The sequence below is a fragment of the Acinetobacter sp. AOR18_HL genome (assembly GCF_027855145.1).
Classification (GTDB): Bacteria; Pseudomonadota; Gammaproteobacteria; order Pseudomonadales; family Moraxellaceae; genus Acinetobacter; species Acinetobacter pittii.
Genome location: NZ_JAKTIG010000012.1, coordinates 1 through 57,671, shown reverse-complemented (window position 1 = coordinate 57,671; position 57,671 = coordinate 1). Strand labels below are relative to the sequence as shown.

Annotated in this window: 59 protein-coding genes and 1 pseudogene; 25 read left to right on the top strand and 35 right to left on the bottom strand. The window is 38.4% G+C overall.

What is annotated here, in order from left to right; translation table 11 throughout:
• Positions 1-31 precede the first annotated feature (31 nt).
• Positions 32-862: a hypothetical protein gene (locus MKL51_RS03345; protein WP_002116648.1), complete on the top strand. Its 831-nt coding sequence runs from the start codon at positions 32-34 to the stop codon at positions 860-862.
• Positions 863-920: 58 nt separating this feature from the next.
• Here MKL51_RS03345 and MKL51_RS03340 read toward each other — a convergent pair whose 3' ends face one another.
• Together MKL51_RS03340 and MKL51_RS03335 are read right to left on the bottom strand one after the other, a co-directional pair.
• Positions 921-1,205, bottom strand: coding sequence for a YciI family protein (locus MKL51_RS03340; RefSeq protein WP_002116836.1), 285 nt, complete (start codon positions 1,203-1,205; stop codon positions 921-923).
• Positions 1,206-1,240: 35 nt separating this feature from the next.
• Positions 1,241-2,143, bottom strand: coding sequence for a DMT family transporter (locus tag MKL51_RS03335; RefSeq protein ID WP_017481688.1), 903 nt, complete (start codon positions 2,141-2,143; stop codon positions 1,241-1,243).
• A 108-nt stretch (positions 2,144-2,251) separates the two neighbouring features.
• On the opposite strand from MKL51_RS03335, the gene MKL51_RS03330 reads away from it, so the two are divergent.
• The 3 genes from MKL51_RS03330 to MKL51_RS03320 all read left to right on the top strand — a co-directional run bounded on the left by MKL51_RS03330 (position 2,252) and on the right by MKL51_RS03320 (position 4,212).
• Complete coding sequence (locus MKL51_RS03330) at positions 2,252-3,118, top strand: LysR family transcriptional regulator (RefSeq protein ID WP_017481689.1); 867 nt, start codon at positions 2,252-2,254, stop codon at positions 3,116-3,118.
• Between the two features lie 147 nt (positions 3,119-3,265).
• The gene (locus MKL51_RS03325; protein WP_017481690.1) at positions 3,266-3,685 is read left to right on the top strand and encodes a hypothetical protein; all 420 of its coding nucleotides are present in this window, start codon (positions 3,266-3,268) and stop codon (positions 3,683-3,685) included.
• Between the two features lie 95 nt (positions 3,686-3,780).
• Entirely contained in the window at positions 3,781-4,212 is a 432-nt protein-coding gene (locus MKL51_RS03320) for a hypothetical protein (protein WP_017481691.1), read from the top strand.
• Between the two features lie 102 nt (positions 4,213-4,314).
• Here the strand turns inward: MKL51_RS03320 and MKL51_RS03315 are convergent, their stop codons facing one another.
• Positions 4,315-5,670, bottom strand: a complete 1,356-nt coding sequence (locus MKL51_RS03315) for a S8 family peptidase (RefSeq protein ID WP_017481692.1) — start codon at positions 5,668-5,670, stop codon at positions 4,315-4,317.
• 35 nt (positions 5,671-5,705) lie between these two features.
• On the bottom strand, positions 5,706-6,014 hold the full coding sequence (locus MKL51_RS03310) for a hypothetical protein (protein WP_017481693.1): 309 nt from the start codon (positions 6,012-6,014) through the stop codon (positions 5,706-5,708).
• A 586-nt stretch (positions 6,015-6,600) separates the two neighbouring features.
• Here MKL51_RS03310 and MKL51_RS03305 point away from each other — a divergent pair.
• A complete protein-coding gene (locus tag MKL51_RS03305) occupies positions 6,601-7,401 on the top strand; it encodes a hypothetical protein (RefSeq protein ID WP_017481694.1) in 801 nt (266 codons plus the stop codon).
• Between the two features lie 59 nt (positions 7,402-7,460).
• Here MKL51_RS03305 and astE read toward each other — a convergent pair whose 3' ends face one another.
• The 8 genes from astE to MKL51_RS03265 form a co-directional block, all read right to left on the bottom strand.
• Entirely contained in the window at positions 7,461-8,435 is a 975-nt protein-coding gene (astE, locus tag MKL51_RS03300) for a succinylglutamate desuccinylase (RefSeq protein WP_017481695.1), read from the bottom strand.
• A 12-nt stretch (positions 8,436-8,447) separates the two neighbouring features.
• Positions 8,448-9,791 (bottom strand): N-succinylarginine dihydrolase, encoded by a 1,344-nt coding sequence (gene astB, locus MKL51_RS03295; protein ID WP_017481696.1) that lies wholly within the window; start codon positions 9,789-9,791, stop codon positions 8,448-8,450.
• A 19-nt stretch (positions 9,792-9,810) separates the two neighbouring features.
• Positions 9,811-11,280, bottom strand: coding sequence for a succinylglutamate-semialdehyde dehydrogenase (astD, locus tag MKL51_RS03290; protein ID WP_005067186.1), 1,470 nt, complete (start codon positions 11,278-11,280; stop codon positions 9,811-9,813).
• Positions 11,280-12,311, bottom strand: coding sequence for an arginine N-succinyltransferase (gene astA, locus MKL51_RS03285; protein ID WP_002116871.1), 1,032 nt, complete (start codon positions 12,309-12,311; stop codon positions 11,280-11,282). The genes astD and astA overlap by 1 nt, the downstream gene beginning before the upstream one ends.
• Before the next feature lie 18 nt (positions 12,312-12,329).
• Positions 12,330-13,544, bottom strand: coding sequence for an aspartate aminotransferase family protein (locus tag MKL51_RS03280; RefSeq protein WP_017481697.1), 1,215 nt, complete (start codon positions 13,542-13,544; stop codon positions 12,330-12,332).
• Between the two features lie 135 nt (positions 13,545-13,679).
• Positions 13,680-14,951: a Glu/Leu/Phe/Val family dehydrogenase gene (locus MKL51_RS03275; RefSeq protein ID WP_017481698.1), complete on the bottom strand. Its 1,272-nt coding sequence runs from the start codon at positions 14,949-14,951 to the stop codon at positions 13,680-13,682.
• A 1,035-nt stretch (positions 14,952-15,986) separates the two neighbouring features.
• Positions 15,987-17,420, bottom strand: a complete 1,434-nt coding sequence (locus tag MKL51_RS03270) for an amino acid permease (protein ID WP_017481699.1) — start codon at positions 17,418-17,420, stop codon at positions 15,987-15,989.
• A 413-nt stretch (positions 17,421-17,833) separates the two neighbouring features.
• Positions 17,834-19,111 (bottom strand): hypothetical protein, encoded by a 1,278-nt coding sequence (locus MKL51_RS03265; protein ID WP_017481700.1) that lies wholly within the window; start codon positions 19,109-19,111, stop codon positions 17,834-17,836.
• A gap of 127 nt (positions 19,112-19,238) precedes the next feature.
• Here MKL51_RS03265 and MKL51_RS03260 point away from each other — a divergent pair, with 127 nt between their 5' ends.
• Both MKL51_RS03260 and MKL51_RS03255 read left to right on the top strand, forming a co-directional pair.
• A complete protein-coding gene (locus MKL51_RS03260; RefSeq protein ID WP_017481701.1) occupies positions 19,239-20,027 on the top strand; it encodes a class I SAM-dependent methyltransferase in 789 nt (262 codons plus the stop codon).
• Positions 20,028-20,053: 26 nt separating this feature from the next.
• A complete protein-coding gene (locus MKL51_RS03255; RefSeq protein ID WP_017481702.1) occupies positions 20,054-20,584 on the top strand; it encodes a hypothetical protein in 531 nt (176 codons plus the stop codon).
• A gap of 53 nt (positions 20,585-20,637) precedes the next feature.
• Here MKL51_RS03255 and MKL51_RS03250 read toward each other — a convergent pair whose 3' ends face one another.
• Together MKL51_RS03250 and MKL51_RS03245 are read right to left on the bottom strand one after the other, a co-directional pair.
• Entirely contained in the window at positions 20,638-21,201 is a 564-nt protein-coding gene (locus MKL51_RS03250; RefSeq protein WP_017481703.1) for a hypothetical protein, read from the bottom strand.
• Between the two features lie 139 nt (positions 21,202-21,340).
• Positions 21,341-21,808: a Holliday junction resolvase-like protein gene (locus tag MKL51_RS03245; protein ID WP_002116954.1), complete on the bottom strand. Its 468-nt coding sequence runs from the start codon at positions 21,806-21,808 to the stop codon at positions 21,341-21,343.
• A 158-nt stretch (positions 21,809-21,966) separates the two neighbouring features.
• On the opposite strand from MKL51_RS03245, the gene MKL51_RS03240 reads away from it, so the two are divergent.
• The 4 genes from MKL51_RS03240 to yccS all read left to right on the top strand — a co-directional run bounded on the left by MKL51_RS03240 (position 21,967) and on the right by yccS (position 26,903).
• Positions 21,967-22,611, top strand: coding sequence for a ParA family protein (locus MKL51_RS03240; protein ID WP_005804567.1), 645 nt, complete (start codon positions 21,967-21,969; stop codon positions 22,609-22,611).
• A 124-nt stretch (positions 22,612-22,735) separates the two neighbouring features.
• Positions 22,736-23,854, top strand: coding sequence for an AI-2E family transporter (locus MKL51_RS03235; RefSeq protein WP_002117074.1), 1,119 nt, complete (start codon positions 22,736-22,738; stop codon positions 23,852-23,854).
• A gap of 125 nt (positions 23,855-23,979) precedes the next feature.
• Positions 23,980-24,549, top strand: coding sequence for a superoxide dismutase family protein (gene sodC / locus MKL51_RS03230; protein ID WP_080612951.1), 570 nt, complete (start codon positions 23,980-23,982; stop codon positions 24,547-24,549).
• A 203-nt stretch (positions 24,550-24,752) separates the two neighbouring features.
• Complete coding sequence (gene yccS, locus MKL51_RS03225; protein ID WP_005067165.1) at positions 24,753-26,903, top strand: YccS family putative transporter; 2,151 nt, start codon at positions 24,753-24,755, stop codon at positions 26,901-26,903.
• 40 nt (positions 26,904-26,943) lie between these two features.
• On the opposite strand, the gene craA is transcribed toward yccS, so the two are convergent.
• Positions 26,944-28,173 (bottom strand): chloramphenicol efflux MFS transporter CraA, encoded by a 1,230-nt coding sequence (gene craA / locus MKL51_RS03220; RefSeq protein WP_017481705.1) that lies wholly within the window; start codon positions 28,171-28,173, stop codon positions 26,944-26,946.
• Positions 28,174-28,542: 369 nt separating this feature from the next.
• Positions 28,543-28,911: a hypothetical protein gene (locus MKL51_RS03215; RefSeq protein WP_080612939.1), complete on the bottom strand. Its 369-nt coding sequence runs from the start codon at positions 28,909-28,911 to the stop codon at positions 28,543-28,545.
• A 237-nt stretch (positions 28,912-29,148) separates the two neighbouring features.
• Between MKL51_RS03215 and MKL51_RS03210 the strand changes: the two genes are divergently transcribed.
• Together MKL51_RS03210 and MKL51_RS03205 are read left to right on the top strand one after the other, a co-directional pair.
• The gene (locus MKL51_RS03210) at positions 29,149-29,736 is read left to right on the top strand and encodes an NAD(P)H-dependent oxidoreductase (RefSeq protein WP_017481707.1); all 588 of its coding nucleotides are present in this window, start codon (positions 29,149-29,151) and stop codon (positions 29,734-29,736) included.
• A 13-nt stretch (positions 29,737-29,749) separates the two neighbouring features.
• On the top strand, positions 29,750-30,064 hold the full coding sequence (locus MKL51_RS03205; RefSeq protein ID WP_017481708.1) for a putative quinol monooxygenase: 315 nt from the start codon (positions 29,750-29,752) through the stop codon (positions 30,062-30,064).
• A gap of 45 nt (positions 30,065-30,109) precedes the next feature.
• Here the strand turns inward: MKL51_RS03205 and MKL51_RS03200 are convergent, their stop codons facing one another.
• A complete protein-coding gene (locus MKL51_RS03200; protein ID WP_017400479.1) occupies positions 30,110-30,478 on the bottom strand; it encodes a hypothetical protein in 369 nt (122 codons plus the stop codon).
• 93 nt (positions 30,479-30,571) lie between these two features.
• Positions 30,572-31,981, bottom strand: a complete 1,410-nt coding sequence (locus tag MKL51_RS03195) for an FAD-binding oxidoreductase (RefSeq protein WP_002116692.1) — start codon at positions 31,979-31,981, stop codon at positions 30,572-30,574.
• A gap of 379 nt (positions 31,982-32,360) precedes the next feature.
• On the opposite strand from MKL51_RS03195, the gene serA reads away from it, so the two are divergent.
• The 3 genes from serA (at position 32,361) to MKL51_RS03180 (ending at position 35,530) form a co-directional block, all read left to right on the top strand.
• A complete protein-coding gene (gene serA / locus MKL51_RS03190) occupies positions 32,361-33,593 on the top strand; it encodes a phosphoglycerate dehydrogenase (protein ID WP_002116919.1) in 1,233 nt (410 codons plus the stop codon).
• Positions 33,594-33,691: 98 nt separating this feature from the next.
• Positions 33,692-34,576, top strand: a complete 885-nt coding sequence (locus MKL51_RS03185; RefSeq protein WP_017481710.1) for an EamA family transporter — start codon at positions 33,692-33,694, stop codon at positions 34,574-34,576.
• Positions 34,577-34,666: 90 nt separating this feature from the next.
• On the top strand, positions 34,667-35,530 hold the full coding sequence (locus tag MKL51_RS03180) for an EamA family transporter (protein ID WP_017481711.1): 864 nt from the start codon (positions 34,667-34,669) through the stop codon (positions 35,528-35,530).
• A gap of 7 nt (positions 35,531-35,537) precedes the next feature.
• Here the strand turns inward: MKL51_RS03180 and MKL51_RS03175 are convergent, their stop codons facing one another.
• The 3 genes from MKL51_RS03175 to truB form a co-directional block, all read right to left on the bottom strand.
• Positions 35,538-35,981: a hemerythrin domain-containing protein gene (locus MKL51_RS03175; protein ID WP_001019905.1), complete on the bottom strand. Its 444-nt coding sequence runs from the start codon at positions 35,979-35,981 to the stop codon at positions 35,538-35,540.
• 211 nt (positions 35,982-36,192) lie between these two features.
• Positions 36,193-36,969: a sulfite exporter TauE/SafE family protein gene (locus tag MKL51_RS03170; protein ID WP_000525218.1), complete on the bottom strand. Its 777-nt coding sequence runs from the start codon at positions 36,967-36,969 to the stop codon at positions 36,193-36,195.
• A 19-nt stretch (positions 36,970-36,988) separates the two neighbouring features.
• Positions 36,989-37,894, bottom strand: a complete 906-nt coding sequence (truB, locus tag MKL51_RS03165; RefSeq protein WP_017481712.1) for a tRNA pseudouridine(55) synthase TruB — start codon at positions 37,892-37,894, stop codon at positions 36,989-36,991.
• A 153-nt stretch (positions 37,895-38,047) separates the two neighbouring features.
• On the opposite strand from truB, the gene MKL51_RS03160 reads away from it, so the two are divergent.
• Both MKL51_RS03160 and MKL51_RS03155 read left to right on the top strand, forming a co-directional pair.
• On the top strand, positions 38,048-39,079 hold the full coding sequence (locus MKL51_RS03160; protein WP_017481713.1) for a lipase secretion chaperone: 1,032 nt from the start codon (positions 38,048-38,050) through the stop codon (positions 39,077-39,079).
• A 115-nt stretch (positions 39,080-39,194) separates the two neighbouring features.
• Entirely contained in the window at positions 39,195-40,136 is a 942-nt protein-coding gene (locus MKL51_RS03155) for a lipase family alpha/beta hydrolase (RefSeq protein ID WP_080612940.1), read from the top strand.
• Positions 40,137-40,188: 52 nt separating this feature from the next.
• Here the strand turns inward: MKL51_RS03155 and rplS are convergent, their stop codons facing one another.
• From rplS to ispH, 12 genes are all read right to left on the bottom strand, one after another.
• Positions 40,189-40,557, bottom strand: coding sequence for a 50S ribosomal protein L19 (gene rplS, locus MKL51_RS03150; protein WP_002116654.1), 369 nt, complete (start codon positions 40,555-40,557; stop codon positions 40,189-40,191).
• Between the two features lie 219 nt (positions 40,558-40,776).
• Positions 40,777-41,532 (bottom strand): tRNA (guanosine(37)-N1)-methyltransferase TrmD, encoded by a 756-nt coding sequence (gene trmD / locus MKL51_RS03145; RefSeq protein WP_002116964.1) that lies wholly within the window; start codon positions 41,530-41,532, stop codon positions 40,777-40,779.
• A gap of 42 nt (positions 41,533-41,574) precedes the next feature.
• Complete coding sequence (gene rimM, locus MKL51_RS03140; protein ID WP_002116736.1) at positions 41,575-42,123, bottom strand: ribosome maturation factor RimM; 549 nt, start codon at positions 42,121-42,123, stop codon at positions 41,575-41,577.
• Between the two features lie 19 nt (positions 42,124-42,142).
• Positions 42,143-42,394, bottom strand: a complete 252-nt coding sequence (rpsP, locus tag MKL51_RS03135; RefSeq protein WP_000260334.1) for a 30S ribosomal protein S16 — start codon at positions 42,392-42,394, stop codon at positions 42,143-42,145.
• A 147-nt stretch (positions 42,395-42,541) separates the two neighbouring features.
• Positions 42,542-42,967 (bottom strand): type IV pilin protein, encoded by a 426-nt coding sequence (locus MKL51_RS03130; protein WP_002117055.1) that lies wholly within the window; start codon positions 42,965-42,967, stop codon positions 42,542-42,544.
• Positions 42,964-43,446 (bottom strand): type IV pilin protein, encoded by a 483-nt coding sequence (locus tag MKL51_RS03125; protein ID WP_002116770.1) that lies wholly within the window; start codon positions 43,444-43,446, stop codon positions 42,964-42,966. The genes MKL51_RS03130 and MKL51_RS03125 overlap by 4 nt, the downstream gene beginning before the upstream one ends.
• Before the next feature lie 10 nt (positions 43,447-43,456).
• The gene (locus tag MKL51_RS03120) at positions 43,457-47,311 is read right to left on the bottom strand and encodes a PilC/PilY family type IV pilus protein (RefSeq protein ID WP_017481715.1); all 3,855 of its coding nucleotides are present in this window, start codon (positions 47,309-47,311) and stop codon (positions 43,457-43,459) included.
• Between the two features lie 11 nt (positions 47,312-47,322).
• Positions 47,323-48,132: a PilX N-terminal domain-containing pilus assembly protein gene (locus MKL51_RS03115; RefSeq protein WP_017481716.1), complete on the bottom strand. Its 810-nt coding sequence runs from the start codon at positions 48,130-48,132 to the stop codon at positions 47,323-47,325.
• Positions 48,129-49,130, bottom strand: coding sequence for a PilW family protein (locus tag MKL51_RS03110; protein WP_017481717.1), 1,002 nt, complete (start codon positions 49,128-49,130; stop codon positions 48,129-48,131). The genes MKL51_RS03115 and MKL51_RS03110 overlap by 4 nt, the downstream gene beginning before the upstream one ends.
• Positions 49,130-49,690: a type IV pilus modification protein PilV gene (gene pilV / locus MKL51_RS03105; RefSeq protein WP_079381023.1), complete on the bottom strand. Its 561-nt coding sequence runs from the start codon at positions 49,688-49,690 to the stop codon at positions 49,130-49,132. The genes MKL51_RS03110 and pilV overlap by 1 nt, the downstream gene beginning before the upstream one ends.
• Positions 49,684-50,157: a pilus assembly FimT family protein gene (locus MKL51_RS03100; RefSeq protein WP_017481718.1), complete on the bottom strand. Its 474-nt coding sequence runs from the start codon at positions 50,155-50,157 to the stop codon at positions 49,684-49,686. The genes pilV and MKL51_RS03100 overlap by 7 nt, the downstream gene beginning before the upstream one ends.
• 169 nt (positions 50,158-50,326) lie before the next feature.
• The gene (gene ispH, locus MKL51_RS03095) at positions 50,327-51,277 is read right to left on the bottom strand and encodes a 4-hydroxy-3-methylbut-2-enyl diphosphate reductase (RefSeq protein WP_270904175.1); all 951 of its coding nucleotides are present in this window, start codon (positions 51,275-51,277) and stop codon (positions 50,327-50,329) included.
• Between the two features lie 122 nt (positions 51,278-51,399).
• On the opposite strand from ispH, the gene gmk reads away from it, so the two are divergent.
• The 5 genes from gmk to MKL51_RS03070 all read left to right on the top strand — a co-directional run bounded on the left by gmk (position 51,400) and on the right by MKL51_RS03070 (position 55,225).
• Entirely contained in the window at positions 51,400-52,029 is a 630-nt protein-coding gene (gene gmk, locus MKL51_RS03090) for a guanylate kinase (protein WP_005804544.1), read from the top strand.
• A gap of 72 nt (positions 52,030-52,101) precedes the next feature.
• Positions 52,102-52,380 (top strand): DNA-directed RNA polymerase subunit omega, encoded by a 279-nt coding sequence (gene rpoZ, locus MKL51_RS03085; protein ID WP_002116990.1) that lies wholly within the window; start codon positions 52,102-52,104, stop codon positions 52,378-52,380.
• 38 nt (positions 52,381-52,418) lie between these two features.
• Entirely contained in the window at positions 52,419-52,571 is a 153-nt protein-coding gene (locus MKL51_RS03080; RefSeq protein WP_107908592.1) for a hypothetical protein, read from the top strand.
• A gap of 18 nt (positions 52,572-52,589) precedes the next feature.
• Positions 52,590-54,695: a RelA/SpoT family protein gene (locus MKL51_RS03075; protein WP_017481720.1), complete on the top strand. Its 2,106-nt coding sequence runs from the start codon at positions 52,590-52,592 to the stop codon at positions 54,693-54,695.
• 146 nt (positions 54,696-54,841) lie between these two features.
• Positions 54,842-55,225: a RidA family protein gene (locus MKL51_RS03070; protein ID WP_002116996.1), complete on the top strand. Its 384-nt coding sequence runs from the start codon at positions 54,842-54,844 to the stop codon at positions 55,223-55,225.
• Here the strand turns inward: MKL51_RS03070 and MKL51_RS03065 are convergent.
• Positions 55,215-55,342: pseudogene (locus tag MKL51_RS03065) on the bottom strand (hypothetical protein). The gene MKL51_RS03070 and the pseudogene MKL51_RS03065 overlap by 11 nt on opposite strands.
• A 102-nt stretch (positions 55,343-55,444) precedes the next feature.
• On the opposite strand from MKL51_RS03065, the gene MKL51_RS03060 reads away from it, so the two are divergent.
• Entirely contained in the window at positions 55,445-55,639 is a 195-nt protein-coding gene (locus MKL51_RS03060; RefSeq protein ID WP_000289091.1) for a bacterioferritin-associated ferredoxin, read from the top strand.
• Between the two features lie 243 nt (positions 55,640-55,882).
• Positions 55,883-56,347 (top strand): heteropolymeric bacterioferritin subunit Bfr, encoded by a 465-nt coding sequence (gene bfr / locus MKL51_RS03055; RefSeq protein WP_005067113.1) that lies wholly within the window; start codon positions 55,883-55,885, stop codon positions 56,345-56,347.
• 40 nt (positions 56,348-56,387) lie between these two features.
• Here bfr and MKL51_RS03050 read toward each other — a convergent pair whose 3' ends face one another.
• On the bottom strand, positions 56,388-57,596 hold the full coding sequence (locus MKL51_RS03050; protein WP_000343018.1) for an IS256-like element ISAba26 family transposase: 1,209 nt from the start codon (positions 57,594-57,596) through the stop codon (positions 56,388-56,390).
• Positions 57,597-57,671 lie beyond the last annotated feature (75 nt).

Here is a 57,671-nt window from a genome sequence, read left to right as displayed (position 1 = left end):
TAATTACCAAACTTAACAAAGTATCATTGCAATGAAAAACTTAAATTTATTACTCATATCAACATTACTATTTACTGGATGTGCAACGACCAAATCGATTCAATATCCAGCAGCGGGAAAACAAACCTCTCTTTCTGTTTCTTCAGAACAACTTTCTTCAATGACTGAATCAGGTGCAGGTGATTACTTTGTAAAGGAAAGCCAAATATTAGTTGGTGATGCAAGTAGTGCTTCAGCCAGTCCAGTTTCTGGAATGTTTGGCCTTATCGGAGTAGGTGTTGCAATGGCAATTGATAAAAATGCAAATAGTTCAGCCATTGAAAAAAGCTCTCTCAATCAACCTATTAAATTTGACCAGTTAATACATCAAAAAATTACTGACTCTCTCACCCAAAATAAAACAGATCCTACTCTCAAACTTCTAAGTTTAAATCAGGCATCTGAAATTAAAATTGTGCCTTATTCACGTCTCTCTTTCCGTGAAAAACCAATTGTAAAAGTAAATTTTGGATTAAAAACACAATTTAAAAATGCAGCGGACAATAATGCAGATACAAAACGCTTATATCACTATGTAAGTAAGGATCGTATTTCTTTATCTGAATGGGAAGCTCAAAATAATTTATTATTTATGAAAAAAGCAGATCAAGCATTTAGCGCTCTTAGCCAAGTATTCACTTTAGATTTACAACATCAATTAAATTTAAAAGCATTTGATGAGAATAAGCAAAAAAACTGTAAAACTAATGCAGATACATCCTTAGTTTCTTTTATCCAAACTCCTGACAATTTATGTGTTGGTGTAGTTAAAACAAGTAAAGGAGATGTATTCGAAAATAGTATTTATATTGTTGAGCAATAATAAATATTAACCAAAAAGATTAGAGAACTACTTAAATTTAAGTAGTTCTCTAATGTAATCAAACAAAATCTTTAATTTCTTCTAAACTTTTCGATGGCTCAAACCACATAAAGTCATAATCAGCCACATCATGAATATAAAATGGATCATTTTTCATGATTTCTTCAGCTTCTTGAATCGAAGAGCTTAGAACTAAAATTACTCCACCTACTCTATTTTCTCGGCGCCCCGATGCCAGAAATTTCTTTTGCTCATAGTAATGATCTAAAAATGCAATATGTTCTTTCAATACAGCATCAACTTCGGCTAACGGTTTTTTATAGGTCAAGGTAACAACAATCATTTCATTCTCTTAAAGCAAGTAGCGCATGACATAGCTTATTCGATAGTACGCCTATTCCCCCAATTCATCCATACCAAACTCCCCACAATAATCACCCCACCTAACAGCACCATTATTGACGGTTTTTCATTTAAGAAAAGCACAGCCAAACTCATTGCGACAATAGGCGAGCAATACAAAAAATTCGATGCAATCGTTAACGGCATATTTTTAAGTACATATCCCCAAAGTACATAAGCCATCGCACTTGGGAAAATACCCAATAAGATAACCGACATATTGGCTTGCCAAGTGGCATGTAAAATTTCACTAGGCAAATGAGCACTATAAAAAAGTAAAGGAAGGGTTCCGAACCAAATGATGTAGCACATCATGCTCAAGGCATCATAATTTAAAGCAAATTTCTTATATAAATTAAAGTAGAGACCCCATGCAATTGCAGCTAAAACAATCAATAAACTATAAGGACTAGGTACACCAAAACCATGATCTCCACTGACCACCAACACGGCGCCGCAAAGTCCCAATAAAATACATAACCATTGTTTGAAACTGATTTGTTCCTTAAAAAGCAAAGCTGAAATAATAAAGGTAAATAACGGAATAGATTGGCTTAAAATACTAGAGGCAACCGCAGTCACATATTGCTGCCCTGTATTGATAAGCAGATGATGCAGCGTCACAGAGAAAAATCCTAATACAGCAAGCGCAGGAATATCTTTCCACTTTAAAGGTTGAATGCCTTTTTTCATGACCAAAAGCAGTAAAAAAAATGATGCGATCAAAAAGCGGAGCAAGGCAATGTGCTGCGGTGTATATGAATGCAAGGCACTATGTACGCCAATAGGTGAATAGCCCCAACAAAAGACAGTCACAGCAATACATAAATAGAGCTTAAATGCGGGAGGCTGGGTTTCGGCAGCAAGAGAAATTGCCATGTTAAATCTGCACTAATGAAATGGAACTCTTTCATCATATGCGCATGGATAGTTGAATAAAATTAACTTATATTGAGTTAACTATTCATTAAAAGTGAATGATAAAACATGGATATCGCTCAGTTAAAAATGTTCCAAACCGTGGTTGAGTGCGGAACAATGGCTAAGGCATCAATGCAACTGCATTGCGTACCATCCAACATTACAACACGAATCAAACAACTCGAAGAAGAACTAGGCACACCGCTTTTTTATCGAGAAGGAAAAAGTTTAAACCTCACTCCATCAGGAGAAATTTTCCTAAATTATTGCCATAAAATTTTAGCGCTATGCGATGAAGCGAAACGAAGTATTCATCCTGATGCACCACCCTCTGGCCCATTAAAAATTGGGGCTATTGAATCTTCTGCCACAACTCGCCTCCCCAATTTACTTGCGAAATATCATCAACGTTTTCCAGAGGTTTCCATTCAAATTATTACAGGCACATGGAAACAGTTATTAGTCGATATTTCTCAGCACAAACTTGATGGTGCAATTGTCGCGGGCAATATTGATTTTCCAATGTTAAATAAGCTCGGTATTTACCAAGAAGATATGGTCTTAATTGCATCTCACTCTTTGGGAGAGATTCATTGCCAAGAAGACCTGATTGGTAAAGAAATTTTTATGTGGACTGAAGGCTGTCCTTACCGTGCAGCCCTTGAAGAATGGCTTAAACTGAAGAATATCTCTCTTCCCATCACCAGCATTACCAGCTATGCCACGATTATTGGCTGTGTCAGTGCAGGCTCAGGGGTGGCTCTGGTGCCCAAGAGCATTTATGAGCAATATAAAAATTTGGCCCATATCCAAAGTTATAAATTTGAATATCTTGCTTTTATGCAAAATCACTTTTTCTGGCATAAAAATGTGAGCAACCATAAAGCCAGAGACATGTTTATAGAATTGATTAAGACTGAATTTAGCTTATGAATCATTGCAGTGATTGGTTTAGCGCTATTAAATGATGATTTATCGTAATCAAATCGTATGGGTTTTATCTCATTGCAGTACAAGCTTTATTTTTAACAGTAAGATCACCACTTCATCTTTTGATTCTGGTTGGGGAGATTGATCCATATGAAAACCTTACAAGTGTTATGCGTTGCAAGTTCTATATTGGCTTCATCAACCTTATTTGCAGAAACAACACAGCCACAACAAGTTGTTGAAACGACACCTAAAACACAACCTTATGGTGACAATCCTAGCTTAGGGCGCGTACTGTTGTATAAAACAGGCAAAGGCATACAAAATTTAGGAAACTCTATTCAAGGTGCTTCTGAAAAAACATCAAATAAAATTAGTGAGAAATGGCAAAACACCAAAGAATTTACTGCTGAAAAAGCAGAAGTCGTTCAACAAAAAGCAGATACAGCTAAAGTATTTACTGAACAGAAAATAGAGCAAGCCAAACAAAATATTACCAGTAGTCGAAATGGTGAAAATATCCCGATCGAGCAAGGTGAATTAAGTAAATCGAGCACAACAGCTAACTAATTTTTTGGATAGCGCGATAACTTCGCGCGCTTATAAACCCAGATATTCATCTAGAAATAATGTCATTAAGTATAAGAAAGCTAGGAATCTGCCTTATGAATAATCAAAAACTCCTCTTTTCAACACTATGCTGCTTAGCATTAACTGCATGTGCGACCTCTACACCTCCTTCATCTTATTCTCAAGCACAAGTTTTAGAACAAGATACGAATATCGAGGCTTATCCCTCTACCACAGGTAATGTAGCCAAACTCATTAAACAAGATAAACAGGCTTGTATGATTGAATTTACTGGCTATTTAGGGGGTGGACATGTAACTGAGCACTGGACTTTTAATAATAATGGTCTGATTTCAGCGACCTCATCGACTATGCAGTATCCTGATGAATCAGGCATATTAAATCAGGCAACCAACTCCACAACCAAAAGCTCAACGACATTTAATATTCAAGATCCAGAAATTCAGAATAATTTCAAGAAACTCCAAAACAACTTTAATCCAGCGAATCTAGCAAAGTGTAATTAATACTTTTTACATAAAAAGCCCGTTGCAGAAGTTACCCTTTGCAACGGGTTATAGCTATTTAAAAATTTCTTGGACCTAATTTAAAAAATTATAAATAAGCTATTAATTAATGGTTAAACCATTTGTTGCTGCCAGTAAATCAATACGTGGGAAAACCAAGCCCGTTCTTGAATCAGTAATTGGTTTACCTGTCGTTTTTAAACGGCTGATGGTTTGATCAATACTTTCTGTTGGACTCACGCTATTCGCTCGTAACAAAGCAATTGCACCTGCCACATGTGGTGTCGCTTGAGATGTACCGCCCATGGTATAACCACCCGCCGTGATCATTGCTCCTGGTGCTAATAAGGTCACAAGACTACCACCATTACTAAAGCACGCTACCTTATCTGCCGCTGTGGTTGGGTCCGAACATTTCACTGGGTTCCCCCATGACACACCACCAATATTACTATCATAAACAGCCCCTACTCTTACTGCACCAGCAACACAGGCAGGAGATGAAATTCCATCTGAAAATGCATCATTGCCTGAAGCGACTACAGGCACCACACCAGCAGCTCGTGCATTAGCAAATGCAGTTCCATAACTGCTATCACTACACTCCGAGGTATATTTAACACCTGGTACGCCAAGGCTCAAATTCACCGCTTTAATATTATAGGTTTGTGCATTATTTACAGCCCAATTAATCCCTGCGAGGATATCACTATCATAAGCTGTGCTTACCCACTTACCTTGGGATCTCACTTTTCTAAAGACATCAATACCTATAATTTTGGTTTTGGTAGCAACCTTAGATACGATGCCTGAAACATTACTCCCATGCCCATCATCATCTAAAGCGCCATCATCTGGTGCACTATCAAATGAATAAATCACTCGACATGTGCTTGATGGTGTATTTACTGCCGTACAGCCAAAATCAGAATGAAGATAATTCACACCTGTATCAATTACTGCCACACTAGAGCCTTCACCCGTAAAACCATTGGTATTCGCTTGTGGTTGATTAATTAAAGGTAAACTTTCATTGGTCGTAGTCTGGTTAATACGGTTCGGATAAACCGCTTTAACATTTGGATCATTTAATAAAGTCACCAAAGCTTCGCGATTACTAATTCGATAGAAAGCTAAAGGCAAATTATTGTAGTCCCGAAGTACTTGGACACCACCAGCACGGTTAAACCTTGCCTGTATATTCTTTTTATTTGTTGCAATATAACTCCGCCGCTCTAAACCGGAAGGCACACTCACCGAAGGAATATTGTATTCGACGATTAAATCATTCGAATCATTATTGACCAAGGCATCCAAATCGATTTTGCCCTGAAATACTTTTTGTTTTGCTGCTTGATTTAACCGCTGTTTAGCACCTTGAGAATCTAAAGGAAGAGCGGATGCAGTTGTACTTAATATCGTACATAGACCTAATAGAAATAACGTTTTACTTTGCATTATTTTTCTCCGTAGTTTTTCAACTAACAATTTGCTTATTTCGCTTTTATTTCATTTGCTGGATCTTTTTCTGGATCAATCGGTTGAATAGAAAGATCACTTTTTGTGTCATAAAAAGGAACAGTATCAGCTGATACCGATTGAGGATAAGTTGAATGTTGAGATAGATTTTTAGGTTGAGTAGGCTCCTTAAGTTTAGAAAGAAAGGACGATGTGTCTGGTTGTGGCGAATTCGACTCATGTAAAGCAGAATTGAACACATCAGATGCACCACTTGTTGGCTTAAGATAGAGAACAACGGCGACCAAGCCGACCAATACAAGAAGGGAAGCAATAATTTTCATCTGTCATATCTCTGTTTTTTTGTTTATAGATATCTATTTTTATTTTTGATTATTCGAAATAAAGTGCTATTTCTTTAAATATATTTCATGTGAAATTTCTATTTCATGAAATATACCAACCTGAGAAAAGCTAAAGTACTTTTTCCCGAATAAGCAAAAATACAGTTCTGCCCTATACATTTATATTTCTGGCAGAATATGGTTCAAAAAAGTGCTAAAAAAACACTCTATTCTCATAATAAGCAATAATTATGCCGTTTCCTCTAATAAATAATTAGATTCACATCACATTTAAAGATATAAAGGACAAGTCGAGAAAAACCGAAAGAGAAAAAATTAAAGGATATTTTTTAAAAAAGGAAAGATAAGCGAGCTTAATTAGAATATCTAACAAATAAATGTTCTTTTTCACTTTATTATTAATTTTTATTAATCTTCACAATTTATCCCTAGTCTGTTTACTCAACGTAACACTGTTGTAACATTTTGATGAAGACAGTTCACAAGACTATATTCCCTTGGCTATGATTCGTTTGCGTTTATGAAATACCTCACTAAAAGGGTATATTCTTTGAAGGATATCGCAATGAAAATGATGAAAACAGCTATCGTTACTGCAAGTGTTCTTGCTTCTGCCTCTATTTTTGCACAAAGTGCGGGTGTTAATGCAGGTGCTTCTGCTCAAGTAAATGTACAACCGGGTGGTCTTGTTAGTGGCGTAGCCAACACAGTCAAAAATACTGCTCATAATGTAGGTAGCTCAGCGAAGCATGCTGGTCATGTAGCGGCTGACACTACAGTTAAAGCAACAAAAAAAACAACAGGAAAAGTGACTGAACTTTCTTCTAAAGCTGCAAATGGTACAAAACATTTTGCTGCCGAAGCTGCGACAGGTACTAAAAATGTAGCAACTAAAGCCGCAACTGGTACAAAACATTTTGCTACCGAAGCAGTAACAGGAACTAAAAATGTAGCGACTAAAGCTGCAAACGGCACTAAAAACCTAGCAGTTGAAGCGAAAGCTGATACAAAAGCAGGTGTTGATGCTGTAAAAGCTAAAGTTGCAGAAAAACAAGCAGATCAAAAAGAATTTACTGCTGAAAAACAAGCTAATGCTCAAGCGCATGTAGATGCTGTAAAAACTCGTGTAGCTCAAAACCAAGCTGAGCAAAAAGAGTTTGTAGCTGACACAAAAGCAGATGCTCAAGCAAAGTTAAATGCAGCTCAACCAGTACATGCAATTAATGCTCAAACTGGTGTAAATGTTGGTGTTAATGTTGGTCCTGTTGGAGTTAACACAAACGCAAATGTAAATGCTGGCGCTCAAGCGTCTACACAAAAAGCTGAAAAGAAATCTTTTATTAAAGGTCTTTTCGGTAATAACTAATCCGTTATAAATAAAAAAGGGCAATTAATTGCCCTTTTTTATTTCTCAAAATCAAGTATTCAACTCGTTTCAGTTAAAACTAAGCCTGCACGCAAACCAAGCTTCACATTTGGGTTTGGAAATAAAATCCAGACCTGATCTTGCTCAACCACATAATTACCAGAAGGTTGAGTTGCAATGATTTCACCTTTGGTAAAAGTCGAAAAATTCGGAGCTTCAGCAGATAAATTCATCTGGAAGTCTTCATCTTTTTTAATTAAAGAATCAGACACTTTAAAGACTCGAATTTTTGTTTTATTGCGTAGCGGTAAGGCTTGCTCAGAAACTACATTACGAATAACTTCATCAATTGCAGCAAATTGGCTCAAGTCATTTTGTCCAAATGGCAAGGCTTTGCCTAACTCTAAAGTTGCGCTCGCCGCTTTAAAATTCTCACTCGTAAAATGTGTAAACGTTTTACCTACCGCATTGTGATAAACCAAAGCATCTAAATCGGCTGCTTCAAGACTTGCTGTTAAATCAGCATCATAGCCATGCGTTTGATATGGAAATAAAGCAAACGTTGGTAACAATGAAGCACGAATTGCTGTGTGTAAATCATAGTGATAGCGTTTAGCATCACTTGCACTTTCTTGAAAGAAATTTGTGACAACTTGCTCTAAAACTTCAGCACGCTTTGATTCTTCAGACACGCCTAGAGTTTTATATCCACCACAAAATATTCGATTTACATCGTCATGCACATAGCGTTTGCCTTGACGCATTGCATAAGGGTTACCCAATACAAGCAGCAACCTCACAGCAAGGTTTAAACGCCCTGCAAATAAATCCGTGCAAAGATGAGATAATAATTCAATTGGTGCTGTTTCATTACCATGCACTCCAGCTGACAGTACGACAGCTTTGTCGTACTGTGCGTTTGGCGTACATTCAAGAAGTCCTTCACCCAACCAGCGCCAAGAAAAATTATTTTGTTTTCCTTCGCGAGTTGTAGGCTGCTCACCTTGTAAGGTTAGTGCTAGAAAATCTTGCATGTCACCTCCTCATTATTTTTGGAAAGGATAAACCGAACCCAAACCTAAAATTTTGGTCAGTTCGTCAAGTGCCATACGGCTTTCCATTAACAAATGTGGATCAGCCAAATCTTCTTGTGCTAAACGATCACGATAGTGTTTATCTACCCATTGATTGAGTGTGCCAAACAATTGATCATTCATTAGAACTTTTGGATTTACGGCATTCAACTCAGTTTCGTTCAAAGCTACGCGTAAACGTAGACAAGCTGGACCACCACCGTTACGCATACTTTCACGTAAGTCATATACCTGAATAGCATCAATTGGCGTGCCCATTTGAATCATGTCATTTAAATAGCCCCACACTGCTGCATTTTGACGAGACTCTTCCGGTACAACAATAGTCATTCCACCATCTGGACGAGTCAAAATTTGGCTATTAAATAAATAGGTTGCTACGGCATCGTCTACAGTAACGCGGTTTTCAGGCACTTCAATCGAAATAAAGTCTTCACCGATGCTTGCCATTTTTTTACGAATTTCAGCAAAAGCCTGATCTTGATTTAAAAAGGCATGTTGGTGATGGAATAAAACCTGTTGGTTACTTACCGCGATCACATCATTATGGAAAACGCCCTGATCAATTACATCCGGATTTTGCTGAACAAAAACGGTATGTGCATCATCTAAACGGTGCAAACGTGCAATTGCTTCACTTGCCTCGCGCGTTTGTCGAGCCGGATAGCGTTTTGGTCCCGGCAAGCCATTATTTAAATGTTGTTGACCATAAACAAACACCTGAACACCGCGCTTAGCATAATCACCCCCTAAACGATTGTGATTGGCTGCACCTTCGTCACCAAACAAAGCCACTTGTGGCAAGGCTTCGTGGTGTACAAAGTGGCGTTCATTTTTAAAGATGGCTTGTAAAACTCGGCTTGTAGTTTCAGCTTCAATTGAACGATGAAACTTATTGTTCAGGTTCGCTGCTGTGAAATGCACACGCTCATCTTGGCTATCTGCCGAAGGTGAAACAGTAGCCGCATTGGCAGTCCACATTGGAGAAGCTGAACTTAAAGATGACAATAGTTCAGGTGAATGACGCATTGCTTGAGCAATAACGCTAATGTCATCACCTGTAAAGCCTAAACGGCGTAACATTGGAACATGTGGACGCTCATGCGGAGCAAGTACACCTTGTTTCATTCCCATGTCAGCCAAGGCTTTCATCTTTAGCAAACCTTGTTTCGCTGCTAATTTTGGATTCGAGGTATTATTACGGTTTTTTGTCGATGCTTCATTACCAAACGACAAACCCGCGTAGTGATGTGTTGGTCCCACTAAACCATCGAAGTTTACTTCATATCCTTTCATTTTTTTCTTTCCCTAGTGTTTAAGGCAACACAATCCCTGGAGATAATTTTTCTGGTAAGGTTAGGCTGTCACTTTCAAGTGATGCCATTGGCCAAGCACAATAGTCGGCAGCGTAAAAAGCACTCGCGCGGTGATTACCTGACGCCCCTACACCACCAAACGGTGCAGCACTTGAAGCCCCAGTTAATGGCTTGTTCCAATTCACAATACCGGCACGCGCTTCAATAAGTAAGTCATCAAACAGTTCACGTTTTGGTGAAACCAAACCAACTGACAAGCCAAAACGAGTTGCGTTAGCAATTTTTAATGCTTCATCAAAGTTGTCATAACGTTGAATGGTCGTAAGCGGACCAAAATATTCTTCATCCGGAATATCTTTCACGCCTGTTACATCAACAATACCCGGAGTAAGTAGCGAGCTGTCTTCTTGAGGACGTGTCATGGCTAATAAACTTTTTGCACCCAACTCAAGTAATTTTTGCTGAGCATGCATCATGTTTGTTGCAGCAACTGATGAAATCACACCACCCATAAATGGTTGTTGCTCGTCGTTCCAACGGCCAACTTTTAGGTTTTTAGCAACTTCAACAAAACGTTGAATAAATGCATCACCTTCAGCACCATTTTTTACCAAAATACGGCGCGCACATGTACAACGCTGACCTGCCGATACAAAAGCAGATTGAATAGCAAGATTAACTACTGCATCAACATCGATAATTTCATCAATAATCAATGCATTATTGCCGCCCATTTCAAGCGCAAGAATTTTTTCAGGTGCACCTGCCATTTGCTTATGCAAGTGATAACCAGTGTTTGCACTTCCAGTAAACAATAAACCATCAATTTCATGTGAAGCAGCTAGCGCTTCACCCGTGGTACGTCCACCTTGAACCAAGTTCATCACACCATTTGGCAGGCCAGCTTGCTGCCAAAGTTTTACAGTTTCTTCAGCAGTCCATGGCGTTAATTCACTTGGTTTAAATACAACTGTGTTGCCAGCAAGTAATGCAGGAACAATATGCCCATTTGGTAGATGGCCCGGGAAGTTATATGGGCCGAAAACCGCAAGTACACCATGCGGACGATGACGTAAAGATGCTACACCATCGGCCATTTCAGTTGAGCTTTCGCCTGTACGCTGGTGGTAAGCACGAATCGAAATCGCAACCTTGCCAATCATTGATTGAACTTCAGTTAAAGTTTCCCAAAATGGCTTACTGGTTTCTTGGCTAATGACTTCTGCTAAATGCTTTTTATTTTCTTCAAGCAAAGCGGCAAATTTTTCAACAATCGCTACACGTTCTGCAAGGGGTAAACGCGCCCAAGCTGGAAACGCAGTACGCGCTGCCTGACAAGCTTGCTCTACATCAGTAGCAGTAGCCTCGGCACCTGACCATACAGTTTGGTTATCAACTGGATTTGTTTTTTCAAATGTTGCGCCGCTGCCTTGTAACCAGACACCGTTTATAAATAAAGAGTTTGACATCAGGATACTTCCATTGGATTTAGTGATAACACACGAACAACGTGACCTTCTTGTACACCGAGTTTTTCAGCTTGTTCATGTGTTAAATTTATTGTGTTATCAACAAGATCAAGCTTTAACAACATTGCCTTATAGTCATGATAATTATCATTGGCAATGAGATATTGGGTCTTACCGACCGCAGCTTCACTTGTAATTTTGACGTTTAGTAACTGACTTTCTTTTACTGCTCGCAATTCATCAATATTGGCTTCAATGGTTGGACCCGCATCAAAAATATCGACATATCCTTGATAGCGTAAGCCTTCCGACTCAAGCACATGATAAGCAGGTAAAGTTTGTGGATGCATTTTTCCAATTACCTCTTGCGCATCTTTTGGCAAGAGATCTACATAGACTGGGAAACGTGGCATAAGCTCTGCAATAAACACTTTTTGCCCAATTCCACTTAAATAGTCTGCTGTTGAAAAATCCATATTAAAGAAATGGTGACCAATCGCATCCCAAAATGGAGAACATCCATTTTCGTCTGAGAAACCCCGCATTTCAGCAATTAACTTTTTCTCGAAATATTGCTTAAAGGCAGCGATAAACATAAAACGGATTTTCGATAAGAATTTACCATTTTGGTTTTCACGACGCTCTGGATCTAAAAATAATGTACAGAGTTCACTACTACCTGTTCTGTCATTACTTAAAAATAAAGTAGGTAATGACTTATAGACATTTAATGCTTTTGAAGCGTGTACTTGAGTACCAACATGAAAGTTGTACCAAGGTTCAATGAGTCCAACAGCAACTTCAATTGCGCTTAAACCAATAACACGTTGAGCTTCTGTATCTTCGAGAACAAACAGATAACCTTGTTCACTTTTATGGACATTGCCATTTAAAGTATTGCGAGTACGTGAGATTCGAGCCGAAAGTGTATCCATATTTTGTGGCAAGGAAGTCAGGCCTACACCCGACTTACCTGCTAATTTATAAATATCTTCAAGGTCTCGAAACTCGGCATGACGGACGATCATCATGGCTAGCTTTCCTTTTTTTTATTTAGCCAACTTTGCCAATGCGCGTTTTAAACGAGCAATTCCTTCATCAATATCTTGTTCAGGAATAATTAGAGACGGTGTAAAACGAACCACGTTAGGTCCTGCGATTAAAGCAAGTAAACCTTCTTCGCCTGCCCATGTGGTAATGTCTTTCGCTTTCCCTGCATACTCAGCTTTTAATACACAACCAATGAGTAAGCCCTGACCACGAATTTCTTCAAAAATCGAGTACTCAGCATTTAATTTATTTAATGCGTCGATGAAATATTGATGACGATGTTTTACACCCTCAAGCACTTCAGGCGTATTAATAAACTCAAATACTGCACCTGCAACTGCACTTGCTAACGGGTTACCACCATAAGTCGTACCATGTGTACCCACTGAAAAATGCGGAGCAAACTTATCTGTTGTTAACATTGCACCCACTGGGAAACCACCGCCTAGTGCTTTTGCAGTTGTTAACACATCGGGAATAACACCAGAGTTCATGTAGGCATACAGTGCGCCTGTACGGCCTACACCGGTTTGTACTTCATCAAAAATAAGTAAGGCACCAAACTCATCACACAGTGCACGTAAACCTTTTAAAAATTCGATGTCAGCAGGAATAACGCCGCCTTCACCTTGGATCGGTTCAACAATGACTGCACATGTTTGCTCATTAATTACCGCTTTTGCAGCTTCTAAATCATTAAAGGCAACATGGTTGATACCGTTTGGAAGAGGTGCAAAGTCTTGTGAATATTTAGGTTGACCACCTGCTGAAACGGTAAATAAGGTACGGCCGTGGAACGCATTGTTAAATGCCACAATGCCACTTTTGCCAGTAACGCCGCTGTCGAGTCCAACTTTACGCGCCAGTTTTAATGCCGCTTCGTTCGCTTCTGCACCTGAGTTACAGAAGAAAACCTTGTCTGCAAATGTATTTTCGGTGAGTTGTTTTGCAAGGCGTAGAACGGGTTCATTTGTATAACCGTTACCGACATGCCAAAGTTTTGTTGCTTGTTCTGTTAAAGCATTCACTGCCACTGGATGCGCATGACCTAATGCGTTTACTGCAATCCCGCCTGCAAAATCGATATATTCTTTATTTTCTTGATCCCAAATACGTGAACCCTCTCCACGTACCGGAATGAAATTTGCCGGTGCAAAAACTGGAACCATCCAGTCGTTAAAGTTGCTTCGAGTTACAGAAATTGGCTGTTCCATGCTTACCTCAGTATTTATTTAATATATTCGATAACACTTAAATTTGAATAATTCAGAAAAAGGGAATGAGCAAATAAACCCTATAACATCCTTTATATTTGCTCAAACCACTTTTTCTAAAGTAATTTCCGCAGATTAGCCTGGGAAAATACCGCGTTCTTTACGAGCTTTTAAGATACGCTCACATGCCAAGATGTAAGCTGCTGTACGTAAAGTACAAGCGTTGCTGTTCGCTGTATTCCAAACGTCATCCATAGCTTGAACCATCAACTTGTCTAAACGCTCGTTGATTTCTTCTTCGCTCCAGAAGTAGCTCGCCATGTCTTGAACCCATTCGAAGTAACTTACAGTTACACCGCCGGCGTTACATACCACGTCAGGAACTACAACAATGCCACGCTCAACTAATACATCTTCAGCTTTAGGATATGTCGGGCCGTTTGCGCCTTCTAAAATCAACTTAGCTTTAAGTTTTTGAGCACGTTCAACAGTGATTTGGCCTTCTAGTGCAGCTGGAACAATAATGTCAACTTCAGCTGTCCAGAAATCTTCGTCAGCAATTGATTGCGCGCCAGCAAAGCCACCAACACCTTGGTTTGCATTTACGTGATCACGTAATGCTTCAAGATCAATACCATCAGCATTGAAAATTGTGCCAGTGTGATCTTGAACGTGCGTAACTTTCGCTTTTGATTCAACAAATAAGAAAGCTGCTTCACTACCTACGTTACCAAAACCTTGAATAGCAACTTTCGCGCCTTCAATTGGTAAATTAATTTTTGCTGCTACTTCACGACCTGTAACGAATACGCCACGACCAGTTGCTTTCACACGACCTAAAGAACCGCCTAAGTGAACTGGTTTACCAGTTACAACACCAGTTACAGTGTGACCTTGGCTAGTAGAATAAGTATCCATCATCCAACCCATGATATTGGCATTAGTACCAACGTCTGGAGCAGGAATATCTTTTTGAGGCCCAATAATATGACCAATTTCAGTCGTATAACGACGAGTCAAACGCTCTAATTCACGAGTTGATAATTTACGTGGATCAACACGGATACCACCTTTTGCACCGCCAAATGGCAAGTTCAAAACAGCAGTTTTAATTGTCATCCATGCAGACAACGCCATTACTTCATTCAAATCAACATTTGGATGGTAGCGAACACCGCCTTTACCCGGACCACGAGACAAGTTGTGTTGTACACGGTAACCTTCAAAGTGCTGGATCGAACCGTCATCCATCACGATTGGCACGTCAACAATAAGCGCACGCTTAGGACGTTTTAAAGTATCAATATAATCAGCTAAGTGTTCTAAATATGGCGCTACACGGTCAATTTGTGCCAAGTAAGTTTGCCATGCATCGCTATGTTCGTTTACGTATGAAAGATCTGACATCTTTTTTCCTATATACCTTCATAGACTCAGATTTGATAAATCCGTAGTCTTTATTATTCAGCAACTAAAACTTTGCAATAACAAAGTTTTAGTTTATTTACTAAACCTTCTGCTCTTCTAAAGCATTAGGTTTTTTAAATTCCATTTGTTGATACTAAAAGTATGATCTACTTTTATATATCGATATCTTTTACAAGCTTTCTTTCATTTAACTTACTGTTTATAAAGCTATCTTTATAAAAGCAAAGTTTAACCACAACCCACTTAATCCAGTCGGCTGAAATATAAATACAAAAGAAATGGCATAACCGTTTGGGAGTTAAAAAGAACGATGATTTATAAAAAAATCATATGTCCATAAAAATTATTTTGACTAATCGATAGATCCCTCCATTAGTCTTTTTAAAAATAAACATTGTTCAATAATGCTACAGATTAATTATCTCTACACATACCGCTTAAAATTAAGCCGGAACATAGCTATAAAATCTTCCAATAAATATAGCATAGAGCACACTCATTTAGAACATTTTAAAATAAATAAGCAGAGAAAAAATAATCAAATCGTACTAACCCTTATAATAAAAAAACAACAAATATTAAAAAAAGCTTAACTTTAATAAAAAAAATTTATAGAAAACATAAAATCATAATTTTAAAAAATATACCAAATTTAAACCATAAATAACAATAACTTAAAAATTAATTATCTTCATAAAATTGTCAAAAAATTATACCTTCTCTACATTAAATCCATAATAAGTCCATTTCTAATTCATATTTCATAAAATCCCAAAAACCTCTTTATCAAATAACCAAGCTAAACATAGACTTAATCAAATATTAATAATAAATAAATATTAATAAGAATCCGATAAATGGTAATTTTACAAAACAATATTTGTTTTCATGATTAAAAATAAAACTTCATTTTTAAAAAAAATATATAAATTCCTTCTTTTTTAACTTCCAGTAAGACACAAAAAAGGCCCCTTACGGGACCTTTAAAAAGACATTCTTTAGACTCTAGAAAGCTCAGCTCTGCACCAGATCTTTCTTTCGATAAAAAATGAAGTAGCTTGCATAGCATAGAAGTATAAAAACAATACAACAGATAAAACCAACTTGCATGGATGGGTCAAAGACCATACTGATGCAGGTAACGAGACAGAACAACCCACCCACAATTGGGGTAAGAGGGAAAAGAGGTGCCGCGAAACGCAAATCTTTTGCTGTTTTTCCTGACTTATACCACTGTCTACGAAAGTTAAACTGCGAAATACAAATCGCAATCCAAACCACAACCATCGTAAAAGCTGCAACCCCCAATAGATTCTTAAAAATTGTTTCTGGTGCGAATTGTTCTGAAAGCAATCCAGGAATTGCACCAAACATAGTTACAGTAATGGCAACAATCGGTGTTCCAGAAGGAGTTAATTTAGAAAATATTTTTGGTAATTGATTTTTCGCCGAAAGCGACCACATCATACGTGAAGCAGCAAACAAACCAGAATTTGCAGCAGAAAGTAAAGCCGTAATAATTACAAAGCGGATAATATCTTCTGCATATGGAATACCAATATAGTTAAATACCGTCACAAAAGGACTATTACTTACTTCATTTGCACTAAGGCCTGCAAGCTGAAACGGCAGTAATGAACTAATCACCACAATTGTACCAACAAAGAAAATTAGTAACCGCCAAATAGCCGCATTGATTGCTTTAGGAACTGTCTGTGCTGGATTCTCAGCTTCCCCCGCCGCTACCCCAATTAATTCTGTGCCCGAAAAAGCAAAGTTAACAATAAGCATAGTGGCAAAAATTGGGAAGAGACCGTTTGGGAACCAACCGTGGGCAGTCAGGTTACTAAATAATGGCGCTGTTTCATGTCCGTGGTAAGGAATAAAACCAAAAATTGCCAGTAGACCCAAACCAATAAAACAGATGATTGTAATAACTTTAACGAGTGCCAACCAGAATTCAGATTCGGCAAATAATCGAGTTGAACTGATATTAAGGAAAAAAACTAAGGCACCAAAAAAAAGAGTCCAAGCCCATACCGAGGTAGATGGAAACCACTCCTGCACCAATAAAGCCGCTGCAGTAAACTCAGTCCCTAAAGTTGCAGTCCAAGTTAACCAATAGAGCCAAGTAATCATATAGCCCGTACCCGGACCAATATAACGACGTGCGTATTCACCAAAAGAACCTGATTCCGGCACATGAACCGCAAGTTCACCAAGGCATAACATCACGGTATAGGCAATTAAACCGCCCAAAAAATAAGAAATAATTGCGCCAATTGGGCCTGCTTGGGAAATTACATCACCAGACCCTAAAAAAAGACCTGTACCTATGGCACCGCCAAGGGAGATCATCACCAAATGTCGAGTACTCATTGCTCGTTTCAAAGGTGCAGAACTTCCATGTTGCGATGCATCATTATTCCGATAATTTAATGATTGCATATAAAAAACTGTAACGACAATTTAGTAAAAAATCATTTTAGGAGAAAAAAATAAATATGCAATTATCTTTGAATAGTGAACTTATTTTAACCAAGCTCTTCATGTAAAAATAAAATATATAGAAAAAACATTTAGTTATATTTTTTTATAGCTATATCTGTATTTTAATTAATCTCATATTATTTCGACAATTTATGTAATACAAAAACCCATTTATCTTTAAATATAGCATTTATATATATTACTGCTTATGCCTACTTTAAATACAGCAGATCACTATATAATAAACCTACTATTTATTTAAATAATGAGTTTTAAAATAATATACAAATAAGTTTATAAAAAAATATTTTTTAAGCAAAAAATAAAGCCCAAACCTAAAGGTCTGAGCTTTATTTAAACACTATAAAGTTTTAATAGCAGATGGTGGTCAACTGTTCTGTAGGTTGAATTGAACCTTCCGTAAATTCACACAGTCCTTGTTCATCACAAGATAAATTTAGTTGCTTATAGCTAATCGCTAAAGAATCCGAATATTTTTTGATTACAAACGGACTCACATCCGATGTTAAGGGCTCTTCACGCTTGAACAATTTAATAATCTTACGATCATTCATCGCTAACAAATAAATTTCATTATTTAATTCAATGTGCACTACACCAGTTTGCTCAGCCACAATTGGAACCAAATAAGATTTATTCGCCAGTAGAGTATCTACTGTATAACTTTCAAACTTTGAATTGATGAGGTTAAATACCAAAATTAAACCAAAGCTAGTCTGCAAGCCTTCTCTATAATTTGCATCTTCTTGAATTCGCTGCACTTTAATACCGAGCTTTTGAAAGTCCAACTGAGTTGCTTGATTTGTTTTTATCAGACTACGTGTAATAGCCTGTTTAAGGGGGTTATCAAAATAACGTTCATCTAACTGAAAATCATTTTGACGCAATATTTTTAACAACATTTCATCATGTTGGGTAAGAACATGCGCAAGTACATTACGGAAGTAAAACTTACTTTGTTTTTTGACCTTACGAACTTGCTGATAAAAATAGATTTCATTAAAATCATGTTCAATAAAATCATGTAATAAACTTGAACTAGCCAATACAGACAATGCTTCATGACCAGTAAATGGCAAATGAATCGTATGTAAGCTTGGTAACAGCTCTTTTATTTTTAAATAATGTTCGCGATCAATTGAAAAGTAAGGGTCATAAACAATAATGTATTCACGTGCTGCATCGACATCTTGCGGCTGAATCTGCATATCTTTATTTGCTATAGCATCAAAAAACTCAGCGTAGCGTCGGTCTTCAACATGCTCTGGATCAATTGAATATTGAGGCACAAATGCAATCACACGGTTCATATTCAATAAATTAGAATACTTGATTGCGGCATAGCCGCCCATTGAACCGCCATAACCCACAATATTTTTAAAGCCTTCTAGAATAGGCGAAATTGCTTGTGCCAGCTCAATCATGCTTGCTTGAGGAAACCATGATTTTTGTTTTGGCATAACCCCAATAACATTATATTGGTATTTAATTAGAGACTTTTCAGCATTGATAGATAAGCCACTCGCTCGGGTAATCAAATCGCCAAAAGAGAGAACTAATGTATTAGAATCGCCTGGTAAAAAAATGGCTCTAATGTGTTCGTCTTCAAAAATAATTTGCTTATCCATGCTCACACCGAAAGAAAATTTACTCCCACATACAACGTCAAAAATGAAACAAAATAGGTGTTTTGCCAATTTATGATTGCGGAGTATCTTATTTTATAGATGCCAGTCAGATTAAAAAGCGCAAAATATGACACAATCCTTACATCCTGCCGCTCAAAAAGGCTTCAGTTCAGCTGCTGAACTATATCAGCAAGTTAGACCCAATTATCCCGCAGAAATAGTAAGTTGGCTGCAAAATTGCCTACAAATACAGGAAAACTCTACTGTTATTGATCTTGGATCGGGTACTGGCAAATTCTTACCCTACTTAAAACAAACGCATGCAGATGTTATTGCAGTTGAGCCAATTGGCGAGATGTTACAGCAGCTTCAACAAGTTTATCCTGATATCAAAACATTACAGGCTTTTAGCCATTCAATTCCTGTAGAAGATCATAAAATTGATGCCATTATTTGTGCGCAATCTTTTCACTGGTTTGACAACCTTGATACCCTAACAGAAATGCATAGAGTATTAAAACCAGAAGGACATTTAGGGCTAGTTTGGAATCAACGAGACGAACGTACAGATTGGGTCAAGGCTTTAGCTGACTTCCTACTTCCACTTGAAGGTGACACACCTCGTTATCATAGTGAAAAGTGGAAACGCGTATTTGAACAACAAGATTTATTCGTATTTGATAGCCTACAAACATTCACACAGTCACAACACGGTTCTGTCGAACAAGTCGTAAGCAAACGTTTACTCTCTACGAGCTTTATTGCTGCAATGACTGAAAAAGATCAATTACAACTCAAAGCACAGTTTGAAAAAATTGTTTATGATTTTACGGGATTAGGTCCTCTAGATCAGATTGATTTTCCATATGTCACATATGCATATCACTTTCAGAAAAGTACGTTACCCGTTAAATAATTAGTGAATAGGTTTGGTTGAAAGTTATGAAGAAAACACCTCAAATCATATTAATGTCTTTGCTTTGCTCTAGCCTATTTCTGACTGCTTGTAAAAAAGCGGATGAGCCTGCTAAGACGGAGCAACCTTCTGCCACCTCATCTACCGATCAGGTTTTAGAAAAACTAAATGAAAGACCTGTTAAGACCTTCCCTGCCACTGCTGATGATGCACACGATATTGCGCTCTTAGAGGATTATGACCGCCGCTTTACAGAAATGAGTGACGAGATGGAAAGTGAATTAGCAAAAATGCATGAAGCTGGAACCCTCACTACAGAGTTTGAGCAACAGCGTACTCTCGATAATGTGCGCTCTTCTCTGACCATGTTAAAAGATTTAGATTTAAAAACTGAGCAAGGTCGTTACATTCAGGGTCTACTTTATCAATATTGGGAAAACCAAGAAAAACACTTGAGTGATAAGCAAGCCACTAAAGATGAACAGATCAATGATCTTGCCGACTATTTACAAGCACAAAATCAATTAAAATATTGGAAAGCATCGCAACAGAAATAAGCAATGTAGTGGTTATAAAAAAGCCTTCAAACTTATGAAGGCTTTTTTTCAAATTATATATTTTGCTTTTCAACCCAATGAATTGCCTGAACGCGGAATAACTCACATGCACCATCACCCGTATCCGTCGGCGTAAGTGAAGATTTCCAAACTAAATTTTTGTCCTTAATCTCGACAAGGTCACCTTTAAGATAGACCAGATCACCGCGTTTAACCTGTTTAATCTGCTCTGCAATTTTCGGGTTGGCAGGAATGATGTGCATGTTAGACACCATTTGCATTGCTTGCTCTGCTGGAACAGGTAATTTAGGAATTTTCCAGTTTAAATAACGGTCATATTGTTTCACTGAAATATGACGTGCGATTTCAGGCTGGGCAAATAATCCCCAACTTACTGCATAGTCGATAGGAGAAAATTTAGCTTGTTCATCATTTTGATAAACTTTTGAACCCAAGATTCTGAAATTGCCTTGAAAAGGTTGTAATACAGAAATAGATTGATCTTTTTCTATCGGGCTCAAACCATTGGCAATATTATATTCACTTGAGGTCGATGCAAATGTTGAACTCATGCCAAGCGCGGCGAGTAAGCCCATCATCAAACATTGTTTTTTCATCGTGTTACACCTCAAATATTGCTCGATCAAAGTGAATAGATCTTCGATTTATAATAGCTTTAAGCGATGAAAAAAATATCGAAATTTAGTAACAATACAGATCAATTTCGTCTATTTTTGTGCTGAATTAAACAGCTTGTTAATCTTCGAAATCTATTCTCAACGTTTCAAAACGAACCTTGCCTTGTTGAACAGCTTGAGCAATTGCCTGTTGACCCTTCGTAAGTCTAGCTCCACCACTTTTTACATCGAGCAAAATAATATTAATGTCTTCTGCCGTACCATCGCCATCGCGAAAATCGGTATATCCATCAAAAATAATATAGTCCACCGGATCGCCCATGAATTTTGCATCGCTTGGTAAATACTGAAATTCAGGCAAAACCGGAGCAAATTGTTCTGCCATTTTTCCTTTCAATACCGCACGACTTGTATTTACACTTCTCTTTTGTGCTTGAGTAAGCGCTTGTTGATGCTCTAGTTCAAGTTCAGCAATATATTGCTCATATTCAGCCTTAATTCGTCCATTACGTGTATTTGATAAAATAAGAGTAGTGATAATGATGCCAATTCCAGCACCAATAAGCATGGCAAGCCATACAGACATAAATTTTCCTTAAAAAGCACGAATTAAGATTACAGATCTAATCATATCTAAAATAACGAAACAGCTTAAACTTTTGTCAAATGTGGTCATCTCCTTCACATAAAAAGATGCTAAGGTATAAAACATAAACAAATGTGCTGCTGAAAATAATTGGATTTATGAAAACGATACTTATTGCAAATCAAAAGGGCGGATGCGGAAAAACCATGACGGCCATTACGTTGGCAACAGCATTGGCACAAAAAGGATATAAAGTAGCATTAGCAGATTCGGACAATCAAAAATCGGCTTTACAATGGTTAAAACAGCGCCCTGATACCGTTGCAACGATTCAAAGCCTAGACTGGCGTCATGAGAAATCAATTGGTGATGCACCCAAAAATCTGGACTATTTAATTATTGATGCGCCTGGTGCACTTTCAGGTGAGCATGCTGAACAACTTATTAGTGAAGCTCATGCCATTATTACTCCGCTTCAGCCTTCATTTTTTGACATAGACAGTACTCGTCGATTTTTGAAGCATTTACAAGATATTAAACGTATTCGCAAAGGCAAAGTACAGATTTTGCTTCTTGCTAACCGTGTAAAACCAAACAGTGCCAGCTCAAAAGATATTCAACAGTTCTTTGAAAAAATTGAACAGGAACCTGTTGCATGGATTGCTGAACGCACTGCCTATGGCAGCTTAGCAATGCAAGGTTTAAGCATTTTTGATAAACCGCAAAAAAACTTTATTAGTATCCAAAATCAATGGCAACCTGTTCTAAACAAGTTAATTGAAGATAAAGCTGAGTGGTTTTAAAAGAATTTTAGCCTTTGAAACTGGATGTATAAGGTTCTTTACATTACGGCCTTAAAATTTGCCTCAGGTTATTTTTCAGTTAATATGACTTTATTCTATGTAGAAAATTAGAGAAATATTGTTCGTGCATCCATACGCTCCTAATTTACAGCGCGTTTTATTGTTTGGGCTGTTTTTTATTTTGATTTTTTTAGGATTTAATATCCTGAAATATTTTATTGTTCCTGTACTTTGGGCTGCCATCATTGCATATATGACTTGGCCTATTTATTTAAGAATTCAGCGTTTTTTTGGAGAATCACGTAATACTTTAAACGCAACCCTAATGATTAGTCTGGTCATTTTGGTAGTTGGTATCCCCTTTACATGCGCGGTTTTTATTTTGCAGCATGAGGGACGTAACTTATATTTTGATTTACAACGTCAGGTTTTTTCGGGTCATTTAAGCGTTCCAGATTTTATTCGTGATCTTCCTTTTGTAGGAAAAGAGATTTCTCGTACACTCAATGAATTAAATAACGATCCTAACAGCACGATTCAAAATATCGCAGCTTGGGTACAAAGCCATTTAAGTTATGGCCGTGTGCTGCTTGGTGAAATTAGTAAAAATATTGTCAAACTTGGCTTTGCAGTATTTAGCCTATTTTTCTTCTATCGTGATGGTCAAATGATTTTATCTCAAGTGAGTAAAGCTTTAGAAATGGTCATTGGCCCTCGTATTCATCATTATCTCGATACAATTTCTGAAACAACTCGTGCAGTAGTCTATGGTGTCGGTTTAACTGCAATTGCTCAAGCCGTTTTAGCTGGATTAAGTTACTTCGTAGCAGGTGTACCAAACCCTATGGTACTCACTATTGTTACTTTCTTATTGGCTTTAATTCCATTTGGTACTCCAATTTCTTATTTAGGCGTTGGCTTATGGTTGTTCTCTCAGGGACAAACTATGGAGGCAATTGGTGTTGTGGTTTGGGGTGTGCTGATTGTCAGTAGCTCAGATAATGTGATTAGACCACTCGTCATTTCTGGTGCAACCAAAATTCCGTTCTTATTAATTATGTTTGGTGTATTAGGCGGTATTGCGAGTTTTGGCTTGGTTGGATTATTTATTGGTCCTGTAATTTTGGCTATTTTACTGGCAATTTGGCGTGAATGGTTACATGAGACAATTGAGCCTGAACCTATGCCCAAAACGACCATGATTTATGATTCTGAGAGTGAATCGTCTAATGATGAAAAGTGACATAGAGATTTAATTTAAAAATGTTTCTAGATACAAATTAACTATTTAAATTAACTTGTAGGTCAGACCTCTGTTTGTTTGAATCAAACAATCATATATATTTATAAGGACATCCAATCATGCAGATGTTTAATAAATTTGGCGCAGTTTGTGCGCTTACAGCCCTTTTTACCGTTGGCTGTAGTTCGGTAACTAAAACGGTATCTGACACAGCCCAAGCATTAACCTCAATGCACACTAAAAAAGTGGTCGACGTAAATGAAGTGACAGCTAACGGTATTGGAAAAAAAATAGGTACGATTAGCTTTCAAGATAGCGACAAAGGCTTAATTATTACCCCTGCTCTTGCTGATTTACCAAGTGGTACTCGTGGTTTCCATATTCATGAAAACGCTTCTTGTGCACCTGCTGTAAAAGATGGAAAACCTGGCGCTGCTTTAGCTGCCGGTAGCCACTATAACCCGAACCAAGCCCCTCATCATGGTACTCCAACGACTGGCCATTTAGGCGATCTACCTGTTTTAGTTGTCGATAATACAGGTGTTGCAACAACTGCCGTAATCGCACCTCGATTAAAACTTGCTGATATTCAGGGTCGAGCGATTATGATCCATGCGGGTGGTGACAATTATTCAGACTCACCTCAACCTCTGGGCGGTGGCGGAGCACGAATTGCATGTGGTGTGATTAAATAATTTATATATTTTTCAAATTGTGGGTATCTAAAAAGATATCCACAATTTTGTTAATTTATTGATCATTACAACTTGGTTTAAGTCTAATAAAATCTTAAAAAATGACTGACTTTTGTAGATAAAAAGAATAATATTTTTGAAGTAATAAAAATTTAAAGTTACATACTGCTTTCTCACGTATTCTCTAATTTAGAACAAAAGCCGTGAATTATCTGACCCAAATATTTAATAGCTTTAAGACAAACTCTATTTTAATTTATTGCCTGCAAATTCTGATTGTACTGACTGGCACAACTTTAGGTTTGCTGTGGCTGGGCTATAATCAACTTATTGTTCCCGTAACCTTAGGCGCAATTGCAGCAGCATTAACAGACTTTGATGATCGCTTAAGTATTCGATTACGCAATTTGGTCTATGTCTGCCTGCTCTTTTTTACAGTCAGTAGTATTCTTGGCTTTTTAGCTCCTTACAAAATTTTCTTTATTTTATATCTCTCTATCTCAAGCGCTTTTTTCATATTACTAGGCGCCTTAGGGCAACGTTATGCCACGATTTCTTTTGGTACTATTTTGCTCTCTATTTATAGTATGTTCGGTTTAGGCGAATATGCACATTGGTATCAACAACCTACTTATTTTGTTTATGGCGCTCTCTGGTACGGTTTAACTTCTATTTTATTTTTTATTATTAAACCGACACTTCCCTTACAAGATAAGCTCTCGCAAATTTTTAAAGAAATTTCTGTTCTACTACAAGCAAAAGCTCGTTTGTTTGATCCGGACAATAAAGAGAATGTTGAGCAGCTTTTATATGAATTATCTCTACAAAATACGCAAGTTGCTCAAAGCCTCAATCAAATACGCAGTTCTCTACTTACTCGGCTCAAAGCTTCCAGAGTCAGTAATAAAAGTATCTATTGGTTAAATCTATACTTTTTCGCACGGGACATTCATGAGCAAGCAACTTCAAATTACTTACATTACGAACATATTCAACAGAATTTTAGCCGTAGTGATCTTATTTTCCGTTTCCAAAAAAACCTGCGTCTACAAGCACAAGCATGCCAAGATTTAGCTCAATGTATTTTATATAACCAGCCATATCAGCCTTCGCAAGAAAGTCAGAAAGTATTAGGACATTTGGAAAGTTCTTTAAAAGATTGGATACAACAACATCCACAAAATTTTGAAGTTAAAAATTTAAAACTTATTTTTGATAATTTAAAAGGAATGCATGAACAGTTTGAACAACTGCAATATGCCCAACCTGTTCCTGAAAATAACACTCAAACAAGACAAGAACACTTAAATTTACTTGATGATGATATTCAAGGATTTTCAGATCTTATCTTAAAACTTCGGCAACAACTTACGCCACAGTCAGCGCTGTTTAGGCATGCCATACGAATTGCTGTGGTTTTCGCCGCAGGTTATGCCATTTCATTATTACCGTTTGCACAGCATGGCTACTGGATTTTACTGACCAGTTTGTTTGTCTGTCAGATTACTTATTTTGCGACTAAAAGCCGTCTTAAATTAAGAACGATTGGTACCCTACTCGGTGTTTTATTAGGAATACCAATTTTATATTTTGTACCGAGTATTGAAGGCCAGCTCATCATTACAATTATTTGTGGAGTTTGCTTTTTTTACTTACGTCAAAAGAAATATGCTTTGGCTACGCTCATGGCTACCCTTATGGTGCTATTAATTTTCAACTTAAAAGGCGCTGGCTACAGTATTATTTTGCCTCGACTGATAGATACCTTATTAGGCTGCTTTATTGCATGGCTTGCCGTAAACTTTATTTGGCCCGACTGGAACTTTCGAAACATCCCCAATAATATTAATAAAAGCAGCAAAGCGACCTTAGATTATTTCAATGTGATTGTTGAGCAATATCAATATGGCAAAAATCAGGATATAGAGTACCGTCGAATTCGTCGTGCTGCGCATAACGCTCAGATTGAGCTATCCAACATGATTTCAAGCCTAAGTGCTGAACCCAACCCGAACCCTCAACTCATCCATTATGCTTTTCGTTATTTGGTTTATAGCCACAGCCAACTGAGTTACGTAGCAGCGTTAGGAAGCCAACGACAAAAAATTGATGATCAACAGGTATTACAACTCTTACTGGATTGTCAGCAAATTCTTAAACAGAGCTTATTTGATCCGGCTTATATTGATTTCAATTTCCTTGAGCAGACTTTAGCGCAAATTCAAAGCCTAACTACTTATGAGCACTTTTCAGAAAATTACACACTCGTGTTAAAACAAATCAGTTTATTGCTAGAAACTTTGCCAGAACTATTAACACTTAAAGACAAACTTTTAGAACAAGAGATTAAGTAGAATAAAAAAATACCGGAATATCAATTCCGGTATTTTTTATTTAATTGTTGCCTTGTTGCAGTCTTTCTTGCATTTCCTGCTTCAAAGCACTTCGCGGTTGGCTAAACCAAAGAGCAATAAAGGTAAAGGCAGACAATGCAAAAGCCCATAAATGAAATTGTGTATAGAGATAACGTACAAGCTCAATCATTGCAAAGAAGCTCATCATCAGTAACATTGAAACTGCCGCTGCAACTGTTCCTTTTGATACCTCAGATGACATGAGTGCAAAGCGATATAAGACTGAAAAGCTAATTCCCTCACCAAAACAGATGAGCGTCATGCCTGTAAGCAAACATGGTATGAGATAGGTTTGCCACACTACACCTAATATTAAAATGAGTGTACCAGTGAGCATAATCGGCAAACCCATCATGACGGTTTTACCCAAAGGCAAACGGTCAATAATTTTGATTAAGACAATGTTGCCTACAATCAAACCCAAAAATACGGGAAATTGAGCTAAGCCATATTGCACACTAGTGAGCTTTAACTCATCTACTAAAATGATTGGAGACAAAGCAATCCATAGCATTAAAGGCATACCCACTAAAGGTAACGCAAGGCTTAAACCTAAAAACCGGTGGTTGGTAAACACCTTTTTAAAATCATCAAAAAGATAACTAAAAGGTTGCTTGGTTACACTGACTTGCTGGCTCGGCATCTGTTTTTTCAACCCGATCCAACTTAGTAATGCCAATACAGCGATGGCGACAAAGCCCCAGTGCCAAGACACATAATCAATTAAGAAAGCGCCAAGTACAGGTCCTAGCAAGGGTGCAAGTAATGAGATATTTGCCATGAGTGCCATGACTTTAATCGCATCACGTTCAGCAAAACTTTCTTGAATGGCCGCATAACCAACGGCTGAAATTACAGTTAAACCAATACCCTGTAAAAATCTTAATGCTAGAAATTGCTCCATTTGCCTCGTAAATAAAATTAAAAAACAGCATAGAGCAAAGAATAAAACTCCAGCTAATAGTACTTTTTTACGTCCGAGACGGTCCGACAAAGGACCAAGTAACCATGCGACAGATGCGCCACCTAATAAATAAAATGACATCGAAGATGGTGCCCAAGTTGCACTTACACCAAAATCTTCAGTAATTGCCAACATGGCTGGCTGAATCAGGTCATTACCAATATAAACCGCAAATTCAAATAGCACTAAGGCCAAAGGAAACATCAACGTTGTACGGTTCAACGTTGTCGTTTGAATATTTTTCATGAGTTATACACTTCAAAATAGCGGCCATATGTCTGTACGACTACCTATAAAATAAGATGTAGTCATGACGATGACATGTATGGTCAATCAATCTTTAGTTAAGTTGTTATATGCCGTGAGAGTGCATGTTTAGAGTGTGAAACACCGTATTCACAAGGTGTCTAAAACGAGAAAAAATATATGACGTGAGATTCGGTAATTTTTACCAATTGGCACAATTGCCGAGCGCAACAATAGCACTTTTTAAATTGATCAGCAATCATGCAATTTCAAGAAGCTTAAATTTCAGTTTTTTTGCACAAAAAGGCATGCAAATTATGCTTGTGCACAAACTCAAAGTTATCCACATATTAGATAAAAAATTAAGCATCATGGGCAAGGATTAACTTGAAAGTCTGTAATTTCCTCTCCTTTTGTACATTGATAGCTTTGCTTTTTATTCACAATTTTCCAGATTTGCTGATCTCGTTTTAATAAATATTCAGTACGTGTTTTCGACACCGCATCTGGACTAGGTTCTGTTTGCAAAATAGTAACTTGAGCATTGGAAGGATCATCCGAAGCATTCATTTGCTGTGAAATATCTAAATTGCTTGCATCATTTAAAAGATCTGGTTGATCGAGTAATACAGCCTGTATAGGACTATCAGCAAGTTGAGCAGAAGAATTTTGAGGTGGAGCACAAGCTGTTAATATGCTTAAGCTGAAAATAATCAACAAACCATTCTTTTTCATCACTCTTCCCCTCTATTTACTCAAAATTAATGCTAAAGATAATAGGCCACTTTTTCCTTTTGAGCTTTGTAAATAGGCATAAATTTATTGATATTAATGAGATAGATTAATTTTAAATAGAAATCCAATAATAATTATTGATTTTTTATCAACAATATTTTTCCTATTCATGCATTTTTCTACAACAGTAAATCTCATAGAGTATGCGTCAAATACAGGAATTTAATGAGAGCAACCTCCATGAGTAAGATTTTAGTGATTAATGGTGCTAAACAATTTGCCCACTCAAACGGTGAATTAAATGACACATTAACCACCCTTGCAACGACACATCTCACGGAACTCGGCCACGAAGTTCAAGTCACCCGTGCAGACAGCAATTATGATGCTGAAAGTGAAGTTGAAAAATACTTATGGGCAGATGTTGTTATTTATCAAATGCCAGGCTGGTGGATGGGCGCACCTTGGACAGTCAAAAAGTACATTGATGATGTCTTTACCACTGGTCATGGTTCACTTTATGCAAGTGATGGGCGTAGCCGTTCTGATGCCTCAAAAAAATATGGTTCAGGTGGTTTAATTCATGACAAAAAATATATGCTGTCATTGACTTGGAATGCTCCAATGGAAGCATTTGAAGATACAGATCAATTCTTCCACGGCGTAGGTGTAGATGGCGTTTATTTACCATTTCATAAAGCCAATCAGTTCTTAGGCATGAGCACCCTTCCGACATTTATTGTAAACGACGTGATTAAAATGCCTGACGTTGATAGTTATGTTGAAGAATATAAAGCACACTTAAATACTGTATTTGCGGCAGCCTAATAAGGAGAAATCCATGCTAACCATTATTGCGGAAATTCGTACTAAATCGGGTGGACAGCATCGCCAGAACGTATTGGATGCCTTTCAAAAAATCATTCCAACTGTTTTAGCAGAAGATGGTTGTCATGGTTATGAACCTTTAGTTGATCACAAATCAAATGCTAACTTCCAAACTCACGAGCCTGACATGATTGTCATGCTAGAAAAATGGCAAAGTGTTGCTCATCTTGAAGCTCATTTAGCGACGCCTCATATGCAAGCGCATCATGAAGCAGTCAAAGATGATGTCGTTGACGTCAAAATTAAAATTTTAGAAAGCGGCGTATAATTTAGGTCATTAAAAAAGACGATATATTTATCGTCTTTTTTATTTTTAAGAGCAAAGCTGTGTCTGAAAGCCTCGAGAGCCTTTCCCTCTCGCGCATTGATAGCTCTTTTGCTTATTTTGCAATTGCCACTTTTCATCAACCAGCTTAAATGAATATTCTGTTCGGATTGCAGAAACAGAATCATCCATTAAACCTGTTTGGATAACGGTAATACGGGAAACTGTTGGAGATTCTACTCGGTTAAATACTTGCTGAACTGAGGTATTATTGTGCTCTTTTACGATCTCAGGTTGAGCTTTAAGTACTTGTTGCATCGGGGTTTCAGAACCCACAAAAGGGATTAATTTACTGGTCGTCGCACACCCAGTGAAAAGTCCAGCACAGAGCGCTGAAATTAAAAACAAACGTTGCATTTTTATCACCAAAACAAAAGCCATAGCTTTATGATGCTATGGCTTTGTCGGTTACTCTGTAGAAACTATGTAGTCCTACAAAATAGATCTAAATTAAAGATCGAATAATTTACCTGGGTTCATTAAACCATTCGGGTCAAATACTTTCTTCAAAGCTTTCATATATTCAATTTCTTCAGGCGAACGTGAATATTCCAAATATGGCTTTTTCGTCATACCTACACCATGCTCGGCAGAGATTGAACCGTCGTATTTTTTAACGGTATCAAACACATATTTATTTACCACCTGACATTTCGCAAAGAACTCATCTTTGGTTAAGTTTTCAGGTTTTAAAATATTTAAGTGCAAGTTACCGTCACCAATATGGCCGAACCAGCAAATTTCAAAATCTGGATAGTTTTCTTGAACAATCGCATCAATTTCACGAATAAATGCAGGTACGTGAGTAATTAATACTGAAATATCGTTTTTGTATGGAATAAATGGCGCGATTGATTCAGAGATATCTTCGCGTAAACGCCATAAGCTTTCTACTTGGTCAAGGCTCTGGCTCATTACGCCATCAAGTACCCAACCCTGCTCCATACAATGCTCGAAAATTTCCATTGCTTTATCGAGAATCGGCTCATATGGAGCTTCAAACTCAAGTAATACATAGAACGGGCATTGAGTTTCAAATGGGCGTTGTACATGTCCATGATCTAAAACTTTTTGCATTGCAAGTTCACCAAAGAACTCAAATGCAGTTAAGTCGATGTCTTTTTGGAAGGCATGTAATACAGGCATTACTGCATCAAAATCAGGAACACCTAAAACTAAAACTTGTAAGTTTTGTGGTTGACGCTCAAGTTTAATTTCTGCTTCGGTCACTAAACCTAATGTGCCTTCACCGCCAATAAACAAATGCTGTAATGCATAACCAGTTGCATTTTTAACCATGCCTTTGTTTAAACGCAGGATGTCACCTTTACCAGTCACTACAGTTAAACCAAGTACCCAGTTACGTGTCATGCCATATTTAATAACTTTAATACCACCAGCATTGGTACCAATATTACCGCCAATCTGACTAGAACCCGCTGAAGCAAAGTCCACTGGATAATACATGCCTTGTTCTTCTGCATAATTCTGCAATTGCTCAGTCACAACACCAGCTTGCACTCGAACCATACGATCTGCCGGGAAGAACTCAAGAATTTGGTTCATTTTGTCCATGCTAATGACAATTTCACCATTGGTTGCTACCGCACCAGCAGAGAGACCAGTACGACCACCTGACGGTGTAATCGCAACATTAAACTGGTTCGCAAGCTTTACAACTGCCTGAACTTGTTCAGTCGTTGACGGAAAAACGATGACCGATGGGTTCGGATTAAAATGCTTGGTATGATCTTTACCCCAGTTTTCGAGACTATCAGCATCAGTTTTAATACGGTTTTCACCGACAATTGCTGTTAATTGGGTGAGTAACTCAGGTGTTAAAGCGACTGGAGCATTCATCGTTTGCAGACCTAGCAAGAAGTAAACTGTGGTGGGACTATGACCTCATAATTCTCAAGGTTCTCACCTGAGCAAAGCCATAATGTTCAAGGAACTCCTATATTCTACATGTATCCGCGCAAGCGATAAAGTTCAGAATAGAGATACTGTCACTACAAAACATGTTTAACGTAAATAAATACTTTCTATAGGGCTTTCAGAGAAAAATCGCATTTAAATAACAACCAAAGCATATTTTAAAATGCTGGACAAGCCATAAACAGAAGTGATTAGACATAGATAAAATTGCCATAAGGCGATGGTATAAACGAAATATCTATAGCACCGCCCATTATGTTATTATACCGCCACCAAATTTGGCCTTTGTAGCGGAGCCGTAATGAGCCAACATCTTTCACTACCTAAAGATAAAATCCGTTTCCTTTTGTTAGAAGGCGTTCACCAAAACGCAGTCGATACTTTAAACGCTGCGGGTTACACCAATATTGACTATCGTAAAACTGCTCTTGAAGGCGAAGCGCTTAAAGAAGCAATTAAAGATGCTCACTTTATTGGTATTCGTTCGCGTACCCAATTGACTGAAGAAGTTTTCGAAGCTGCAAATAAATTGATCGCAGTAGGTTGTTTCTGTATCGGAACAAACCAAGTTGATCTTAAAGCAGCAATGGCACGTGGTATTCCTGTATTCAACGCACCGTATTCAAATACGCGTTCGGTTGCAGAGCTTGTACTTGCTGAAACGATTCTTCTTCTTCGCCGTGTTCCTGAAAAATCGGCGGCTTGTCATCGTGGTGGTTGGGACAAGTCTGCTGTCGGTTCTTTTGAAACTCGTGGCAAAACTTTAGGTATTGTGGGTTACGGTTCCATCGGTTCTCAACTTTCAGTTCTTGCTGAAAGCATGGGTATGCATGTTATTTATTATGATGCAGTAACCAAATTACCAATGGGTAATGCTCGCCAAGTTGGTTCTTTAGATGAACTTTTAGCAACTGCAGATGTTGTAACGTTACATGTGCCAGATGTTCCGTCTACACGTAACTTCTTCACTAAAGAACAATTTGCGAAAATGAAAGAAGGCGCGATCTTCTTAAATGCTGCACGTGGTACATGTGTAGTGATTGAAGATTTAGCTGATGCAATCAAGTCTGGTCATATTGCTGGTGCAGCGGTTGACGTGTTCCCGAAAGAACCTAAAGCAAATGGTGAAGAATTCCAATCTCCACTTCGCGGCCTAGACAACGTGATTTTAACTCCTCACGTTGGTGGTTCAACCATGGAAGCGCAAGCAAACATCGGTTTAGAAGTTGCAGAGAAATTTGTTGCTTACTCTGACAAAGGTATGACACTTTCTGCGGTGAACTTCCCGGAAATCGCGTTACCATTGACAGCTGGCCAACACCGTTTATTGCACATCCACAAAAACGTGCCAGGTGTATTGTCTAAAATCAACAACTTGTTTGCTGAACAAGGCATCAACATTTCTGGTCAGTCACTTATGACTAAAGGTGACATCGGTTACCTCGTAATGGATGTTGACGCTTCTGCTTCTCAAGAAGCTTTAGATATGTTACATGAAGTTGAAGGTACAATTCGCGTGCGCGTATTGTTCTAATACGGACTGTAAATTCAAAAGCCACAGCATTGTCTGTGGCTTTTTTATGGGTATTTACATTATCATGTGAAAAGTATACCAATTGATCAAATAATAAAATGTCCACTTTAAACCAGAAATCTCAGCTACATGCTTTGGGTTTTCTTATTCTTGCCATGTTAAGCGTTCAAAGTAGCGCATCTTTAGCTAAAATTTTGTTTCAGAACTTCCCTGTACTGACTGTTTCTGCAATGCGCCTATGTTTAGGTGCAATTATTCTTGCGATTATTTTTCAAATTTGGCGAATTAATTTTAATCAGGTCCGCTGGAAAGCAATCTTAGCTTATGGATTTGCGCTTGCAGGCATGAACGCCTTATTTTATCTGTCGATCGAACGCTTACCCATTGGAATTGCGGTTGCTTTTGAATTTATTGGCCCTTTAAGTGTGGCGTTATATCACGCACGGCAAAAATATGATTTTGTTTGGGTCAGCTTTGCAATTATTGGGCTGATTTTACTTTTCCCTTTCAATCAGGCTCATAGCTTAGATTGGATCGGCGTTTTATTTGCAATTAGTGCAGGGTCTTGTTGGGCGCTTTATATTATTGCCGGCCAGAAACCTTCTGGTATTTCAGGTAATCATACGGTGTGTTTAGGAATGAGTGTAGGTGCATGCATCTTATTACCCATTACCTTTTTTTCAGGCTCAATTGCACAAGTTATAGAACTTCCCTATCTTTTTTATTTTATTGGTTTGGCTATTTTAGCCAGTGCTCTCCCATTCTCTTTAGAAATGTTAGCACTGCGCAATTTGACACCTTTAAGCTTTGGAACATTGATGAGCCTAGAGCCCGCAGTTGCAGCACTTTCCGGATTTATCTTCTTGGGTGAATATCTTTTATGGAATCAATGGCTAGCACTTGCAACTATTATCACTGCTTCCGTTGGTTGTACCGTAACCACCCAAAAAGCTCGTCAAGAACGTGAAAAAGCAGCAAGTTAATTTAATGAAATCTGCCAGCTAAAACATAGTATTCGTTATAATTGTCCACCATTATTTTTAGACATCAGATGAAGCGCTAGAGTATTTTCCATGCAAAATCTTCCAATTATTGCTGTGCTGTATATGATTTTGTCGATGGTTTCGTATCAAATCAGCGCTTCATTTGCCAAACAGCTCATTGCAACATTAGACCCTCTCACCGTTACAATTTTAAGGCTGAGCTTTGCAACGGTTATTGTCGCAATTATGTTCCGATCTTGGAAAATCTGGTCACGCTTACCCTATTTAAAATGGCGTGATTTATTGATGTACTGCGCATCTTTAGGCTTAATGAATATCCTATTTTATACCTCACTTGGAAAATTACCCCAAGGTATTGCTGTTGGATTAGAGTTTATTGGTCCATTAGGCCTTGCGCTTCTTTCTATTAAACAAAAGAGTGACTACATTTGGGTAGCACTAGCCATGTTAGGCATTGCACTCATGGTACCTTGGCAAAACCCTATTCAACACCATTTCTCGTATGTAGGTGCAGCATGTGCGCTAGGTGCCGGTCTTTGCTGGGCCTTCTATATCTATTTCGGTCATAAAGTTGTCACCCAAAATATCGGGATGCACGCCTTAACGATTGGGATCGGTGTATCTGCACTTGCCTTATTGCCAATTGGAGTCTGGCACAATGCTCCTGCATTACTTGAAACACAGTACTGGGGTAAAGCCTTACTTATTGCGGTGTTAGCGACTGCAATTCCATATGCACTCGATTTAATGGCTCTCAAACAACTCAATAAATTAACTTACGGGACTCTAACGAGTTTAGCACCAGCATTGGCAGCATTAACGGGTTTCTTATTGCTTCACGAAGAAATCAGCATGCTGCAATGGGTGGCTTTGGCTTGCGTAATGCTGGCCTCTATTGGTGTTACTTTAAGAAGTACTAAAAAAGCTGTATAGGTTTACTCTACTGCTGCTTTTTATACTTTTTATATTCCTTTAAATATTTATTGCCGAGTGTCTCTTTTTCGCTGTCTTTAAGAATTTTTCCAGCTTGCTGAAAAAACTTATGCTCTTCTTCTTTTAAATGATGATGGACTTTTTCACTCAACTGTTTGGCGGTTGCTAACCAGCTTGGGCTACTCATATCGGTTTTTTCGAGCTGCTCAACCAACTCATCCATTTCGTGATGCTCAGATAAAGCATGTCTCGTAATATCTAAACCGACATCGTCAAACATTAAAGGAATATAGAGGTAACGGTCTTCGGCAACTGAATGGGCATAAAGTTCATTTTTTAATGCATCAAATAATTCTTTTCTTTCTTCAGTTAAACCATGTGTCTGAATAAGTTGTTCAGAAAGGTTACGTTGATTTTCATGGCTTTCTCTTAATGCTTCGAAAATATTCATTCTCTTCCTCATTTTTTAGCTAAAAAATCTTTTTTATTTCAAGGTTTATCATACGTTGAAATTTATAATGTTTAAGTAGCTTAAAATGAGACTATTTTTTACACAGTTTTCTTTCTAGTAAACTTCTGTAATGATTTTTATATTTCTAATTTCAAATGATACAAAAAAGTATGAACTGCATTTTAGGGACAGCTCATACTTGCAATCTTATTTAACCCGTAACAAACATTTGATAGCCCAAACGGCAAATCAGAATACTCACCAAGATTAAAAAGATAATTCGTACAAAACCACTACCGTATTTAAGTGCAGTACGTACCCCAACAATAGAACCTAGCACGTTAGCCGCTGCCATCATTAAACCAATATGTAAAATAGCGTGACCAGTCGGGATGAGAAAACTCAGCGCAGCTAAGTTAGTCATAAAATTACCAATTTTTGACAAAGCTGAAGCATGCAAGAAATCAACTTGTAAAAAACGGATAAAGAAGAAAATAAAGAAACTACCAGTACCCGGCCCAAAAATACCGTCGTAGAAACCAATGGCCAAACTACCAATACCAGCTAAAATTAACATTTTCGTGGTAATTTTTTGCTCGGTATGAACTTGACCGAAGTTCTTTTTAACTAGGGTATAAATCGCAATCACAATCAACATCACGAAAACGAAAGGACGCAATACCGATTGAGGAATAAGTGACAAACATGCCGCGCCGGCAAAAGAACTAATCAAGGCACAAATGGCAATAACGGCTAAAAGCTTCCATTGCAATTTTACTTTTTTAGCAAATGTATAAGCCGCCGATGCCGTACCAAAAATGGATGAGACTTTATTGGTACCAATCACCGTAGCAGTCGACATGTTAGGAAAAGTACTCATGATCCCCGGAATCTGGATAAGTCCACCGCCGCCTACAGCAGCATCAATTGCTCCTGCAGTAAACGCAAAAAAGATCAAACTAAGGATAACGTCCCATTCCATGCCCATGCTCTATACTCTACATCTACTACAAATTTAAGATACGCTTAGGTACCAACCGTTTTTTATCGGTAATCTCGGCTAAGCCTAAACAGCGCTCACCCGAAAACACCAAAACTTCTGCTTCTGCAGAATGTTCAATATTGCTTTCTAAACCGTTGCAAAAATATTTTTCACGCCCTTCTGGAACCTGAATTTTTAAGAAATGGTCAACTGGTGCATAAACTGGAAGTAGCAAAGCTTCTCTTTGCTCTTCTGTTAAACTTTCCAGATATTCAATGGTATAGCTCGGTATAAGCTCAAAATGTCCTGTTTGAGTCCGGTTCAGCATCGTTAAATGCCCACCACAACCGAGTGCTTCACCAATATCTTCACCTAATACACGGATGTATGTACCTTTAGAACAGGTTACATCCAGAGTGATACTATTTTCGGTAAATTCAATAAGCTCTAAAGCATAAATCGTGACTGGACGCGCTTCTCGCTCAATCTCAATACCTTTTCGGGCAAGCTCATATAAGGGTCTGCCTTCTTTTTTTAATGCCGAGTACATGGGTGGAACTTGTTGAATATCGCCCCTAAACTTTTCTAAAGTTTGCTCAATAAGCTCTTCGCTAAGAACCGGGATAGGACGTTCTTGTAAAATATCGCCTTCAACATCACCTGTTGTTGTAGTTTGACCTAATCGAACAGTAGTTTGATAACGCTTTGTTGAGTCCAGCAAGTAATGTGAGAATTTAGTGGCCTCTCCCAAACAAATCGGGAGCAAACCTGTCGCCAAGGGGTCTAACGCTCCAGTATGGCCTGCTTTTTGAGCGCGATATAACCAACGCACTTTTTGCAAAGCCGCATTTGAACTTAAGCCTAATGGTTTATTTAATAGAAATACACCACTGATATGGCGACGAGAAATTTTTTGATTTTTTGTCGTCATTTTTACTGGAACACAAAGCTAGAAAAAAGTGCCGACATGTTAGCAAATTCGGCAAGATATTTTCACAATATTTAGGTGCCTTTTCACTTATTTTATGGCACATTAATGATCGAGTAAAAAAACAACAAATTAAAACTTAAGGAAGATATCTTTATGCAAGGGATGCAGAAGAAGGTATTGTGGTGCGTGCTCGGATTTTTTATTTTGAGCCTCATTGCATGTGTATATTGGTTAAGTCCTGATTCAAAAAACACATCACCCCAAGTCAGTGAAAAGACAGCTCAAAACTTAGCATCAGCTCCACCCACAAATAACTCAAAGCTAAATGCAGATGCTTACCATAGTAAAAGTCAGCAAGATACTGAAGTTAACTGTCAGTTAAAAATTGATAGTTCTCAACATTTGGTCATTAACAGTCAAACACGTGACTGCTTTGAATATTTTATTACCCAATATGGAGAAAATGATTTAGAGCAAATTAAAAATCACTTTGGACAATTTATTCAGGGAAAATATTTAGAGCCAGCTCGCTCACAGATTCTGGATTTATGGGGTCGCTACTTAAAATATCGTGAACAGCTTGCTCAAATCCAAACGCCCTCGTCAAAACAACAAGATAAAAATTACTTTCAAAAAATCTTTAATTCAATTCAAGATCTAAGAAAACGTTTCTTTTCGGCCGCTGAAATTGATGGGCTCTTCTCAACTGAAGATATCTATCAGAACTACACGCTAGATCGCATGCAAATACTTGAGGACTCATCTTTAAGCGAAATTGAAAAAGCACAAAAACTTAAAGAACGCTTTGAACAACTACCAGAAGACTGGCAACAAAACCTACAAGAGCTCTCTAAACTTGATGATTTACATACGCTGACTAAACAAATTAAAGCTCGTCATGGTTCTGCAGAAGAACTTAGACAAATGCGTACAGCACTTGTTGGAGCCGAGGCGACTCAACGATTAGAAACTTTAGATACACAGCGTAGTGCTTGGCAGCAAAGGGTCACAAGTTACTTGAGTGGACGAGATGAAATTATTAAAAGCAATATGAGCGATAGTGCTAAAAACCAAGCCATACAACAATTACGCCAACAACAATTTAACTCATCACAAGAACAATTAAGACTTCGAACTTTTGAAACGGTCCATGATCAGGGAGGTGAACTGCCATTTAATTATTAAGCCTTTTCTTTTAGGAACTGGCTAAACAAGCAATAGCAGTAAGAAGCTGCTTTTCATACAAAATAAAAATAGTGAGTAAAAAATGAAAAGGAAGTTAACGTTTTTTTGCGCTGCAATGCTCTCAGGACTGAGTATTTCGGCGGCCCATGCCACAAATGCTGAACAAGTTAAAAGCTCGTTCGTCTATTCATCTTATGCACAAACCAAATATCCACTGGTTTTTAACCACGGTATGGCGGGTTTTAACCGAGTTGGGACAGATACACTTGGTCTCGATTACTGGTACCAAATCCTTCCGGATCTTGCTCGTAATGGAGGAAATGTCTGGGCAACCAGAGTGTCACCTTTTAACTCAACAGAAGTGCGTGGTGAACAACTTGCCCAGCAAGTAGAAGAGATTATTGCCATTACTGGTAAGCCTAAAGTCAACTTGATCGGTCATAGCCATGGGGGCCCAACAATTCGCTATGTGGCCGGTATCATGCCAGAGAAAGTTGCCTCACTCACCACGATAGGTGCACCTCATAAAGGATCACCAATGGCAGATCTGATCCTGAACGTTGAGGGTACTCCTCTGTCTGGACTGGCAACGTTAGTAAACTGGTTTTCAGCAGCCATTACTTGGGCAGGAGGCCTAGACCCAACAAGCTATCCGCACGACTCTTTAGCAGGTGCTCATAGCTTATCAACTCAAGGTTCAGCTCAATTTAATGCTCAATTCCCTATGGGTGTACCAACTACTTCTTGTGGTGAAGGGACATACCAAGAGAAAGGTATTTATATGTATTCTTTCTCGGGGAATAAAGCGCTGACCAACCCATTAGATCCATTTGATATTGCGCTTACAGGCAGTAGTTTAGTAGTCGATCCATTTGGTGATAATGATGGACTTGTTTCCCGATGCAGTGCCAAATTTGGTAAAACAATTCGTGATGATTACAACTGGAATCATTTAGATGAAGTGAACCAAGTGCTTGGTATACGTTCTATTTTTGCTTCCGATCCTGTATCAGTTTATCGTCAACACGCAAACCGTTTGAAGCTTCAAGGACTATAGTTTTTAAACAAAAAAATGCGCCAAAAGGCGCATTTTTTTACTCGCTATAAGCTTACGCTTTACGAGCTGGTAATTTTTCACGAATACGTGCAGCTTTACCAGACAAGTCACGAAGGTAGTAAAGTTTAGCACGACGAACGTCACCACGACGTTTCACTTCGATTTTAGCAACAACTGGTGAGTGAGTTTGGAATACACGCTCAACACCAACACCGCTAGAAATTTTACGTACTGTGAACGCAGAGTTCAAACCACGGTTTTTCTTAGCAATTACAACACCTTCAAATGCTTGAAGACGTTCACGATCACCCTCTTTTACTTTTACTTGAACGATGACAGTGTCACCAGGAGCAAAAGCAGGGATATCAGATTTTAACTGTGCATTTTCAACAGCTTGAACTAAAGGATGTTTACCACTCATTGTGGGAATCTCCAATATGTGCGGAGTCAGAAGAGGTCTGAATTTCCGCTGGGGATAGAGGCTAAAGCGCATATCAACCCGTTTATCTTTCCCTTTACGACAATATGTCTATAAAGAGCCTTTAAATTTACATAAAACTATTCAATAAATAGAATTATGCTTTAACTCGAAGCATTGCTTCTCGTCTTGTTGCAGAACTTGCGTTCTTGAGAATAACAATTAAGAGTTACCGTTATTCACTTGCGTATCTTTTAGCCATTTTTTTTGCTGCTTAGTCAACTCAACCTTTTCGACCAACTCAGGTCGACGCTCTAGAGTTCTTTGATATCGCTGCAAAAAACGCCATTTTTCAATATTACCATGATGTCCAGATTTTAATACCTCTGGCACATCCAGCCCTTCAAAATGGTCAGGCTTTGTATATTGTGGACAATCTAAAAGACCGTCAACAAAAGAATCTTGTACTGCTGATTGTTCATCTGACATTACATTCGGCAAACGGCGAATAATACTGTCAAGTAACACCATAGCGGGCAGTTCACCACCAGATAGAACATAATCACCAATTGACCATTCTTGATCAACATAATGCTGGATCAAACGTTCATCGACTCCTTCATAACGTCCACACAGTACAATTAAGCCGTCATAATCAACAAACTGCTGTACTGCCTGTTCATTTAAGGTTTTGCCTTGTGGGGACATATACACCACAGGAACATGAACATGTCCTGCTTGTGAGGCAAGCTGTTTGGCATGTGCAATTGCTTTCGCCAAAGGCTCAGCCATCATCACCATACCTGGGCCGCCACCAAATGGACGTTCATCCACTCTTCTGTAGTTTCCCTCAGCAAAATCACGAGGATTAATACAAGTGACTTGTACAATATCTCGCTTTGCCGCACGTCCGCTGATGCCGTAGGCTGTAATCGCTTCAAACATTTCAGGAAAAAGCGTAATGACTGCAAAAAACATCACAGACTCCTCTATTTTCCTGCTGTATTAATCCTAAAAGGATTAATAATCTACGCCCCAATTGACGTAAATACGACCAGCTTCAAGATCAACACGTTGTACTACATCTTTATGCCAAGGAATCATGCGCTCTTCTGAATCAATGCTGTCTGGGGTAGCATGCACCACCATCACATCATTAGCTCCAGTTTCAAACAACTCATGAATTTTCCCTAAGTTTACTTCCTGTTCTTCTTCATCAAGACCTAACACAGTTAAGCCCTTTAAATCTGACCAGTAGTATTCATCTACATCTGCTTTTGGCAGTTGAGACTTAGCAATCCAGATATTAGCGCCAACCAAGCTTTCCGCCCCAGTGCGATCACTCACACCTTTCAACGCAACAACTAGGCCTTTGCCATGTGGTTTCCAACGTTTTACATCTATTGTTTGCCAACCGGCCTTGGTCTCAATGTACCAAGGCAGGTAGTCAAACATGTTGCTCATAGGTTCTGTATTTGAATACACCCAGAGCCACCCATTCAATCCATAAGCTGAACGTAACTGTCCAATCTGAATACGATCTTCGGGAACATTCTGTGTTGATGTCATGGGCTACCTACTACAAAAATTATGCAGTAGCTTTTTTAGCTTGAGCAGCTAAAGAAGCAACACGTTCAGAAGGTTGAGCACCTTGAGAAACCCAGTGAGCAAAACGGTCTGCATCTAAACGAAGTTTTTCTGCTTGACCTTGTGCAGTCGGGTTAAAGAAACCGATACGCTCGATGAAACGACCATCACGTGCATTGCGGCTGTCAGTCACAACGATTTGATAGAATGGACGTTTTTTTGCGCCGCCACGTGCTAAACGAATAACAACCATGATAAAAGCCTTATAATTCTTACGGATTATCCCTGCGCCGACCATCGGCAACACTTCAAACCCCTTTCATAGAGGGCGACATTCTACGTGATTTTCGCCCTGAAAGAAAGATTATTTTTTGAGTTATCCGCAGTTTTGAATTTAAAATTACTGTAGCCAATTTGATGTGGCAGATAACGCACAATCAGTTGCACCTTTTGCCCAAAATTTTTGCCCTTGATCATTAAGACAAATGATCCCATCACCAGCTTGAGAACTAGTAGCAATAGGTGTAGCAGTTAACACCCAACTTGAATCAGTTATGCTAGCGAAAGCTAAGTTATATAAGGCTTGGCCTTGTTGAGGACTGACACTAGAACCATAAACCGATGTAATCGTTGCATTCGATGGATAGCGATTGTGAACTATTTTTTCTGATTCTAATGTTTGGGCAATATTCATCATTTCAGATTGAACAGCTGTACGATGTCCTTTGCGTAAATACTGCAAATACGAAGGTGTAGCTATAGCCGCTAAAATTGCAATTATTGCGACTACAATCATGAGTTCTATTAAAGTAAAACCATTCTTCATTGCCAATTCTCACTATTTGTTTCACATACATTGCAAGTGACTGCTCCACCACAGTCATTATCAACAGCCGTAGCTGTTAAACTTTGGCAACGCAAACCTGAATTCTTAGCAATAAAATTAAAATTTCTTGAATCTGTAGTTGTCGCTTTAATGACCCATGTCTGCCCATTTGCAGCAGCATTCGTCAATAAATTTCCTGTCGTCGTATCATCACTAATTTCAATCGTATAACCACCCCGTGGCAAAGTTACAGATGTCGTAGTAAATCCTCTATAGGTAAAGTTCTTGGATTTATGCCGTTCCAACTGTTCTGCCAATTTTAGAATTTCACCTTTAGCAGCAGAGGCAGTCGCTCTGCGGCTATAACTTTGATATGAAGGGATAGCAATCGAAGCAAAAATAGCGACAATCACGATGACAACCATGAGCTCAATCAAGGTAACACCCTGATTAAACCGTTGGATATAGTATTTATTCATAAGTCATCCTTTAGCGATAACGCTCATACCAGCGCGCAGGAACTAAGTGACTTGTACATTGCCACTCGCCCGTTCCACTCTCGTTTCCAGACAGCTTTAATTTCCCACAACTATTAGTCGCAGGTGGGTTATCCTCCGTTGGTACAAATGTTACGCCACGAATACCGGAGCCAATAACGTTTTTATTACATTCGGAAGCTCCTACTGGGCAATTAGTACCAGTTTGTGTTTTGAATCCACTTCCATTCTCTTTATTTTGATCAATTGACCCATCAGAATTAAGACAGGCACCAAATGGTAAACAGTAAGTCTGTTGATCCGTTTCACCTACTACACGGGGTAAACATGGGTCTGCCGCTACAATACCTGTTCCCTGCGGGTCATAAACAGGCACAATTAAAGTCCCTGTAATTGCCATAGGCTCTTCAAAAGCTTTTAGCCCACCTTTAATACGGAAATTATTATTAGCTTTCTCGGTACCATCGCTCATACTAGAAAGCGAGCGATACCAACCACTTTGCCCGACCCCAGTGTTTGGAAAGAAAATCTGTGCTACTCGTGTTTCCCCAGACCGTAAAATTTGTGGATTTTTTCGAAGCGTCGATCGAGTAATATCTTTTGTTTCAAGCTGGCTATCTGTTAAAGACATTAAATTCTTTTTAATAAAGTCTTTATCGATAATTCCATAAACGTTGTTTACAGGTCTTCCACTTAATGCTGTACTTGGTGACATCCCCTCACGGCCTGTAAGCGGATAAACATCTAAAGGTGTACTACGGTCACCTGAAGCAATACCGACAGTAATAAAAGTGCGGATTCCATAATCGTGAATTGTCACTGTGGGCGGTTCATAAAAACGCGGCGCATTCCCAGCGGTATAGTCGTTCGAGCTATCATAAGTAGCATCATTCGTTGCCAAATTGGCTAATCGAACAACTCGAACCCCGAAACTGCTATAAGTTGAATTTGTTTTTGTCTGGTTATTATTAAGATCGATACGGAAAATTTGCCCGCCTAAATCGCCAAAATATAAATGGTCGACTAAACCATCAGCATCTCGATCTAAGGTACTAATGCGACTAACAATACTGTGCTTCATATTAGAGTTATCTATATTAGAGCCTGTATCACTAGTCCACCATAAGCGCTCCCCAGTTTTAGCATCAATAATATAAACAGCATTCCCTTTTGCTTTTCCATTCGTAAAGCAAGAATTGCTCAAGGTAATATTCGGGTTTTCATAACATTGGTCGTAGCCACCACCAACAATCATAACGCGTTTAATAACTCCGTTATAACGTATATTTGCAAGTACAGGTTTAGACCAACTCTGCCCCATACGACTATAATCAGTTTGGTCTGCTCCTACTCTAAAGAGGAGCTTAGGTGAAGCAGGATTTAAGACATTTAAGCCATAATAACTGCTGCCCCCCATTCGCATGCCACCATAAATATTCATTTGCTTTGCAGTTACTTTTGATACTGCTGAACTACCGCTTCCTGTTGTAGTAATACTATATGCAGGATCAGATACCCAAGCCCCATCCATACCGTGAGCCGGAGCTGTAGTGTCACTTTGGCCAACCACTAAAGCTTTTGATGCAACTGGATCATTTAATATATCAGCGGGAACGAAAGCCATTTGTTCTACACCAGTTGAAGCATCCACAATATGCAGACCACCTTCCATCGTTCCATAGAGAATAGATTGTGCACGCGCAGATGTTAAATTCCCATTTTCATCTAATGTTCCATTATAGGTAAGCTGTACTGGTAAAGAGTGAATACTACCGCCCATCGATAAATAGGGTTCATTCAATGTAACTAATGACGAAGGTAAAGTCGTAGCGCTAATATCAGTTGAGTAACCTAGATAATTTAATATTTTTAATTTCAAGCCAATCGGGAAAGCTTTTAAAATATCTTGTCCAGTTGATGCATTAAATTTTCCTAAAACATAACTTGCTGTATTAGCCACACTATCAAAAGGATTAGTTCCTTCGGGGGGAGCAGCTGGGATTTTTAGCAAATTAGTTCCAGAAGTCGATATTTTCGTTAAGCTACCATCTGCCGCAACAGCGGAAACATCAGTAAATAAGTTGCGGATTTTAGTTTGTACTGCGTAATAATATTTTATGATATTTCCATCTTCATCACGTGTTTCATTTTGTCCAGCAATTGGTAAAGGAACTTTTGCATATGAACCACCTAAAAAGACGTTACCTCCATCATTATAATTAGAGCTATTCCAATAATCTTTCGTACCCGTTCTAAAAGCCCCACTTGCATTGTAAACCAACCCACCAGTGTTAGCTTCAAAAGCACCTGCATTGCCCCCTGATAAAACAACATGATATTTCTTTAAATTTCCACGCCATGTTAAGTAGGTGTTAGCTGGGTTTGGCTCTAAAGCCCGTAAGTAACCATATTCCTGTAAATTTTTAGGGTTTAGTGCATCATAAGGAACTGAGATAGCGCCAGTGGTTAAGGGTTGTAACGGAACTTTTTCTAAGTTATTAATAAATGCGATAACACTGTCTGTTACACCTTGCGCACTTTGGGTAGGGAAAAAACCTCCATTCCCATAACCAGGTGCAGCGACCGCATTTGTGGTCTGATTCGGTGAACACGCATCATCTCCTTTTCGGTCAGATTGGGTTCTCGAACTTAAACGACAGGCATTTTTTACATCAGAAGAACTTAAACTAGAAAAGTCACTACCAAAACCGACAAATGCTGTTTGAATAGAAACCCCAGCTGGGTTTTTTGTTTTATCAAATAATCTTTTTGCAAATTCCCCCATACAGGCCCAACCAGAGTCTGCTGTAGTGTTAGACAAACCTCCAGAACAAGTAAAATTTGCTCCCAAAGTGCTGCCTAGGGCTGTCGACATGACAGTTGCAGAACGCGTATTTGTTGTATTGTTCGGCTCCCCATCTGATAAAAAGTAGATTCCTTGCCCATCACAACTCTGGCGATTGGTCACCGCAGGTAAAGGAGATTGGTAAATAGCATTTAAATTAGAGGCATTTCTATCTACAACAATATTGGGATTGCTGGCTGTATCGTTTGATTTTGATTTTGGGATACCACTATCTGCATTTGCTACAGCATAATTAAAGGTGGTGTAGTAATAAGTATAAGAATAGGTCCAATCCGACGAAGTATCATAAGCAGTTGCCGTATCCACACCCGGATTAGAAGTTGACCAGTTACTCCAATAGCTATTAGAGCGACAAGGTTGCCATAGATTTGTGGTATCGATTTGTGAATCGCGATAATTCATACAATATGAGTATTCCGTTCTATTATCAGATTTTCGCACACGCTTTATATAGCTATCTTTTCGGATAGCATAATTCGCCTCTGAATAGGTCGTTGTACCCATCAAATAAGCAGCAGCTTCCGCATAAGCATGTGCTGAAGGCGTTGACCCGCCAGCAGTTAAATTTGCAACAGCCTGTTTTAATTTATAACGTTGAGAACCCACTGTATTTAACGTACTCGCATCTCCTAAAGGAGCAGCAGCCACTAAAACCTGCCCACTTCGGCTATCACCATTTGCAGAGAAATTTCCCAACCCCACACGAGTGTCATTTAAAACAGGATTATTACTTGCTAAAAAAGCATTCATACCATTTTTAAGCATGGCCAGACGGTTTTCGCCATAACTATTGTTGGTCATACTTCCTGATGTATCCAACATCATCACAATAGTTTTTTTACCAGCTGTAGGTGAAGCATAAATTTGTAAATCACTCGCCTGCACAACGGAGCTTGTCATTAGCCATGTAAAAGCAACTGAACTCGAACAGATGGCATACCATAAATTATTTGGCTTAAAATTCTTCAATTTTAGTTTCACGATATTCCCCGTTATGAACCTGGTGCCGTAATTTGAGTGAGTTTATTGGTATAGTTAAATTCTTGAACTTGAGTACTAAAAGGCACGTTATGATTTGCCAAACACTCCGCCAATGTTTGTTTAGCCGTTAATGCGGTATCAAAATTGTCGCTAATTTTTGCTGCACTCGTGCTTAAGCAATCTCTTTGTAAAGTTTCAATAGAGGTAGATGCATAGGCTGGCAAAAAAGCAGTTGTAATCACCCGAATACGTTGCGTAGACAACATGCTTTTAGGTAGTTGCGTACCTTCCGAGGTGTTTGTTCCTCGTGGTAAATTTGAACCTGGAATATCGTTAGCAGCATCTGTTGGAACACTTACAGCAACTTGGGTAACCACTGCTTGACGATTACTTCCATAGTCAGTTGTTAAATTGCAGAAACCCGCCACTCCGCCATCTTCGACAACCGCATTATTGGCACTTCCTGCTCGAAGTAAACTTGCGCCTCTAGTCTGAGCAAAATTTGTTGATGTAGAAACAGGCTTATAACAAAAATTGTATTCTGCACCTGGGTTACTTTCATGCTCTTTAAGCGCGGCACCAATCACATTAGTAATATTAGTTAGGGTGGTAGGATTCATCTGCACAATGAGTTCTAAAGGAGTGTCAGATGACTGAAAATTTAATTGGCTAACTTGGCTATTGGTAGCAACTTTTAAAGAAACAATAGCCACTCTTATTGCTAAAACGCCTACAGAAATAACAATCAATAAAATAATAAGCACAACAATAAGGGTTGCCCCTTTTTCCTTAGATCTACTCTTATGAATTAAATGGGTCATAGACTTTCCCCCATCGCGTTGCGTAGAGCAATTGTTAAGTTATAAGTGCGGCGTAAGAATCGAGTTGTATTATCAGAAGCATGCACGGTTTGATCTAACATAAAAAAAGATTGCTCAGGATCTATTGCTTTGCTTTGGGCATTATTAGTAGAGCGCGCTAATACAGATATTTGTATTGAAAGAATTCGTGGCGGCATCACAGATGGTGTGGCATCTCGGGCAGCCTGTGCAGCAGCGCGATATTGGGGAATGGTATAATAAGCAAAATTGCCAGCCGCATTTTTTGCACCAAACAGCACATGGAAATGATCAATACGCGGCAATACAATTTGACCAGCGTCGCCTAACCCAGCAACAGTGGTCGGTTGAGCTGTGGCTACAGTAGAGGGAGTATTTGCATCACATGCAAGTGCATAATCTTGCTGGGAACTACCATTGCTATCCAGACGTAAAAAATAACGCTCTACAATTAAATCACCTGCAAGTACATTTACACCTTCACAATTGGTCATATTCGTAGGTGCAATAAATTGGATAGTCAGCTGATCACTTTGCACAGCAGCATTTGAAGTGTTCTGTATATTTGAAAGACCTTTCCAGTGATTACTCACAGTACTCACCGTATCACCTGCACCACGACTAAGTAATGTGTCAGCAATATAGGTATTTGTTCCAACGTTAGGGACAAAATTAACATTGTTGTTATTGGTTGCAGTTGAACCAGTTAATACAACACCGCCCCAAGGGGTCGTATCAGTTAATATTGGGTTGGTTACATTTCCATAATTTAGAAGGCGTATATCACGGGCAATATATTCCAAGCCAAAAATACCGCTATCTTGTATTTCAGCATTTGCTTTTTGTAGACGACTTGATAGAAGTCCACCAATAAATAATTGAGTTGCCGCGGCTACTAAAATTAGACCTAAAGCCAATGCAACCATCAGCTCAATTAATGTAAAGCCTCGTTGTTTCCATAATACAAATGAGTGAGCCATTAATATGCCTCCATCATTAAACAGTTCGAATTATTGACATAAACGCCATTTGTACTCATACAGCTCGACACATCCGCGCTCGTGACTCCCTCATTTGTTGTAATTACTGGAGCGGTTTTTCCCCAAAAAACAAACAAACATTGCCTCTGCTGGGCCATTGTGCTTGTAACCCCTGGGCAATTTGTCATTGTAATTTTCATGCCAAGTTGATCAGCATTTCTTGCTGCTTGATATGCATCAAATTGGGCAAGCTGAGAAGGTGTACAAGCTGCATTGAAACACAACGTAGGAGCTGCGGTGGTAGATGAATAATTGCTATAACTACGGACAAATGCGGGATATTGACTAGCTTGAGAACTATTTACGCGAATGTTTTCTGCTAATCCTCTCATGATCATAATCGCTTGAGATTTGCTTAATGCCTCTGAGGAAGCATCCATAGCCCGAACTTGCAAGGCAACATATCCTAAAACCCCTATCGCAATTAAAATTAAGGCAACCAACACTTCTAATAAACCTACCCCAACTTGAGCTTTTCGTTTAGAGCCCTGCATTAACATGTCTCCTCAGCTTTAAAAATTAATGTGCCAAGCTTTGTTAAAATAAGAATTTTCTTTTTATTTATTTTTGAATTACAAATAGATAAAAGTGTGTCTTGGGTGATATTGGTTATCACCCCATTCGCATTAAAAGTTAAAGTCGTCGCTGTTAATGAACTCTGCGTACCATCAGCAGCGATATTTTTAAGTTCAAGACTGTTATTGGAATCAGCTTTCCAATTCAAGGAAGTGGGATTATTTAAAGCTGTTGAATTCAGATTAATAGAAACATCTTGTCGACCAAGTATGGCTTGGCTCTTTGCTTCCGATAAAGTATTGATTAGATCTCGTTGGTTTCCATCTAGTCGTTTGCTTTCTAATAAATTCGACATAGATGGTGCAGCCATCATCGCAATAATAGCCATGACCGCAATCGTCACCATAAGCTCAACCAAGGTGAACCCATCTTGCGGAATAATTCCCCTCATCCCCATACCCCAAATAAACTTTAAAATTTTTTATTTATTAATTAAATTTTACGTCTTATGTTTACAAAACAAATACAAAGCAGATAAAGGGTATAAAAAAACAGATAACTGTCATATCAACAATTATCTGTTTAACTTTTTAAAATCAGTATGTTAAATACATCACACTTTACGCTTGAGTCACATGAATGCGTAATTCTTTAGGAAGACTAAAGGTTATATTCTCTTCACGCCCATCTAATTCTTTCGGTGCTTGAGCACCCCAATCTTGTAAACGTTGAATCACTTGTTTAATCAAAATTTCTGGCGCAGAGGCACCAGCAGTAACACCAATTTTACACGTCTCATTAAACCATGACTGCTCTAACTGTTCAGCATTATCTACAAGGTAAGCGGCTTTACCCATACGCTCTGCAAGCTCACGTAATCGATTTGAATTTGATGAGTTAGGTGAACCTACAACTAAAACCACATCACACTTTTCAGCTAAATCACGTACAGCATCTTGTCTGTTTTGAGTTGCGTAGCAAATGTCATCTTTACGCGGACCCTGAATATGCGGAAATTTAGCACGCAAAGCATCAATAACTTTAGCTGTATCATCAATAGAAAGCGTTGTTTGAGTTACAAATGCAAGTTTCTCAGGATGTCGTACGGTAAGTGCAGCAACATCTTCTTCATCTTCAACCAGATAAATATCACCGCCTTTTAATTTGTCATATTGCCCCATTGTACCTTCGACTTCCGGGTGCCCCTCATGACCAATTAAAATAGCTTCAGTACCTTCACGCGCATATTTAGTCACTTCAATATGAACTTTGGTCACTAAAGGACAAGTCGCATCGAAAACTTTTAAACCTCGGCGTTCAGCTTCTTGTTGAACTGCTTTTGAAACACCATGCGCACTAAAAATTACAATTGAGTCATCCGGAACCTGATCTAGTTCATCAACAAAAACGGCCCCTCTTTGACGTAGGTCATCTACCACAAATTTATTGTGTACAACTTCATGACGTACATAAATAGGAGGGTTGAAACATTCTAAAGCCCGATTGACGATTGCTATGGCTCGATCAACACCGGCACAAAAACCACGCGGATTAGCTAACACAATTTCCATAACAGCCTCAAAATTAATAAAACAGGGGAATTTCTCTTGAATATTTGCAATTAAAACTATTCAGTTTAAACGCACGGTACACTACAATAGCGAAGATATTTTATCATATCAGGAAAAATATCATGTCGGGTCTATTGTTTGTCGTTTCTGCTGCATCAGGAACGGGCAAAACATCTTTGGTAAAAGCCCTGCTTGACCGTGTGAGCAATTTACATGTTTCAGTCTCGCATACAACCCGAGGTCAACGTCCCGGTGAGTTAGATGGTGTTCACTATCACTTCACTACAAAAGATGAATTTCTAGACCAAGTCAACCATGATGGATTTATCGAATACGCTGAAGTATTTGGTAACTACTATGGCACTTCTCAAGCTACGGTAAAACAACAGTTAGCTCAAGGACACGATGTCTTACTTGAAATTGATTGGCAAGGTGCAGAACAAGTACGCAAACTTTTCCCTGAGTCCAAGCAAATATTTATTTTACCTCCAACTCAATTTGATTTACGTCAGCGTTTATCTAATCGCGGCACTGACTCAGTTGAAGTCATTGAGCATCGTTTAAGCTGTGCAGTTGAAGATATGCAGCACTACACGAACTTTGATTACATCATTATCAATGATGATTTTAATAAAGCCTTACATGAGCTTGAAGCTGTGATTACAGCGAACCGTTTGGTGCTATCTCAGCAAGCAAAACGTCATCAAGCTTTAATTCAGGACTTGATTACTCCTCAACCAAAACAGGAATAACTTGAGTCTAGATCGAAAGCCTTTTATACTATTTAGTCTGTTCAAATTTACCATTCCAGAACGAGAACTTTTATGGCACGCGTCACCGTTGAAGATTGTTTAGATCATGTAGACAACCGTTTTGAGCTTGTGCTCGTTGCAAGTAAACGTGCTCGTCAATTGGCACGTCAAGGCATGGAGCCAACTGTAGAATGGGATAACGACAAACCGACTGTAGTTTCTTTGCGCGAAATCGCGGCAGGGCACGTTACGAAAGAAATTCTTAAACAACGTGAGCAAGATTACCAAACTTCTAGTCTTGATCTTGCCCTTTCTACAAACAGCTTGAATTTAGAAGGTTTTTCTTTCTAATTCATTTTGTTTCATAAAAAAACCATCGTTTTTCTGCGATGGTTTTTTATTTGGCTTTGCGCCATATTCAAACATATTGGGAAAAGCAATTATTTTCATTGAAAAAAAAATACACTTTTTCAAATGAAAAAATTGACAAGTTCCGCAATATGCTTTTCATTAAGAAGCAGATAGATTTAGTTTTTCAGTAATAGGAAAAAGGGTGATTTATGCCAGGCGAAGAGGTCAGCCAAGCCAAGCAACAGCTCAAATTAATTATCGACCCTTACTTATCGGTAAGAGAAGTCGAAAAAGTGCTTGCTGCCTGCGATTTTGCCGATCTAGCGCATACTGGCATTACACGTAAAAGTGGTGAGCCCTATATTCTACATCCGATTGCTGTAAGCTGCATTCTTGCAAACATGCGTTTAGATGCTGAAACTTTAATGGCAGCACTTTTGCATGATGTTATTGAAGATACTCAATATACAAAAGAAGATATTATTGACAAGTTTGGCCTAACAGTTGCAGAGCTAGTCGATGGTGTAACCAAACTTAGCCAATCTAGCGATAAAGAATATAACAAGGCAGCTTCATTCCGAAAAATTCTGCAAGCAACTTTACAAGATCCACGTGTCATCATTATTAAATTAGCAGATCGCTATCATAATATGACAACTCTAGGGGCTTTACGTCCAGACAAACGTGCCCGCATTGCTCAAGAAACTTTTGATATATTTGTACCGATGGCAAGATTAGTCGGCATGAATGAAATGGGCGATAATCTAGAGAATCTCTGTTATCAAAACCTTGATCTAGATATGTTTGATAACGTTCAAAATGCTTTGCTTCAAACAAAACCAGAACGCTGTAAATATCAAAGTATTTGGGAACAAAACCTCGCTGAACTTCTGCATAATTATCATATTCAAGGCCGTATTAAAAAGAAAAATAATAATATCGAATTATTACGCCATTTCGTTAAAAACGAGATGGATCTCCAAGAGCTTACCCATAGTCATGCTTTTGAAATTGTTCTGCAAAGCATTGCCGACTGTGACCGCTTAGAAGAAGCATTAAGAGAAAATTTTCAGGTTATCCAGTACCAAGACCACATTCGTCGCCCCTTACCTGGTGGTAATCAGTCTTTATTGATTAAACTTAAAGGCGAAAAAACGACTCTATCTCTTACCATTCAAACCGAGCTCATGCGTAAAGCTGCCCGTTTTGGGGTGGTTTTAGGTGAAAATGCGCCACAAACTTGCCGCTCTGCTATTCAGGCTTCAATGCAGAACTTAAATACATTGATTGACGGTGAATGTGCTAAAACAACTTTTAATGATTTGCTTGATTATCTACACCAAGAAAAAATCTGGGTATATACACCACACGGTCAACTGCATGAGCTACCGCAAGGCGCTACCGTAGTTGATTTTGCTTATTCAGCTAGCTTATTTTTAGGTAACCATGCGGTTGGTGCAAAAGTCGATGGAGAGATTAAACCACTCTCTACACCATTAGTTAGTGGTCAGGTTATCGAGATTATTACGGATGTTTTAGCGACACCAAACCCAGACTGGCTAAGCTTTATTAATACGCAAAAAGCGCGTCGTGCATTACAGCATGTGCTTAAAGATCAAGATATTGAAGAACAACGCCTTGTTGGTGCACAAGCACTTTCTCGTGCACTAAAACTTTTTAATCGTTCAATCAATGATCTTTCTGAAGCTGACTGGCTAGATCTATTGCAATGGCGCCATATCGATAACAAAAATACATTGTTTGAACAAATTGCGGTTGGCGATTTACTACCTCAACTTGTAGCAAATCACTTGTTTGCTCATGACAAACATCCGCAAGTAGAAAACTCAGATCGACTTATTCAAAGCACTGAAGGGGTCGATGTTAAATATGCACACTGCTGCAACCCTATTCTAGGCGATCCAATTCAAGGACATTTAACACGTCGCGGGTTAATTGTGCATCGTATTCGCTGTCATAATTTGCTACATGAACAACATCTACATCCTGAAAATATCATGCCGCTTCAATGGAAAGCAGATGATGTAGATGATGTCCGTTTTACAGCGTACCTTGCTATTTATATGGCGATGAATGATGAACAAGTATCAGACCTGATCTATCAATGTCGTAAAAACAATGCTGGTGTAGAGATGGTTCACTCAAATGAGCAAAGAACTTTTGTGAATATTGTAGTGAATAACCGTAAGCATATTGCAAAAGTCATTCGTGATTTACGCATGCACTATGGTTTCCCGCGCATTGAACGTTTAGATGCCCCTGCTCCACAAATGGAAATTTCAAAAGTAAGTTAAATCTTTATAGAGACTATTGGTTATAAATTTTTGTTTCCTTAACAAAATCAAACTTTCCAAATTCACTTAATCAATTAAATCGATGATACTTTTGTCCAAAGCTATCATCGATTATGATGGAAATAGATTTAATCAAGGAGAACCAAATGTCCCGCCAAGTCATTCATACTGAAAATGCCCCTGCTGCTATCGGCACATACTCTCAAGCTATTTTAGTAGACAATACGCTATATCTTTCAGGGCAAATTGGTTTAGACCCATACAGTATGGAACTTGTAGAAGGTATCGAAGCTCAAATTCGCCGTGTATTTGATAATTTAAAAGCAGTTTGTGAAGCTGCTGGTGGTTCACTTGCAGATATTGCTAAGCTCAATATTTTTTTAACTGATCTATCAAATTTCCAACTCGTAAACCAAATTATGGGTGAATATTTTGCTCAGCCCTACCCTGCACGTGCAGCTCTTGGTGTAGCAAGCTTGCCAAAAGGCGCACTAGTGGAAATGGACGGAATTGTAATTATTAATCAATAAGATATAAATTTTCAAACTATCCAATTTTAAATATTTAGTTTTTAAAAAACGAACCACCTTGGCATAAAAATCTAAATTCTTTTTAGATTTCCGCTTAGGTGGTATTTTTTTATCCAAAATCCCAATAATGATAAATGAGATTTTAAATGAATTTCATTGACAAACGATAATAATTATCAATAATATCAATTATCGCATTTATATTTGGGGATCACTCCCATGTACGTTTGCTTGTGTCGTGGCATTACCGATCAGGATATTAAAGACGCTATTGAAAATGGCGCTGAAAGCTATCGTGAAATTCGCGATTTGCTTGATCTTGGTACATGCTGTGGACGCTGTGCACCAGAAGCTCGCGCTATTATTAGCGAAGAATTAGCAGAAATCGCTGCTCGCATTTCTGTAGCTGCATAATAAAAATTAATATTTAACAAAATTTATTGACTCCTCCACCGCTTTTTGCGGAACCTTTATAGTTCCTCATTCAAGCGGTTTTTTTTGACATAAAAACCTCCTTTTTAATATTGTGTTGTTTTTGATTGCGATTTTCATTTGCTGTTCCATAAATTACTCGCCATCTCCATGATTGTTCACTAAAATGGATTTATAGATTGCCTTAATTAAGTTTGAGGCAGAAATTGTTTTGGAGTAGCTACAATGAAAGGCAATCGTGATGTCATTAATCAGCTTAACCAAGTGCTGTATCATCATTTAACTGCAATTAATCAATACTTTTTACATTCACGCATGTTTAATGACTGGGGAATTGAGCAGCTTGGCTCTGCTGAATATAAAGAATCAATTCGTCAAATGAAGCATGCAGATAAAATCATTGAACGTATTTTATTTTTAGAAGGACTACCTAACCTTCAACATTTAGGTAAGCTTTATATTGGTCAACACACAGAAGAAGTTCTGCACTGTGACATTCGTAAAGTAAAAGAAAATATAGAAGCAATTCAAAAAGCGGTTGCTTTAGCTGAAACAGAGCAAGATTATGTCACTCGTGACCTTGTTCAAGAAATTCTAGAAAAAGAAGAAGAATACTGGGACTGGCTAGATACTCAAATTGATCTTATTGGCAATGTTGGTATTGAAAATTATATCCAGAGCCAAATGTAATTTCTCGAGCCTGTAAATTATTTTGTGTAAGTTCCATTTTTTATAAATGATCTTTTAATCGATCATCGAACTGAATCGTAAACCAATTCATTGCTAAACGCCAATTTTGAATTGGCATCGTCCATTTCTTCGCAGCATTTGATGTTGCTAAGTAAATGACCTTCTTTACTGAGTCATCAGATGAAAAGATTTTCCTTTTCTTCGTTGAATGGCGTATTACGCTATTCAACGACTCAATCGCATTTGTTGTATAAATTGCATGACGTATTTCGGCTGGATAGCTAAAGATCGTTCGGATATTTTCCCAATTGGCCCGCCAGGATTCTCCAATTTTGGGATACTGGTGATTCCATTGATCACAGAAGATGTCTAGGGATTTTAAAGCATTTTCCTCTGTACTTGCCTGATAAATCGCTTTCAGACCCGACGTAACAGCTTTGTAGTCTTTCCAGCTTACAAATCTCAGGCTATTGCGTACAACATGCACGATACACAGTTGAATATCAGTATGAGGGTAAACAGAGGCTATCGCGTCAGGGAAGCCTTTTAATCCATCTACACAGGCAACAAGAATGTCCTGTACTCCTCGATTTTTTAGCTCTGTCATGACTGACAGCCAGAATTTGGCACCTTCTGTCTGAGCAATCCACATACCCAGTAATTCTTTTTGCCCATCCATATTGATGCCTAAAGCAAGGTATACGGACTTGTTAATCACATTGGAGTGCTGACGGACTTTGACAACAATACAGTCAAGATAGACAACAGGATAAAGGCTATCTAAGGCTCTATTTTGCCACTCAGTCACTTGCTCAATCACAGCATCGGTAACTTTGCTGATGAGAGATGCTGACACATCGGCATCGTACATTTCTTTGAAGAAGGCTACAATTTCCCTATTAGTCATTCCTTTTGCATACAGTGAGAGGATTTGGTCATCCATACTGGTGATGCGTGTTTGGTGCTTTTTGATAATTTGTGGCTCAAATGAACCTTCTCGATCACGGGGAATATCTAAAGCCAGTTGTCCATCTTGAGTTGTAATGGTTTTAGAACTAAACCCATTACGGCTATTTGAGCCTTTCTTGGGCTGATGCTTTTCATAACCGAGATGGTCTGAAAGTTCAGTATTGAGTGCAGTTTCAATCATGAATTTTTTAAAGACTGCTGTCATTTGGTTTAAGTCTTCTGGTGTTTTTAGACCTTTAGCCAATTCGGCAGCCATACTTTTGATTGTTGCTTCATCCATGTGAAGTACCTTTTGTAATTATCCTCTGAAGGATAAATGAAAATTAAGTACTTACACAAAATTTAGAACAGTCCC

Coding starts and splice junctions, on each gene's coding strand:
- MKL51_RS03345 (WP_002116648.1), top strand. CDS start 32: ATGAAAAACTTAAATTTATTACTCATATCAACATTACTATTTACTGGA.
- MKL51_RS03340 (WP_002116836.1), bottom strand. CDS start 1,205: ATGATTGTTGTTACCTTGACCTATAAAAAACCGTTAGCCGAAGTTGAT.
- MKL51_RS03335 (WP_017481688.1), bottom strand. CDS start 2,143: ATGGCAATTTCTCTTGCTGCCGAAACCCAGCCTCCCGCATTTAAGCTC.
- MKL51_RS03330 (WP_017481689.1), top strand. CDS start 2,252: ATGGATATCGCTCAGTTAAAAATGTTCCAAACCGTGGTTGAGTGCGGA.
- MKL51_RS03325 (WP_017481690.1), top strand. CDS start 3,266: ATGAAAACCTTACAAGTGTTATGCGTTGCAAGTTCTATATTGGCTTCA.
- MKL51_RS03320 (WP_017481691.1), top strand. CDS start 3,781: ATGAATAATCAAAAACTCCTCTTTTCAACACTATGCTGCTTAGCATTA.
- MKL51_RS03315 (WP_017481692.1), bottom strand. CDS start 5,670: ATGCAAAGTAAAACGTTATTTCTATTAGGTCTATGTACGATATTAAGT.
- MKL51_RS03310 (WP_017481693.1), bottom strand. CDS start 6,014: ATGAAAATTATTGCTTCCCTTCTTGTATTGGTCGGCTTGGTCGCCGTT.
- MKL51_RS03305 (WP_017481694.1), top strand. CDS start 6,601: ATGAAAATGATGAAAACAGCTATCGTTACTGCAAGTGTTCTTGCTTCT.
- astE (WP_017481695.1), bottom strand. CDS start 8,435: ATGCAAGATTTTCTAGCACTAACCTTACAAGGTGAGCAGCCTACAACT.
- astB (WP_017481696.1), bottom strand. CDS start 9,791: ATGAAAGGATATGAAGTAAACTTCGATGGTTTAGTGGGACCAACACAT.
- astD (WP_005067186.1), bottom strand. CDS start 11,280: ATGTCAAACTCTTTATTTATAAACGGTGTCTGGTTACAAGGCAGCGGC.
- astA (WP_002116871.1), bottom strand. CDS start 12,311: ATGATGATCGTCCGTCATGCCGAGTTTCGAGACCTTGAAGATATTTAT.
- MKL51_RS03280 (WP_017481697.1), bottom strand. CDS start 13,544: ATGGAACAGCCAATTTCTGTAACTCGAAGCAACTTTAACGACTGGATG.
- MKL51_RS03275 (WP_017481698.1), bottom strand. CDS start 14,951: ATGTCAGATCTTTCATACGTAAACGAACATAGCGATGCATGGCAAACT.
- MKL51_RS03270 (WP_017481699.1), bottom strand. CDS start 17,420: ATGCAATCATTAAATTATCGGAATAATGATGCATCGCAACATGGAAGT.
- MKL51_RS03265 (WP_017481700.1), bottom strand. CDS start 19,111: ATGGATAAGCAAATTATTTTTGAAGACGAACACATTAGAGCCATTTTT.
- MKL51_RS03260 (WP_017481701.1), top strand. CDS start 19,239: ATGACACAATCCTTACATCCTGCCGCTCAAAAAGGCTTCAGTTCAGCT.
- MKL51_RS03255 (WP_017481702.1), top strand. CDS start 20,054: ATGAAGAAAACACCTCAAATCATATTAATGTCTTTGCTTTGCTCTAGC.
- MKL51_RS03250 (WP_017481703.1), bottom strand. CDS start 21,201: ATGAAAAAACAATGTTTGATGATGGGCTTACTCGCCGCGCTTGGCATG.
- MKL51_RS03245 (WP_002116954.1), bottom strand. CDS start 21,808: ATGTCTGTATGGCTTGCCATGCTTATTGGTGCTGGAATTGGCATCATT.
- MKL51_RS03240 (WP_005804567.1), top strand. CDS start 21,967: ATGAAAACGATACTTATTGCAAATCAAAAGGGCGGATGCGGAAAAACC.
- sodC (WP_080612951.1), top strand. CDS start 23,980: ATGTTTAATAAATTTGGCGCAGTTTGTGCGCTTACAGCCCTTTTTACC.
- craA (WP_017481705.1), bottom strand. CDS start 28,173: ATGAAAAATATTCAAACGACAACGTTGAACCGTACAACGTTGATGTTT.
- MKL51_RS03210 (WP_017481707.1), top strand. CDS start 29,149: ATGAGTAAGATTTTAGTGATTAATGGTGCTAAACAATTTGCCCACTCA.
- MKL51_RS03205 (WP_017481708.1), top strand. CDS start 29,750: ATGCTAACCATTATTGCGGAAATTCGTACTAAATCGGGTGGACAGCAT.
- MKL51_RS03200 (WP_017400479.1), bottom strand. CDS start 30,478: ATGCAACGTTTGTTTTTAATTTCAGCGCTCTGTGCTGGACTTTTCACT.
- MKL51_RS03195 (WP_002116692.1), bottom strand. CDS start 31,981: ATGAATGCTCCAGTCGCTTTAACACCTGAGTTACTCACCCAATTAACA.
- serA (WP_002116919.1), top strand. CDS start 32,361: ATGAGCCAACATCTTTCACTACCTAAAGATAAAATCCGTTTCCTTTTG.
- MKL51_RS03185 (WP_017481710.1), top strand. CDS start 33,692: ATGTCCACTTTAAACCAGAAATCTCAGCTACATGCTTTGGGTTTTCTT.
- MKL51_RS03180 (WP_017481711.1), top strand. CDS start 34,667: ATGCAAAATCTTCCAATTATTGCTGTGCTGTATATGATTTTGTCGATG.
- MKL51_RS03175 (WP_001019905.1), bottom strand. CDS start 35,981: ATGAATATTTTCGAAGCATTAAGAGAAAGCCATGAAAATCAACGTAAC.
- MKL51_RS03170 (WP_000525218.1), bottom strand. CDS start 36,969: ATGGGCATGGAATGGGACGTTATCCTTAGTTTGATCTTTTTTGCGTTT.
- truB (WP_017481712.1), bottom strand. CDS start 37,894: ATGACGACAAAAAATCAAAAAATTTCTCGTCGCCATATCAGTGGTGTA.
- MKL51_RS03160 (WP_017481713.1), top strand. CDS start 38,048: ATGCAAGGGATGCAGAAGAAGGTATTGTGGTGCGTGCTCGGATTTTTT.
- MKL51_RS03155 (WP_080612940.1), top strand. CDS start 39,195: ATGCTCTCAGGACTGAGTATTTCGGCGGCCCATGCCACAAATGCTGAA.
- rplS (WP_002116654.1), bottom strand. CDS start 40,557: ATGAGTGGTAAACATCCTTTAGTTCAAGCTGTTGAAAATGCACAGTTA.
- trmD (WP_002116964.1), bottom strand. CDS start 41,532: ATGTTTTTTGCAGTCATTACGCTTTTTCCTGAAATGTTTGAAGCGATT.
- rimM (WP_002116736.1), bottom strand. CDS start 42,123: ATGACATCAACACAGAATGTTCCCGAAGATCGTATTCAGATTGGACAG.
- rpsP (WP_000260334.1), bottom strand. CDS start 42,394: ATGGTTGTTATTCGTTTAGCACGTGGCGGCGCAAAAAAACGTCCATTC.
- MKL51_RS03130 (WP_002117055.1), bottom strand. CDS start 42,967: ATGAAGAATGGTTTTACTTTAATAGAACTCATGATTGTAGTCGCAATA.
- MKL51_RS03125 (WP_002116770.1), bottom strand. CDS start 43,446: ATGAATAAATACTATATCCAACGGTTTAATCAGGGTGTTACCTTGATT.
- MKL51_RS03115 (WP_017481716.1), bottom strand. CDS start 48,132: ATGACCCATTTAATTCATAAGAGTAGATCTAAGGAAAAAGGGGCAACC.
- MKL51_RS03110 (WP_017481717.1), bottom strand. CDS start 49,130: ATGGCTCACTCATTTGTATTATGGAAACAACGAGGCTTTACATTAATT.
- pilV (WP_079381023.1), bottom strand. CDS start 49,690: ATGTTAATGCAGGGCTCTAAACGAAAAGCTCAAGTTGGGGTAGGTTTA.
- MKL51_RS03100 (WP_017481718.1), bottom strand. CDS start 50,157: ATGAGGGGAATTATTCCGCAAGATGGGTTCACCTTGGTTGAGCTTATG.
- ispH (WP_270904175.1), bottom strand. CDS start 51,277: ATGGAAATTGTGTTAGCTAATCCGCGTGGTTTTTGTGCCGGTGTTGAT.
- gmk (WP_005804544.1), top strand. CDS start 51,400: ATGTCGGGTCTATTGTTTGTCGTTTCTGCTGCATCAGGAACGGGCAAA.
- rpoZ (WP_002116990.1), top strand. CDS start 52,102: ATGGCACGCGTCACCGTTGAAGATTGTTTAGATCATGTAGACAACCGT.
- MKL51_RS03080 (WP_107908592.1), top strand. CDS start 52,419: ATGGTTTTTTATTTGGCTTTGCGCCATATTCAAACATATTGGGAAAAG.
- MKL51_RS03075 (WP_017481720.1), top strand. CDS start 52,590: ATGCCAGGCGAAGAGGTCAGCCAAGCCAAGCAACAGCTCAAATTAATT.
- MKL51_RS03070 (WP_002116996.1), top strand. CDS start 54,842: ATGTCCCGCCAAGTCATTCATACTGAAAATGCCCCTGCTGCTATCGGC.
- MKL51_RS03060 (WP_000289091.1), top strand. CDS start 55,445: ATGTACGTTTGCTTGTGTCGTGGCATTACCGATCAGGATATTAAAGAC.
- bfr (WP_005067113.1), top strand. CDS start 55,883: ATGAAAGGCAATCGTGATGTCATTAATCAGCTTAACCAAGTGCTGTAT.
- MKL51_RS03050 (WP_000343018.1), bottom strand. CDS start 57,596: ATGGATGAAGCAACAATCAAAAGTATGGCTGCCGAATTGGCTAAAGGT.